This window comes from Streptomyces sp. CWNU-52B, from assembly GCF_047444975.1.
Lineage (GTDB): Bacteria > Actinomycetota > Actinomycetes > Streptomycetales > Streptomycetaceae > Streptomyces.
In genome coordinates this window covers 1-55,739 of sequence record NZ_JBLFJV010000013.1, presented here as the reverse complement: position 1 = coordinate 55,739, position 55,739 = coordinate 1, and the positions used below count along the sequence as shown (strand labels likewise).

The 55,739-nt window shown below is 71.0% G+C and carries 54 protein-coding genes and 1 riboswitch (1 of these 55 running past the window's edge); of the genes, 20 read left to right on the top strand and 34 right to left on the bottom strand.

The window, feature by feature from the left end; genetic code table 11:
• Positions 1 to 938, top strand: partial view of an MFS transporter gene (locus ACLVWQ_RS15215; protein WP_414109177.1) — the 3' portion only. Its footprint begins 352 nt before the window's first position; 938 of the gene's 1,290 nt are visible here — the last part of the coding sequence; its start codon lies beyond the left edge, outside the window; the stop codon is at positions 936 to 938.
• An 18-nt stretch (positions 939 to 956) separates the two neighbouring features.
• Here ACLVWQ_RS15215 and ACLVWQ_RS15210 read toward each other — a convergent pair whose 3' ends face one another.
• Together ACLVWQ_RS15210 and tuf are read right to left on the bottom strand one after the other, a co-directional pair.
• Positions 957 to 1,802, bottom strand: a complete 846-nt coding sequence (locus ACLVWQ_RS15210) for a spermidine synthase (protein WP_414109175.1) — start codon at positions 1,800 to 1,802, stop codon at positions 957 to 959.
• A 149-nt stretch (positions 1,803 to 1,951) separates the two neighbouring features.
• The gene (gene tuf, locus ACLVWQ_RS15205; RefSeq protein ID WP_414109173.1) at positions 1,952 to 3,121 is read right to left on the bottom strand and encodes an elongation factor Tu; all 1,170 of its coding nucleotides are present in this window, start codon (positions 3,119 to 3,121) and stop codon (positions 1,952 to 1,954) included.
• Positions 3,122 to 3,805: 684 nt separating this feature from the next.
• Here tuf and ACLVWQ_RS15200 point away from each other — a divergent pair.
• Positions 3,806 to 4,579: a TVP38/TMEM64 family protein gene (locus ACLVWQ_RS15200; protein ID WP_414109171.1), complete on the top strand. Its 774-nt coding sequence runs from the start codon at positions 3,806 to 3,808 to the stop codon at positions 4,577 to 4,579.
• A gap of 125 nt (positions 4,580 to 4,704) precedes the next feature.
• Here the strand turns inward: ACLVWQ_RS15200 and ACLVWQ_RS15195 are convergent, their stop codons facing one another.
• The 3 genes from ACLVWQ_RS15195 to ACLVWQ_RS15185 are packed head-to-tail and all read right to left on the bottom strand — an operon-like array spanning position 4,705 to position 7,621.
• Entirely contained in the window at positions 4,705 to 5,424 is a 720-nt protein-coding gene (locus ACLVWQ_RS15195; RefSeq protein ID WP_414109169.1) for a cupin domain-containing protein, read from the bottom strand.
• Positions 5,421 to 6,365 (bottom strand): PmoA family protein, encoded by a 945-nt coding sequence (locus ACLVWQ_RS15190; protein ID WP_414109168.1) that lies wholly within the window; start codon positions 6,363 to 6,365, stop codon positions 5,421 to 5,423. The genes ACLVWQ_RS15195 and ACLVWQ_RS15190 overlap by 4 nt, the downstream gene beginning before the upstream one ends.
• The gene (locus ACLVWQ_RS15185; RefSeq protein ID WP_414109166.1) at positions 6,362 to 7,621 is read right to left on the bottom strand and encodes a Gfo/Idh/MocA family protein; all 1,260 of its coding nucleotides are present in this window, start codon (positions 7,619 to 7,621) and stop codon (positions 6,362 to 6,364) included. The genes ACLVWQ_RS15190 and ACLVWQ_RS15185 overlap by 4 nt, the downstream gene beginning before the upstream one ends.
• Before the next feature lie 309 nt (positions 7,622 to 7,930).
• Here ACLVWQ_RS15185 and ACLVWQ_RS15180 point away from each other — a divergent pair, with 309 nt between their 5' ends.
• Positions 7,931 to 8,806 (top strand): undecaprenyl-diphosphate phosphatase, encoded by an 876-nt coding sequence (locus ACLVWQ_RS15180; RefSeq protein ID WP_414109165.1) that lies wholly within the window; start codon positions 7,931 to 7,933, stop codon positions 8,804 to 8,806.
• A 199-nt stretch (positions 8,807 to 9,005) separates the two neighbouring features.
• Positions 9,006 to 9,185: a hypothetical protein gene (locus ACLVWQ_RS15175; RefSeq protein ID WP_414109163.1), complete on the top strand. Its 180-nt coding sequence runs from the start codon at positions 9,006 to 9,008 to the stop codon at positions 9,183 to 9,185.
• A 57-nt stretch (positions 9,186 to 9,242) separates the two neighbouring features.
• Here ACLVWQ_RS15175 and ACLVWQ_RS15170 read toward each other — a convergent pair whose 3' ends face one another.
• Together ACLVWQ_RS15170 and ACLVWQ_RS15165 are read right to left on the bottom strand one after the other, a co-directional pair.
• Positions 9,243 to 10,184, bottom strand: coding sequence for an NmrA family NAD(P)-binding protein (locus tag ACLVWQ_RS15170; RefSeq protein ID WP_414109162.1), 942 nt, complete (start codon positions 10,182 to 10,184; stop codon positions 9,243 to 9,245).
• A complete protein-coding gene (locus ACLVWQ_RS15165; RefSeq protein ID WP_414109160.1) occupies positions 10,181 to 10,678 on the bottom strand; it encodes a nuclear transport factor 2 family protein in 498 nt (165 codons plus the stop codon). Before ACLVWQ_RS15165 ends, ACLVWQ_RS15170 begins: the two co-directional genes overlap by 4 nt.
• 142 nt (positions 10,679 to 10,820) lie before the next feature.
• Here ACLVWQ_RS15165 and ACLVWQ_RS15160 point away from each other — a divergent pair, with 142 nt between their 5' ends.
• The 3 genes from ACLVWQ_RS15160 (at position 10,821) to lnt (ending at position 13,785) form a co-directional block, all read left to right on the top strand.
• A complete protein-coding gene (locus ACLVWQ_RS15160) occupies positions 10,821 to 11,435 on the top strand; it encodes a TetR/AcrR family transcriptional regulator (protein WP_414109378.1) in 615 nt (204 codons plus the stop codon).
• Between the two features lie 123 nt (positions 11,436 to 11,558).
• Positions 11,559 to 12,056, top strand: coding sequence for a nuclear transport factor 2 family protein (locus ACLVWQ_RS15155; RefSeq protein ID WP_414109158.1), 498 nt, complete (start codon positions 11,559 to 11,561; stop codon positions 12,054 to 12,056).
• A 115-nt stretch (positions 12,057 to 12,171) separates the two neighbouring features.
• Entirely contained in the window at positions 12,172 to 13,785 is a 1,614-nt protein-coding gene (gene lnt, locus ACLVWQ_RS15150) for an apolipoprotein N-acyltransferase (protein ID WP_414109157.1), read from the top strand.
• Here the strand turns inward: lnt and ACLVWQ_RS15145 are convergent.
• On the bottom strand, positions 13,709 to 14,614 hold the full coding sequence (locus ACLVWQ_RS15145) for a Gfo/Idh/MocA family protein (protein ID WP_414109156.1): 906 nt from the start codon (positions 14,612 to 14,614) through the stop codon (positions 13,709 to 13,711). The two genes, lnt and ACLVWQ_RS15145, sit on opposite strands and share 77 nt — an antisense overlap.
• Positions 14,615 to 14,735: 121 nt before the next feature.
• Between ACLVWQ_RS15145 and ACLVWQ_RS15140 the strand changes: the two genes are divergently transcribed.
• Both ACLVWQ_RS15140 and ACLVWQ_RS15135 read left to right on the top strand, forming a co-directional pair.
• Positions 14,736 to 15,248 carry a DinB family protein gene (locus tag ACLVWQ_RS15140; RefSeq protein WP_414109155.1) on the top strand — a complete coding sequence of 171 codons (513 nt, stop codon included), beginning with the start codon at positions 14,736 to 14,738 and terminating at the stop codon, positions 15,246 to 15,248.
• A 126-nt stretch (positions 15,249 to 15,374) separates the two neighbouring features.
• A complete protein-coding gene (locus tag ACLVWQ_RS15135) occupies positions 15,375 to 15,851 on the top strand; it encodes a hypothetical protein (RefSeq protein ID WP_414109154.1) in 477 nt (158 codons plus the stop codon).
• Positions 15,852 to 15,892: 41 nt separating this feature from the next.
• Here the strand turns inward: ACLVWQ_RS15135 and ACLVWQ_RS15130 are convergent, their stop codons facing one another.
• The 7 genes from ACLVWQ_RS15130 to ACLVWQ_RS15100 all read right to left on the bottom strand — a co-directional run bounded on the left by ACLVWQ_RS15130 (position 15,893) and on the right by ACLVWQ_RS15100 (position 22,228).
• Positions 15,893 to 16,453 (bottom strand): hypothetical protein, encoded by a 561-nt coding sequence (locus ACLVWQ_RS15130; RefSeq protein WP_414109153.1) that lies wholly within the window; start codon positions 16,451 to 16,453, stop codon positions 15,893 to 15,895.
• Positions 16,454 to 16,663: 210 nt separating this feature from the next.
• The gene (gene ung, locus ACLVWQ_RS15125) at positions 16,664 to 17,347 is read right to left on the bottom strand and encodes a uracil-DNA glycosylase (protein WP_414109152.1); all 684 of its coding nucleotides are present in this window, start codon (positions 17,345 to 17,347) and stop codon (positions 16,664 to 16,666) included.
• Positions 17,348 to 17,444: 97 nt separating this feature from the next.
• Positions 17,445 to 19,046, bottom strand: coding sequence for an ABC transporter substrate-binding protein (locus ACLVWQ_RS15120; protein WP_414109151.1), 1,602 nt, complete (start codon positions 19,044 to 19,046; stop codon positions 17,445 to 17,447).
• 298 nt (positions 19,047 to 19,344) lie between these two features.
• Positions 19,345 to 20,103, bottom strand: a complete 759-nt coding sequence (locus tag ACLVWQ_RS15115; RefSeq protein WP_414109150.1) for an SDR family oxidoreductase — start codon at positions 20,101 to 20,103, stop codon at positions 19,345 to 19,347.
• Between the two features lie 17 nt (positions 20,104 to 20,120).
• Positions 20,121 to 20,882, bottom strand: a complete 762-nt coding sequence (gene fabG / locus ACLVWQ_RS15110; protein WP_414109149.1) for a 3-oxoacyl-ACP reductase FabG — start codon at positions 20,880 to 20,882, stop codon at positions 20,121 to 20,123.
• A gap of 174 nt (positions 20,883 to 21,056) precedes the next feature.
• Positions 21,057 to 21,467: a DUF3037 domain-containing protein gene (locus ACLVWQ_RS15105; protein WP_414109148.1), complete on the bottom strand. Its 411-nt coding sequence runs from the start codon at positions 21,465 to 21,467 to the stop codon at positions 21,057 to 21,059.
• Complete coding sequence (locus ACLVWQ_RS15100) at positions 21,464 to 22,228, bottom strand: HipA family kinase (protein ID WP_414109147.1); 765 nt, start codon at positions 22,226 to 22,228, stop codon at positions 21,464 to 21,466. Before ACLVWQ_RS15100 ends, ACLVWQ_RS15105 begins: the two co-directional genes overlap by 4 nt.
• A 99-nt stretch (positions 22,229 to 22,327) precedes the next feature.
• Between ACLVWQ_RS15100 and ACLVWQ_RS15095 the strand changes: the two genes are divergently transcribed.
• The gene (locus ACLVWQ_RS15095; protein ID WP_414109146.1) at positions 22,328 to 24,511 is read left to right on the top strand and encodes a prolyl oligopeptidase family serine peptidase; all 2,184 of its coding nucleotides are present in this window, start codon (positions 22,328 to 22,330) and stop codon (positions 24,509 to 24,511) included.
• 146 nt (positions 24,512 to 24,657) lie between these two features.
• On the top strand, positions 24,658 to 25,101 hold the full coding sequence (locus ACLVWQ_RS15090; RefSeq protein ID WP_414109145.1) for a Rieske (2Fe-2S) protein: 444 nt from the start codon (positions 24,658 to 24,660) through the stop codon (positions 25,099 to 25,101).
• Here the strand turns inward: ACLVWQ_RS15090 and ACLVWQ_RS15085 are convergent.
• A complete protein-coding gene (locus tag ACLVWQ_RS15085; RefSeq protein WP_414109143.1) occupies positions 25,088 to 25,738 on the bottom strand; it encodes a cysteine hydrolase in 651 nt (216 codons plus the stop codon). The two genes, ACLVWQ_RS15090 and ACLVWQ_RS15085, sit on opposite strands and share 14 nt — an antisense overlap.
• Positions 25,739 to 25,867: 129 nt before the next feature.
• Here ACLVWQ_RS15085 and ACLVWQ_RS15080 point away from each other — a divergent pair, with 129 nt between their 5' ends.
• Entirely contained in the window at positions 25,868 to 26,335 is a 468-nt protein-coding gene (locus ACLVWQ_RS15080) for a pyridoxamine 5'-phosphate oxidase family protein (RefSeq protein WP_414109142.1), read from the top strand.
• Between the two features lie 135 nt (positions 26,336 to 26,470).
• Here the strand turns inward: ACLVWQ_RS15080 and ACLVWQ_RS15075 are convergent, their stop codons facing one another.
• On the bottom strand, positions 26,471 to 27,373 hold the full coding sequence (locus ACLVWQ_RS15075) for a LysR family transcriptional regulator (RefSeq protein WP_414109140.1): 903 nt from the start codon (positions 27,371 to 27,373) through the stop codon (positions 26,471 to 26,473).
• Between the two features lie 75 nt (positions 27,374 to 27,448).
• Here ACLVWQ_RS15075 and ACLVWQ_RS15070 point away from each other — a divergent pair, with 75 nt between their 5' ends.
• The gene (locus ACLVWQ_RS15070) at positions 27,449 to 28,549 is read left to right on the top strand and encodes a DMT family transporter (protein WP_414109139.1); all 1,101 of its coding nucleotides are present in this window, start codon (positions 27,449 to 27,451) and stop codon (positions 28,547 to 28,549) included.
• On the opposite strand, the gene ACLVWQ_RS15065 is transcribed toward ACLVWQ_RS15070, so the two are convergent.
• Complete coding sequence (locus tag ACLVWQ_RS15065; RefSeq protein WP_414109137.1) at positions 28,540 to 29,871, bottom strand: aminotransferase class I/II-fold pyridoxal phosphate-dependent enzyme; 1,332 nt, start codon at positions 29,869 to 29,871, stop codon at positions 28,540 to 28,542. The genes ACLVWQ_RS15070 and ACLVWQ_RS15065 overlap by 10 nt on opposite strands.
• A gap of 64 nt (positions 29,872 to 29,935) precedes the next feature.
• Here ACLVWQ_RS15065 and ACLVWQ_RS15060 point away from each other — a divergent pair, with 64 nt between their 5' ends.
• Complete coding sequence (locus ACLVWQ_RS15060; protein ID WP_414109376.1) at positions 29,936 to 30,613, top strand: pyridoxamine 5'-phosphate oxidase family protein; 678 nt, start codon at positions 29,936 to 29,938, stop codon at positions 30,611 to 30,613.
• A gap of 20 nt (positions 30,614 to 30,633) precedes the next feature.
• Here ACLVWQ_RS15060 and ACLVWQ_RS15055 read toward each other — a convergent pair whose 3' ends face one another.
• Together ACLVWQ_RS15055 and ACLVWQ_RS15050 are read right to left on the bottom strand one after the other, a co-directional pair.
• On the bottom strand, positions 30,634 to 31,671 hold the full coding sequence (locus tag ACLVWQ_RS15055; protein WP_414109375.1) for an EamA family transporter: 1,038 nt from the start codon (positions 31,669 to 31,671) through the stop codon (positions 30,634 to 30,636).
• Between the two features lie 96 nt (positions 31,672 to 31,767).
• Positions 31,768 to 32,322 carry a Clp protease N-terminal domain-containing protein gene (locus tag ACLVWQ_RS15050; RefSeq protein WP_414109136.1) on the bottom strand — a complete coding sequence of 185 codons (555 nt, stop codon included), beginning with the start codon at positions 32,320 to 32,322 and terminating at the stop codon, positions 31,768 to 31,770.
• Positions 32,323 to 32,645: 323 nt separating this feature from the next.
• Between ACLVWQ_RS15050 and ACLVWQ_RS15045 the strand changes: the two genes are divergently transcribed.
• Positions 32,646 to 33,074 (top strand): SRPBCC family protein, encoded by a 429-nt coding sequence (locus ACLVWQ_RS15045; RefSeq protein WP_414109135.1) that lies wholly within the window; start codon positions 32,646 to 32,648, stop codon positions 33,072 to 33,074.
• A 96-nt stretch (positions 33,075 to 33,170) separates the two neighbouring features.
• On the opposite strand, the gene ACLVWQ_RS15040 is transcribed toward ACLVWQ_RS15045, so the two are convergent.
• Positions 33,171 to 33,863 (bottom strand): PadR family transcriptional regulator, encoded by a 693-nt coding sequence (locus ACLVWQ_RS15040; RefSeq protein ID WP_414109134.1) that lies wholly within the window; start codon positions 33,861 to 33,863, stop codon positions 33,171 to 33,173.
• Positions 33,864 to 34,001: 138 nt separating this feature from the next.
• On the opposite strand from ACLVWQ_RS15040, the gene ACLVWQ_RS15035 reads away from it, so the two are divergent.
• Positions 34,002 to 34,850 (top strand): PhzF family phenazine biosynthesis protein, encoded by an 849-nt coding sequence (locus ACLVWQ_RS15035; protein ID WP_414109133.1) that lies wholly within the window; start codon positions 34,002 to 34,004, stop codon positions 34,848 to 34,850.
• A gap of 63 nt (positions 34,851 to 34,913) precedes the next feature.
• On the opposite strand, the gene ACLVWQ_RS15030 is transcribed toward ACLVWQ_RS15035, so the two are convergent.
• Complete coding sequence (locus ACLVWQ_RS15030) at positions 34,914 to 35,714, bottom strand: CPBP family intramembrane glutamic endopeptidase (RefSeq protein WP_414109132.1); 801 nt, start codon at positions 35,712 to 35,714, stop codon at positions 34,914 to 34,916.
• A 196-nt stretch (positions 35,715 to 35,910) separates the two neighbouring features.
• Between ACLVWQ_RS15030 and ACLVWQ_RS15025 the strand changes: the two genes are divergently transcribed.
• On the top strand, positions 35,911 to 37,680 hold the full coding sequence (locus ACLVWQ_RS15025) for a substrate-binding domain-containing protein (RefSeq protein ID WP_414109130.1): 1,770 nt from the start codon (positions 35,911 to 35,913) through the stop codon (positions 37,678 to 37,680).
• 73 nt (positions 37,681 to 37,753) lie between these two features.
• On the opposite strand, the gene ACLVWQ_RS15020 is transcribed toward ACLVWQ_RS15025, so the two are convergent.
• Positions 37,754 to 39,274, bottom strand: a complete 1,521-nt coding sequence (locus ACLVWQ_RS15020; RefSeq protein WP_414109129.1) for a glutamate--cysteine ligase — start codon at positions 39,272 to 39,274, stop codon at positions 37,754 to 37,756.
• Between the two features lie 678 nt (positions 39,275 to 39,952).
• On the opposite strand from ACLVWQ_RS15020, the gene ACLVWQ_RS15015 reads away from it, so the two are divergent.
• Together ACLVWQ_RS15015 and ACLVWQ_RS15010 are read left to right on the top strand one after the other, a co-directional pair.
• On the top strand, positions 39,953 to 40,567 hold the full coding sequence (locus ACLVWQ_RS15015) for a hypothetical protein (protein ID WP_414109128.1): 615 nt from the start codon (positions 39,953 to 39,955) through the stop codon (positions 40,565 to 40,567).
• Positions 40,568 to 40,965: 398 nt separating this feature from the next.
• Entirely contained in the window at positions 40,966 to 41,169 is a 204-nt protein-coding gene (locus ACLVWQ_RS15010; protein WP_414109127.1) for a DUF5999 family protein, read from the top strand.
• 162 nt (positions 41,170 to 41,331) lie between these two features.
• Here ACLVWQ_RS15010 and gcvP read toward each other — a convergent pair whose 3' ends face one another.
• Positions 41,332 to 44,217 carry an aminomethyl-transferring glycine dehydrogenase gene (gcvP, locus tag ACLVWQ_RS15005; RefSeq protein ID WP_414109126.1) on the bottom strand — a complete coding sequence of 962 codons (2,886 nt, stop codon included), beginning with the start codon at positions 44,215 to 44,217 and terminating at the stop codon, positions 41,332 to 41,334.
• A gap of 186 nt (positions 44,218 to 44,403) precedes the next feature.
• A riboswitch (glycine riboswitch) is annotated at positions 44,404 to 44,499 on the bottom strand.
• 104 nt (positions 44,500 to 44,603) lie between these two features.
• Between gcvP and ACLVWQ_RS15000 the strand changes: the two genes are divergently transcribed.
• Complete coding sequence (locus ACLVWQ_RS15000; protein WP_414109125.1) at positions 44,604 to 44,978, top strand: PRC-barrel domain-containing protein; 375 nt, start codon at positions 44,604 to 44,606, stop codon at positions 44,976 to 44,978.
• 352 nt (positions 44,979 to 45,330) lie between these two features.
• Here the strand turns inward: ACLVWQ_RS15000 and ACLVWQ_RS14995 are convergent, their stop codons facing one another.
• From ACLVWQ_RS14995 to ACLVWQ_RS14950, 10 genes are all read right to left on the bottom strand, one after another.
• Positions 45,331 to 46,767 (bottom strand): DNA polymerase IV, encoded by a 1,437-nt coding sequence (locus tag ACLVWQ_RS14995; RefSeq protein WP_414109124.1) that lies wholly within the window; start codon positions 46,765 to 46,767, stop codon positions 45,331 to 45,333.
• Between the two features lie 80 nt (positions 46,768 to 46,847).
• Positions 46,848 to 47,480 (bottom strand): MerR family transcriptional regulator, encoded by a 633-nt coding sequence (locus ACLVWQ_RS14990; RefSeq protein ID WP_414109122.1) that lies wholly within the window; start codon positions 47,478 to 47,480, stop codon positions 46,848 to 46,850.
• Positions 47,481 to 47,703: 223 nt separating this feature from the next.
• A complete protein-coding gene (locus ACLVWQ_RS14985) occupies positions 47,704 to 48,177 on the bottom strand; it encodes a bifunctional nuclease family protein (protein WP_006123076.1) in 474 nt (157 codons plus the stop codon).
• 85 nt (positions 48,178 to 48,262) lie between these two features.
• Positions 48,263 to 48,997, bottom strand: coding sequence for a MerR family transcriptional regulator (locus ACLVWQ_RS14980; RefSeq protein ID WP_414109120.1), 735 nt, complete (start codon positions 48,995 to 48,997; stop codon positions 48,263 to 48,265).
• 43 nt (positions 48,998 to 49,040) lie between these two features.
• Entirely contained in the window at positions 49,041 to 50,012 is a 972-nt protein-coding gene (locus ACLVWQ_RS14975; RefSeq protein WP_414109119.1) for an FHA domain-containing protein, read from the bottom strand.
• A gap of 61 nt (positions 50,013 to 50,073) precedes the next feature.
• On the bottom strand, positions 50,074 to 50,976 hold the full coding sequence (locus ACLVWQ_RS14970) for a DUF881 domain-containing protein (protein WP_414109118.1): 903 nt from the start codon (positions 50,974 to 50,976) through the stop codon (positions 50,074 to 50,076).
• Positions 50,977 to 50,981: 5 nt separating this feature from the next.
• A complete protein-coding gene (locus ACLVWQ_RS14965) occupies positions 50,982 to 51,314 on the bottom strand; it encodes a small basic family protein (protein WP_003988855.1) in 333 nt (110 codons plus the stop codon).
• A complete protein-coding gene (locus ACLVWQ_RS14960) occupies positions 51,311 to 52,204 on the bottom strand; it encodes a DUF881 domain-containing protein (protein ID WP_414109116.1) in 894 nt (297 codons plus the stop codon). Before ACLVWQ_RS14960 ends, ACLVWQ_RS14965 begins: the two co-directional genes overlap by 4 nt.
• A 101-nt stretch (positions 52,205 to 52,305) precedes the next feature.
• Positions 52,306 to 54,801: a sugar phosphate nucleotidyltransferase gene (locus ACLVWQ_RS14955; protein ID WP_414109115.1), complete on the bottom strand. Its 2,496-nt coding sequence runs from the start codon at positions 54,799 to 54,801 to the stop codon at positions 52,306 to 52,308.
• Between the two features lie 89 nt (positions 54,802 to 54,890).
• Positions 54,891 to 55,523 carry a CDP-alcohol phosphatidyltransferase family protein gene (locus ACLVWQ_RS14950; RefSeq protein WP_414109114.1) on the bottom strand — a complete coding sequence of 211 codons (633 nt, stop codon included), beginning with the start codon at positions 55,521 to 55,523 and terminating at the stop codon, positions 54,891 to 54,893.
• Positions 55,524 to 55,739 lie beyond the last annotated feature (216 nt).

Sequence of the window (55,739 nt, the reverse complement as noted above, 5' to 3'; positions counted from 1 at the left end):
TCACCGCGCTGGGCGGCACCGGCCAGGCGTTCTTCAACCCCGCAGCCGAGGGCATGCTGCTCTCCTCCGTGAGCGGCAAGCAGGCCGGCCGCGCCTTCGCCGTGTTCCGCCTCGCGATGCACGGCGCGGGCCTCGGCGGCGCCGCGCTCGGCGGTGTCATGGTCGCGCTCGCCGGGCCGGGCTGGGTGCTCGCCGTGGACGCGGTGGCCTTCGCGGTCGCGGGCGCCCTGCGCGCCTTCCTCGACGTCGGTCACATACCGCCCCGGGTGCCGGGCACCGGCCTGCTCGCCGACCTGCGCGACGGCTGGCGGGAGGTCGTCGGACGGCCCTGGCTGTGGGCGATCGTCGCGCAGTTCTCGGTCGTGGTGGCCGTCGTCGGCGCCGCCGAGGCGGTGTACGGCCCCCTGGTCGCCCGGGACAGTCTCGGCGGCGCCGGTCCATGGGGCCTGGCCCTCGCCGCGTTCGGCGCGGGCACCGTGGGAGGCGCGCTGCTGATGATGCGCTGGAAGCCGCGCAGACTGCTGCTCGCCGGGACGCTCTGTGTGTTCCCGCTCGCCCTGCCGTCGGCCGCGCTCGCCGTACCGGTCGAGGTCGGCACCCTGTGCGCGGTGATGTTCGTGACCGGCGTCGCCATCGAGGTGTTCGGCGTCTCCTGGATGACCGCGCTGCACCAGGAGATCCCGGAGGACAAGCTCTCCCGGGTCTCGGCGTACGACTGGTTCGGCTCGATCGCCATGGTCCCGCTGGCCACCGCCCTCGCGGGCCCGGTCGAGTCGCTCTTCGGACGTACGGCGGCGCTGTGGGGCTGCGCGGTCCTGGTCGTCGTGGTGACGGCCGCGGTGCTGTTCGTGCCCGACGTACGGAACCTGACGCGGCGTACGAAGGAAGTGACGCAGGGACTGCCGGCGAAGAGCGAACCTGCGCGCTCGGAGGGCTGACCGGCCCGCGTCCCCCGGTCAGCCGATGCTGAACGCCCCGGCGGGCGGCTCGGGCGACGGCACCGCGTCCTCGTCCCGTACGGGCCGCGCGTCCCCCATGAAGACCCGCAGTGTCTCCCCGTGCTCGACCCGGGCCGGAAACGCGTCGGAGGCCGTGCGGCGCGTGAGGGTGGCGGTGTCGAGGGGCCGGTGCGAGGCGACGAGCACCGCGTTCCCGAAGCGCCGGCCGCGCAGCACGCCCGGTTCGGCGATCAGCAGCAGCTCCTCGAACACGGTGGAGAACGTGGCGAGTTGGGAGCGCAGGAAGGTGAAGGGCGAGGCGTCGGCGAGGTTGGCAAGGTAGACGCCGTCGGCCCGCAGTACGCGCGCGGTCTCGCGCGCGTACGCCACCGAGGTCAGATGCGCGGGCACCCGGGAGCCGCCGAAGACGTCGGCGACCAGGACGTCCGCGGAGGCCGCGGGGGCGGTTTCGAGCCAGGCGCGGGCGTCGGCGCCGTGCAGCGTGATGCCCGCCTCCTCGGGGACGGGCAGCCGCTCGACGACGAGGTCCAGGAGCCCGCTGTCGGCCTCGACCACGTCCTGCCGGGACCCCGGCCGGGTCGCGGCGAGATACCGGGGCAGGGTGAGCGCCCCGCCGCCGAGGTGCAGCGCGTCCAGCGGCCGGCCGGGCTCCGCGACCGAGTCGAGGACGTGCCCGAGCCGTCGCGCGTACTCGAACTCCAGGTACGTCGGCTCGTCCAGGTCGACGTACGACTGGGGCGCCCCGTCGACCGTCAGCAGCCAGGCGCGCTCCCGGTCGACGTCCGGCATCAGCTTGGCGGTCCCGTGGTCCACGGTCCTGCTCACGGGTATCGGCTCGTCCACGGGTCCCATTGTGCCCGTACGGACGATCGGGCCGGGCCGGTACGGAGGTGCACGGCCCCGCCTCCCGTCGTGGAAGGCGGGTCCGTGCGCCGGGCGGGCACCCGACCGGCGCCCGCCCGGCACCCACCACCCTGTCGGCAGCGCCGGGTTCAGCCGACGGCGGTCACCGTGCCGGCGCCGACCGTCCGGCCGCCCTCACGGATCGCGAAGCCGAGGCCCGGCTCCAGCGGGATCTCCCGCCCCAGCTCGACCGTCATAGTGACGGTGTCGCCGGGCCGCGCGACCGCGCCCCCGCCGAGGTCGACGTCGCCGACCACGTCCGCGGTGCGGATGTAGAACTGCGGCCGGTAGCCGGTGGCCACCGGCGTCGTCCGCCCGCCCTCGCGCGCCGACAGGACGTACACCTGCGCGGAGAAGCGACGGCTGGGGACGACGCTGCCGGGCGCCGCGACGATGTGGCCGCGGCGCACGGCGTCGCGCGGGACGCCGCGCAGCAGCAGCGCCACGCTGTCACCGGCCTGCGCCTCGTCCATGGGCTTGCCGAACGTCTCCAGGCCGGTGACCACCGTGTCCACGGCGGCCCCGAGCACTTCGACCCGGTCGCCCACCCTGACCGTGCCGCGCTCGATCGCTCCCGTGACGACCGTGCCGCGTCCGGTGATGGTGAGCACGTTCTCCACCGGCAGCAGGAACGGCGCGTCCAGGTACCGCTCGGGCAGCGGCACATAGGTGTCCACGGCGTCGAGCAGCGCGCCGATCGCCTCGGTCCACCGGGGGTCGCCCTCCAGCGCCCTGAGTCCGGAGACCCGTACGACGGGGACGGAGTCGCCTCCGTAGCCGTGCGCGGTCAGCAGCTCGCGGACCTCCAGCTCCACGAGGTCGGTGAGCTCCTCGTCACCCGCGTCGGCCTTGTTCAGGGCGACGACGATGTGGTCGACGCCCACCTGCCGGGCGAGCAGCACGTGTTCGGCGGTCTGGGGCATGATCCCGTCGAGCGCGGAGACCACGAGGATCGCCCCGTCGAGCTGGGCGGCGCCCGTGACCATGTTCTTGACGTAGTCGGCGTGACCTGGCATGTCCACGTGCGCGTAGTGCCGGGTGTCGGTCTCGTACTCGACGTGCGCGATGTTGATGGTGATGCCGCGCGCGGCCTCCTCCGGCGCCCGGTCGATCCGGTCGAACGGTACGAAGGTGCCGGAGCCGCGCTCGGCGAGGACCTTGGTGATGGCGGCGGTCAGGGTGGTCTTGCCGTGGTCGACATGACCCATGGTGCCGATGTTGAGATGCGGTTTGGTGCGCACGTAAGCCGTCTTGGGCATGGCTGTACCTCGAAGCCTCTTCGGTGTCAGCAGAGCTGAGTGAATGGCCCCGGCGTCAGAACGGCCGGGACAGGGACCCCGAGGACCTGCCGACCCTCCCCCTGGGGGGTCCGCCGGACGATCCGGGGAGGGTCAGCTTCGGGTGCCTTCTGTGGCGGCCGCAGTGCTCAGGAGGGCAGCCTTCGTGGCATCCGCGACCGCGGATGCTGCGCAGAGGAAGGCGTACCGGAACATGAGGCGATCATCGCTGACGGGTGCGGCCGCGTCGAATGGTTTTCCGTCGGCTTTCCGTGGGCGCGGGCCACGGGCAGGAAGCCGGACGAGAGACGCCTCACATGCCGGCGCGGGTGGTCGACGGCGAAGTGCTGCCACTCGCGCTCCGACGGCCGCCCGCAGCGCGACGCCACCGCAGTGCGGTCGGCCTCGTCCGGCGGGGGCGGTCCCGCCAGGGCCGTACGGGAGAGCGCGCGGCGATCAGGCGTGGTCAGGCCCGGGAAAGGGGCGACGTCCTTCCGCTACGCGCGCGCCGACGCGGCGGTGTGGGTGAGGGGCAGCCGCTTCAGCGCGGTGTCCACGAGGAGGCTGTGCTGCGACTCGGGGCGGTCGTCCGATGTTCCGGAAGCTGTGACGCCCATGAGACGAACCATACGGCGAACACATACACGGGTCGGTTAGTGTCGCCGAATGCTCGATGCCACCACCCGCTCTGGGGGCACCGCCACGGTCACTCCCCCGCTCCCCGCAACGGAACTCGTCCCCGTCGAGTTCACCGCCGCGCCGACAGGCCTGGCCGCCCGCTGCACCAGAGCGCTGCTCTCGCCGTGGTCGCGGCTCTCGCTGCTGGTGACGCTGCTCGTGTCGGCCGCCGCCACCGTGCTGCTGTTCGAGCCACAGAAACTGCTGTCCGACGGCTGGCCACCCCAGCTGAACGGTGCCGCGGCGGCCGTGGTCTTCGCGGTGGCGTACGGACTGTGCACGGTCGCGTTCGTGCCCCGGCCGATCCTCAACCTCGGGGCGGGCGCCCTCTTCGGCTCTCAGCTGGGGCTCGGGGCCGCGCTCACCGGTACGGTCCTGGGCGCCGGGATCGCCTTCGGTCTCGGCCGGATGCTGGGTCAGGACGCGCTGCGCCCGCTGCTCCGCGGCCGCTGGCTGAAGGCCGCCGACGGGCAGCTCAGCCGGCACGGCTTCCGCTCGATGCTGGCCGCGCGGCTCTTCCCCGGGGTGCCGTTCTGGGCCGCGAACTACTGCGCGTCCGTGTCCCGGATGGGCTGGTTCCCCTTCCTCCTCGCCACGGGGCTCGGCTCGATCCCCAACACCGCCGCGTACGCCGTCGCGGGCGCCCGCGCCTCGGCTCCGACCTCCCCGGCCTTCCTGATCGCCATGGCCTTCATCGCGCTGCCCGCACTGGCGGGCGCGATCGTCGCCTGGCGCAAGCGCCACCACTTCCGTTCCCGCTGACACGGCCCCGCCGGTCGGCGGGCAGCCGACACTGCCGGGTGCGGGCCGCTCACGGCTGAGCGCGCAGTTCCCCGCGCCCCTGGAAGCGGGGCTGCGCGGCCGGCGCTTTCATCTTTTGGAGGCCCCTACGGCCCCGGGTACACCTCAAGCCGCCCGCACATCCCGAACTTCCCGTGTGCCGAAGGCTGTTCGGCCCGTACGGCGGCGTCGGCGAGGTGGGACAGGTCGCCCCGTTCCAGCCGTTCGAGCTGGTCGCCCGTCGCCGCGGCCGCCGCCTCGGCACCTCGCCGCCACCGCTCACGCCAGTCGGCGAGCCGGGGCCGTACGAGGGCCGCGGCGGCCCGGTGGAACGCGGCGAGGGGCTCGGGCCCCGGCGCCTCGCGCAGCGCCCGGTACCCCTCAAGGGCGAGGTCGCGCCGCTTGCGGGCGATCCGCTCCTTCTCCTCCTCGGAGGCGTCCGGCGGGATGACGGTCGCGGCGGCGTAGGTCTCCGGGTCGGTCAGATACGCGGGCGGCAGCGTGAGCACCGCGTCCCCCGCCTCCGGCAGCCCGCTGTTCTGCATGAGGACGGTGATGCGCAGATCGCCGTCGTTGACGAGCCGGTGGACCGTGCCGGGCGTGAACCAGGCGACCGTGCCGGGCGCGAGCGGCGTGACCTCGTACCCGGAGGTCGTCAGGGTCTGCACCGCGCCCCGCCCGCCGGTCACGACGTACGCCTCCGAGCAGGTCAGATGCAGATGCGGGGTGCCGCCGCACACCCCGTCGTCGGCGGGCCAGTCGTAGACCGACAGATGCGAGACGGCGACCCCGCCGGGCAGGCCCGCGAAGCCCTCCGCGGCGCTCACCACGGGTGCTCCGCCAGGTACTTGGCGATCTCGTCGCGTTCCCAGGCGCCGTCGGCGACGACCACGCGGTAGCGGCGGGTGAGTGTGTCGCCGGGCGCGAGTGACAGCTCGTCGAAGAAGGCGAAGGAGGGCGCGACCGCCGCGAAGGGCTGGTTGCGGACGAACCAGTGGGCGGGGTGGGCCCCGTGCTCACCGGTGTGGCCGTTCTCGGGGGCGTGCGCGAAGACGAGCGTGGCGTGCCCGTCGGTCACGTCGTGCTCGGCGGAGTACGCGAGCCACGGCGCCTGCTGCCCCATCAGGCCGGGCCCCTCCGCGTCGGGCCCGATGATCCGCCCGTCCCGGAAGCCGCGGGGGCCGCGCCAGAACAGGCCCGTGTACCCGGCCAACTCACGCCCGGCCGTCGTGGGACTGCCGAACCGCAGGGGTTCGTCCCGCCGGTTGGTGACGGCGGTCGTCCAGGTCAGGGCCCAGGAGCCGGCGGCCGGGTCCACGTCGTGCACCTCGACACGGCGCTCCTCCTCGGCCCAGAGCGAGCCGGCGTACGGATGCCAGGTGAGCCGCTCGGCGATGACCGCGCCGCCCGAGCCCGCGCTGTTGGCCTCGACCCGGTCGAACGCGACGTGCCGCATCGACCCGACCCGCTCGGGGAGTTCGAGATACCCCTCGCCGTGGACGTACGTGTTGCCGCCCCACAGGTTCGAACCCGACAGGTGGGAGGCCGTCATCTGCAGGCCCTTGTGCCAGCGGTGGTCGTTGGGCCGGTAGTCCGTGACGACGTCGCCCGCGAGTGTCCTGATCGGGTGCAGATACGGCTTCGGGGCCTCCCAGGCCGCCTCCGGAGCGTAGACATAGCTGAACAGCTCCACCCCCGTGGTGGGTTCGGTGACCGTCACGCGGTCCCCGTGGGCGTGGACGACGCTCAGTGCGCCTCGTGCCGTCATGCCGGTGCCTCCTCGTGCGTCACGGGTGCCGCGGGTGCCGCGGGTGCCGTCGGTGCCCAGCCGGGCGCGCCACCGTGCAGGGCCGTGTAGTAGGGGTCACCGGGGCCGATGTCGCCCGCGCGGACGGTCGTGTCCGTGAACGCCGACTTGTAGAGCGCGGTGATCAGTTCGAGGCTGGTGCGGCCGTCGGCGCCGCTGCTGCGCGGCCGTTCGCCCGCGCGCATGCTCGCGACGAGGTCGCGCAACTGGGCCAGGTGCGAACTGGGCACGTCGGGGCCGAAGTCCTGCCAGACCGCCACGTCCTCGGCGGGCGCGTCCGGCGCCGGGGTGATGCGCCAGTTGTCGTTGCTGTGCCCGTAGAGATGGGTGAGTTCGACCGTGGCGCGCTCGCAGTCGATCCGGATGCGGCTGATCTCGTCCGGGCTGAGGACGCTGTTCACCACGGTCGCGAGGGCGCCGCTCCCGAAGCGCACGAGGGCGGTGGAGACGTCCTCCGTCTGCACGTCGTGCACCAGGCGTCCGGCCATGGCCCGCACCTCGCTCCACGGTCCGAGCAGGTCGAGCAGGAGGTCCATCTGGTGGATGCCGTGCCCCATCGCGGGACCGCCGCCCTCGGTCTCCCACTTACCGCGCCAGGGCACGGCGTAGTAGGCGGCGTCGCGGTACCAGGTGGTCTGACAGTGGGCCACCAGGGGGCGCCCCAGGGCCCCGTCGGCGATCAGGCGGCGCACGTGCCGCGCGCCGGAGCCGAATCGGTGCTGGAAGACGATGGAGGCGTACGGGCCGCCCTCGGTGCCCTCCTGCGCCTCCACGGCGTCGAAGTCGGCGAGGGTCGGCACGGGAGGCTTCTCGCACCACACCCAGGCACCGGCGCGCAGCGCGGCCTCGGTCTGCTCGCGGTGCAGGGTCGGCGGGGTGCAGACGGAGACGAGGTCCGGCCGCTGTTCGGCCAGCATCCGGTCGAGATCGGTGTATCCGTGCGGGACACCGCCGTCCGCGCAGAAGCGCTCCACCGCTCCGGCGTCGATGTCGACCGCGGCGACGATCTCCACCTCCCCCTCGGCGGCGAGCGCGGCCAGGGCGGGCAGATGGCTGCCGGAGGCGATGGCTCCGGTCCCGATGACGGCGGCCCTGATGCGGCGGCCTTCGAGCGGGACCGCCGCGGACCGCCGCTCGTTCCCGGGGTCCCGGTGCACGCCGTCCTCGTGTCCGTGCTCGGTCGTCTTGTCTGTGGGGGCGTCGCGGGAAGTACGCATGTACAGGATCAGCACTCCATCGGACGTGACAGCGGATCGGGCAGGCGCCTGCCCGGCGCGGTGATCACGGGACGACCCCCGCCGAGAGCAAGCGCTTTCACCCTTCGCGGAAACGTAAGCAGCCGCATCGTCGCGGGTCAACACCCCCGCCGTCACCGCGGAACCTCCACAGGGGAGCCCTGTCGTCGCCCGTACACCTTGGGGCGCTACGCTGCCCCGGACGCGCCCTGATCACGCAGGCGACACCACGGCTCGTCCGTCCGCCCATTCGCTGCGCTCACGCCATCAGCACTTGGATCACGTAACTTCATGTCTTGGTTTGAATCCCTCATCCTCGGACTCGTCCAGGGGCTGACCGAGTTCCTGCCCGTCTCCTCCAGCGCGCACCTGCGACTGACCGCGGCGTTCGCGGAGTGGAAGGACCCGGGAGCGGCCTTCACCGCGATCACGCAGATCGGCACGGAGGCGGCGGTACTGATCTACTTCCGCAAGGACATCGGCCGGATCATCTCGGCCTGGTTCCGCTCGCTCACCGACAAGGCGATGCGGCAGGACCACGACGCCCGGATGGGCTGGCTGGTGATCATCGGCTCGATTCCGATCGGCGTGCTCGGCGTCACCCTCAAAGACCAGATCGAGGGGCCGTTCCGCGACCTGCGCGTCACCGCGACCACGCTGATCGTGATGGGCGTCGTGCTCGGCGTGGCGGACCGGCTCGCGGCACGCGACGAGTCCGGCGGGAAGCACCGGGTCGCGCGGGAGCGCAAGTCGCTCAAGGACCTGAGCGTGAAGGACGGCCTGATCTACGGCGTCTGCCAGGCGATGGCACTCGTCCCCGGTGTGTCGCGCTCCGGCGCCACCATCAGCGGCGGCCTCCTCATGGGCTACACCCGCGAGTCCGCGGCCCGCTACTCGTTCCTGCTCGCCGTCCCGGCGGTGCTCGCCTCCGGCGCGTTCGAACTGAAGGACGCGAGCGAGGGCGGTCACGTCTCCTGGGGCCCCACGATCTTCGCGACGATCGTCGCCTTCGTGGTGGGTTACGTGGTGATCGCCTGGTTCATGAAGTTCATCACGACCAAGAGTTTCATGCCGTTCGTCTACTACCGCATCGCGCTCGGCATCCTGATCATCGTGCTGGTGAGCATGGGCGCGCTGAGCCCGCACGCGGCGGAGTCGTCGGGCTGACGTCCGCACACACGCACGGGGTTCCCTCGACGACGAAGCCGCCCGCCTGATTCCCTGTGGCGGGCGGCTTCGCGCTCGGAGCCCGCCGCACCGGAGGCCAACTCGGAGGCGCCCAGGCGGTGATGGCGTGACCAACCGCATACGTCACGGGTAGTCATCCGGTAGCGCACCGTCAGTCTTTGGCCTTACGCTGATGCGCATGTCCCCCGAATCTCCGACCCATGGTTCCGTGCGGTCTTCGGCCGTACTGAACGACCACATCCGAGCGTTATGGATCCGCGCGGGCGGTTACCTCTCGCCCCAGGACCGCGCCGAGTACGAACTGCTGGTCGTGGCCTGGGCCGCGGCGGTGCGCGAGGAAATAGTCGAAGCGGCCTGACCTTCGGCCTCCGGCCTCCGACCTTCGACCGCAGACCGCCGAGGCACGCCGGCCCGGTCACACCGCCGGTGTCGCCCGCGCCGCCGCCGCCGTCACCCGTGCGGCCTGCGCGACCCGCGCCGCCCGTACCGCCCGCGTGACGTGGTCCCGGAAGGTGCGCGGCGGGCGGCCCGTGAGACGCCGGACCGTGTCGGTGGTGCGGTCCTCGGCCCCTTCCGCGTTCGAGCGGTCCAGGCCGGCCAGCATCGCGGCGTACTCGACCGGCATCGAAGCCGCCAGACGGTCCCTCATCTCCTCGTACGCCAGCGCCCGGTGAACGACCGCGCGCCCGGTCACGTCCGTGAGGACAGCCGCCACCTCGGAGTGGCTCAGCGCCTCCGGCCCCGTGACGACCAGGTCCGTACCCGGGGCCTTGGCGTCGGTCAGCGCGTGCACGGCGACGGCCGCGATGTCGTCGGCGTCGACGAAGGCCACCCGCCCGTCCCCCGCCGCGGTGCGGATCACCCCCTCCTCCCGGACGCTCCGGGCGTGCGGGTGCTCGCCCGTGAAGTTCTGCATGAACCAGGACGGCCGCAGCACCGCCCACTCGTCGAACAGACCGGGCAGCTCCCGGTGCACCTGCCCGACGACCGGGCCTCCCGCACGGATCGCGGACGAACTGAGCAGCACCGCACGGCGCAGCCCGGACGCCCTCGCCTGCGCCAGGAACGGCAGCATCACATCGGCCGGTGTGGCGGAGTCCACGGGCGCGACGAGGTAGACGCGGTCCGCGCCCCGCAGCGCCTCCTCGTACGTCGCCGGGTCGTGCCAGTCGAAGCGCACGGCCTCCGCGCCGTCGACGGGGGTGGCGCCCCGGCTCGCGGCCCGCACCCGGTGACCGAGTGCGGCGAGTCGGGAGGCGACCCGGCTGCCGGTGGTACCGGTCGCTCCGAGGACGAGGGCGGTACCGGGGCCGGTGCCGAGGGTGGTGCCGAGAGTGGTGCCGCCGTGGGCCGTCATCGGTCGCTCCGCGTGAAGTCGGCCGCGCCACCCCGGGAGACCGCGAGGGGGTTCCAGTAGTCGCGGTAGTGGGTGATGAGACCGCCGGCCACCGTCACCACGGCGACGTAGGTCATGTCGAACGGAGCCCCGGTCTCGACCAGTTGCCCCACCCCGCGCATCTCCACCACGATCCTCCCGGACTCGGTGCTCTCGTGGATCTCCACGGCGGGGAAGTCGTGCAGGTCGATGTGGTCGGGATAGTGGCGCATGTAGTCCAGGACCGCGGCCCTGCCCGCCAGCCGCTTCGGCCACCCGTCGGGCGCGAAGGGGAATTCGAGAACGCCGTGTTCGTCCCACAGGTCGACCCAGGCGGGGATGTCCTTGTCGAGCAGCAGCCGCAGCCCTCGGCGGAAGAGGTCGGCCGGTCGCTCGGCCGTCTGCCCGGTGGCCGCGGTCGTGGCGTCGGTCGTTGCGTCGGTCGTGGCTGCGGCCGGGGTCATGTTCGTGGTCATGGATCTCCTCCGATAAGATACGGACCGTCGGTCCGCTTGACCCAGTCGACCATACGGACCGACGGTCCGCTTATGCAACCCGCACCTGCCCCGCCCCCGCTTCGCCCCCGCCGGATCCTCGGAGGACCCCGTGCCCGCCCCCGTGCCCGAACGCAAGCCCCGTGCCGACGCCGTGCGCAACCAGGAAGCCGTACTCGCCGCGGCCGACCGGCTCTTCGCGCGCAGCGCCAGCCCCGAGCACGTGACCATGGCCGACATCGCGGCCGAGGCGGGCGTCGGCAAAGGGACGCTCTTCCGCGGCTTCAAGGACCGCACCGGTCTGATCCAGGCGCTCTTCGCGGCCCGGCTGGAACCGGTCCGCCGAGCCGTCGAGGACGGCCCGCGACCGCTGGGACCCGGCACCCCGCCGGCCCTGCGCGCCCCGGCCCTCCTGGACGCCCTCCTGTGCTTCAAACTCGACCACCGGCACCTCTCGCTGGCCCTGGAGGACGCGGGGACCGGCAGTCCCTACGGCGCCGGGCACTACGACTGGTGGCACGGCACGCTCCGAGGCGTCCTGGAGGAGCTGCCCGGCTTCGACGGCGGCGACTTCGCCGCCCACGCCCTGCTCGCCGCGGTACGCGCCGACCTGATCGACCACCTGTCGGTGAGCCGGAGTGCCTCTCGTGAGCGGCTGCGGGCGGAGCTGGCCACGTACGCCGCGAAGGTCCTGACCGGCCCGTACCGGACGCCGCCGGAAAGGCTCGTACAGGAGTGAGGGTCCGGCCGAGAGCCGACGCCCGCCCGGCGACGGCCGTTTCGGGCGTCCGCGCGGCACACTGCCGGTGAATATCGCCGCACGCCCCTTGGCGCGCCCCTCCCCGTGGCCAACACTGAGCCGATGACACAGCGCGTGGAACTGGCGACGGTGATGGACCGGCTCGCGGTCGACGAGGTGGTCACCGAGTACGCGGTGGCGGTCGACGACGGGAACTGGGAGGCGTACCGGCGGCTCTTCGCGCCGGACGGACGGGCCGACTACCGGTCCGCCGGCGGTGTCGAAGGTGATGCGGGGCAGATCGCCGAATGGCTGTCGAGGACCATGGAGCTGTTCCCGATACGGCAGCATCTGATCGTCAACCGGCGGGTGAGTTTCGGCCTGTCGGAACAGCATCCGGAGCAGGACGGGAACAACTCGGCCCGGGTGCGGGCCGACTACGTCAACCCGATGCGTTTCGCCGGGCAGGACGACGGGTCCACCGAGCCCGACTTCGTGTGCGGCGGCCGGTACGACTTCGTGCTGCTGCGCACGGACGACGGCTGGCGGCTGCGTGAGGTGGTCGTGCGCGAGAAGTGGCGCCGGGTCACCCCCTCGCGCCGGGCCCCCGCCGCCCACTGATCCGGACCCGACGGCCCGTCAGCTCCCGGCGGTCCTCTGCCCCCTTACGTAGATCGTCCCCGAGCACCACACTGGGATCACGCACCGTGCTCGGGGTGCTTGAGGGAGGCGCTCGATGAACCTGTCCGATCCTGGATGGCGCCGGCGCCTCGGCTCTCCTCGGTGGCGCGGCTCGGCGGCGGCACTCGCCGGTGCGCTGCCGATGCTGAGTTTTCCCGCGCCGTCCCTGTGGTGGTTCGCGTACGTCGCGCTGGTGCCGTGGATCCTGCTCGTGCGCTCCGCTCCCACGGGACGGCGGGCGGCGTACGACGGCTGGCTCGGCGGCCTCGGCTTCATGCTGGCCGTGCATCACTGGCTGCTGCCGAGTCTGCACGTCTTCACGGTCCTGATAGCCGCGCTGCTGGGCGCGCTCTGGGCTCCGTGGGGCTGGCTGGTCCGCCGGTTCCTGGCCGGCGCGCCCTCGCCCGGCCGCCTGGTCGCCGCCCTGTTCGTACTGCCGTCCGGCTGGCTGACGGTCGAACTCGTACGTTCCTGGGAGGGACTGGGCGGACCCTGGGGGCTGCTCGGATCGAGCCAGTGGGACGTGGAGCCCGCGCTGCGGCTGGCCTCGGTCGGCGGGGTGTGGCTGCTCAGCTTCCTGCTCGTGGCGGTGAACGTGGCGGTCGCCGTCCTCGTCTCGGTGCGGTCCTCCCGTCTCCCGGCCGTCGCCGGACTCCTCGCGACGGCGGTGGCCACCTCGGCGGTCTGGATCTGGTCGCCGCGCCCGGCGGAGGACGGCCGGGCCCGGATCGCCGTCGTGCAGCCCGGCGTGATCGACGGCGTCGGCGGCCCGGAGAAGCGGTTCGCGCGCGAGGAGGCACTCACCCGGGAGCTGGCCGGGCAGGACGTGGACCTCGTCGTGTGGGGCGAGAGCAGTGTCGGCTTCGACCTCGCCGACCGGCCCGACCTGGCGGACCGGCTCGCGGCGCTCTCCCGCGAGCTCGACGCCGACGTCCTGGTCAACGTGGACGCGCGCCGCTCGGACCGGCCGGGCATATACAAGAGTTCCGTGCTCGTGGGTCCGCGGGGTCCGACCGGCGACCGCTACGACAAGATGCGGCTCGTGCCCTTCGGCGAGTACGTCCCGGCGCGTGCCCTCCTCGGCTGGGCCACCTCCGTGGGCAAGGCGGCGGGCGAGGACCGGATGCGCGGCACCGAGCAGGTCGTGATGACCGTGGGCGGCGGACTGCGGGTGGGCCCGATGGTCTGCTTCGAGTCGGCGTTCCCCGACATCAGCCGGCATCTCGCGCGGGACGGCGCCGAGGTGCTGCTCGCGCAGTCGTCGACCTCCACGTTCCAGAGCAGTTGGGCCCCCGGACAGCACGCCTCGCTCGCGGCGCTGCGGGCCGCCGAGACGGGCCGGCCGATGGTCCACGCGACGCTCACCGGCGTCTCCGCGGTCTACGGTCCCAGCGGCGAGCGCGTCGGCTCCTGGCTCGGCACCGACGCGAGCGCGTCCGCCGTGTACGACGTGCCGCTGGCGCACGGCGTCACCCCGTACGCGCGGTTCGGCGAGTGGCCGGTCCCCGCGGCGCTGCTGATACTCGCCGCGCTGGGCGCCACCGAGGGCGCCCGGTCGCTGCGGGTCAGGCGGCTCGGGCAGGGCGGGCGGCTCAGGCAGGGCCCTCCGTCACCGCACGCACCACTCGCTCACACAGTTCATGGGTCGCGAGGGCGTCCCGGGCGCTGAGGACCTTGCCCGCGCGCACGGCGTCGAGGAAGGCCAGCACGATCTGTTCGACACCGCGCTGCCTGGCCACCGGCACCCAGTCGCCGCGCCGCCGTGTCGTCGGCTGCCCCTTGTGGTCGACGACCTCGGCGAGGTTGAGCACCTGACGTTTGGTGTCCTGCCCGGACACCTCCAGAATCTCCTCGGTGGAGCCGCTCAGCCGGTTCATCACGCCGAGCGCCGTGAACCCGTCACCGGCCAGCTGCAGGACGACGTGGTGCAGCAGTCCGTCCTCGACCCGGGCCCGCACGGTGACGTCGTCGTACGGTCCCGGCACCAGGAACCGCAGCGTGTCCACGACGTGGATGAAGTCGTCGAGGATCATCGTGCGGGGCTGTTCCGGCAGGCCGACCCGGTTCTTCTGCATCAGGATCAGCTCACGCGGGTGCTCGACGCACTGCGCGTACCCGGGTGCGTGACGCCGGTTGAACCCGACGGCCAGGCTGATGCCCCGCTCCTCCGCGAGCCGCACCAGACGCTCCGACTCGGCGAGTTCGTACGCGATCGGCTTGTCGACGTAGGTGGCGACGCCCGCTTCGAGCAGGCGGGCCACGATCTCGGGGTGCGCGTGCGTGGGCGCGTGCACGAACGCCGCGTCGAGGTCCTGCGCGAGCAGCCCGGACAGCTCCGTGTGCCGCTGCCCGGCCGGCAGGTGCAGGCTGTCGGCGACCCGGGTGAGGGTCGCGGGCGTCCGCGTGTGCAGATGCAGTTCGAGCCCCGGGCGGGTGGCGAGCACCGGCAGATACGCCTTCAGCGCGATGTCGCCGAGTCCGATGCAGCCGACCTTCACAGGGATCTCCTCAGGGGAACACGGGAGTGGGGGAACGCGGGAAGCATACGGCGACCGCCCGCCGGCGATCGAGGCGTGAAATGAAGTGGGGCCGAAGTCGGTCGTCAGCGATGATGCAGCCATGACGATCGAGCGCACGGAACCCGCGACGGACGCCGGTGAACGGGCCATGCTGGAGGGCTGGCTCGACTACCAGCGCGCCACCCTCGCCCTGAAGTGCGAGGGCCTGGACGACGCCCAGCTCAGGACGGCCTCGGTGCCGCCCTCCGAGCTGTCCCTGCTCGGTCTCGTCCGGCACATGGCGGACGTGGAGCGCAGCTGGTTCCGCAGGGTCCTCGCGAACGACGACGCCGGGCCGATCTACTACAGCGACGAGGACCCGGACGGCGAGTTCCATCCCGGTGGGTCGGACACCTGGGCGGAGGCGTACGCCACGTGGCAGGGCGAGATCGCGATCGCCCGCGGCAACGCCGCGCGGCTCGGCCTCGACGACCTCTCCGAGGGCAGGAGCAGATACACCGGCAAGCCCTTCAACCTGCGGTGGATCTACACCCACCTGATCGAGGAGTACGCCCGCCACAACGGCCACGCCGACCTGCTCCGTGAGCGCGTCGACGGGGTCACCGGCGACTGAGCAGGCGACCGGGTCACCGGGACCGGGTCACCGGGACCGGGTCACCGGGACCGGGCGTTCACCCGTGCGGGGCACAGTCCGCTTGTCGGCACCCCAAATCGGGGCGGACACAGCAGAGTTGCGCGGGTGCATCGAACCTCGACCACCGCAGCGCTCCTCGTCACCGTGGCCGTCTCGGCTGTCTCGGCCGCCGTCTCGGGCTGTACGACCGTCCAGCGACCGTCCGCGCCCGCACTGCCGTCCCCGCCGACACTGTCGGAGCCGCGCCCCGACAGCAGGGGCGAGCCGCAGGTGGTGCAGGCCCCGGCCCGCGAGGCCCTGGAGCTCATCGGACCGTCCCACCGCCCCCCGGCACCCGCGTCCGCGTCGGCCCGTACGCGTCCCGCGGGCCCCGCCGCCGGCCCGGCGGACCCGCCGCGGCACGCCCCCGCCGACCCTCCGCGGCGCTCGGAGTCCCGGCGGCCCGAGCACCGCCCCGTGGACCGAGGACCCGCGTCCGTGCCGTCGACGAACGCGGATGTGTGTGCCCTGGGCCGCGCGTACGGCGGCTGGCCGGCAGGCAGCCCGGAAGCGGCCATCTGCACGAACGTGTACGGCCGTTGACCCCCGTCGGCCTGGCCCTCGTCCGCCTACCCCCTGTCGGCCTAGGACTGCCGGCGCGGTGGCCCCAGTGTCTCGCCGCCCGGTCCCCTGCCCGGTCCCGGCGTGGGTTCGGGTGCCCCGTCAGGACCCGCCCGGTCCAGCCTCGACTCCAGGCGGCCGATACCGGCCCGGATCCCGTCGCCGTACGCGTCGTCGCCGAGGACGTCCACGCTGTCCCGCGCCACCCCCAGATGGCCCCGGGCCGCCTCGGAGCGGCCGAGCTTCACATAGTCGGCGGCCAGGTTGAGATGCAGGGACGGGTAGAAGGCCCGCACCGCGAGGGACCCGTGGTGCTCCGGCACCCGCGCGTCGGTCAGCTCGTCCGCCGCGGACAAGGCCCGCAGGTCCCAGGCGAGTTCGTCCGACGGGTCGTCCTGTGTGTCGGCCATGTAGTGCGCGAGCGTGCAGCGGTGGAGCGCGTCGCCCTCCTCGCCGATCTCCGCCCACAGGTCCAGGAGACGGCCCCGGGCCTCCTCGCGGTCGCCGCCGTGCAGGAGCATGGCGGCCTGCCCGATCCTGGTCATCATCGCGTCCGCCGCCGCCTGCTCCTGTTGCTCCGCCACCGCGTCGCCCTCCACCCGCTCGTCCGCCGACCGGCACGACCGCGCCCGCCGCTGCCACGTCCCCCGACGCTAACGGCAGGCACGGTCGATCGAGCTCAGGCAGCCCCGTACACCACTGGGCCACCCCGGTGACGACCGGTCGGGACCACCGGACCGGGGCCGGGATCGGGGCCGGACCACCTGGTCTCCCCCGGCACCGGCCCCGCCCCGTCAGCCCAGGTCAGGGATGCGCCAGTCGATCGGGGTGTGCCCCTGCTCGGCGACCGCCTTGTCGATCTGGGTGAAGGGCCGCGAGCCGAAGAACTTCTTCGCGGACAGCGGCGAGGGATGCGCGCCCTTGACCACGATGTGCCGCCCCTCGTCGATCAGCGGCAGCTTCTTCTGCGCGTAGTTGCCCCACAGGACGAACACCGCCGGGTCGGGCCGGTCGGCCACGGCCCGGATCACCGCGTCCGTGAACTTCTCCCAGCCCTTGCCCTTGTGCGAGTTGGCCTCTCCGGAGCGGACCGTCAGCACCGCGTTGAGCAGCAGGACACCCTGCTGGGCCCACGGCATCAGATAGCCGTTGTCCGGCACCGGGTGGCCGAGCTCCTCCTTCATCTCCTTGTAGATGTTGCGCAAGGAGGGCGGCGTCTTCACGCCGGGGCGGACCGAGAAGCACAGGCCATGGCCCTGGCCCTCGCCGTGGTACGGGTCCTGGCCGAGGACGAGCACCTTCACACGCTCGTACGCGGTTGCGTCGAGCGCGGCGAAGACCTCGTCGCGCGGCGGGTAGACGGGTCCCTTCGCGCGCTCCTCCTCGACGAACTCGGTGAGCTCCTTGAAGTAGGGCTTCTGCAGCTCTTCGCCCAGGACGCCGCGCCAGGACTCGGGCAGCATGGCGGTGTCGGTCACGTGAACTTCCTTAGATGTGCGGTCGTTTCCGGTTCCCAGAACCTACCGCCGCCCACTGACAATCGCCCCGCCGTTCCCACCGGTCGGACCGGTTCCGCTACCAGCTGGTCTTCCGCTCCAGCTCCCAGACCAGCATGATCGTCGACGGGTCGATGGACCGCTCGACGCCGGAGATCTCCTCACTGGCCGCGACGTACTGCTTGCCCTGCCACAGCGGCAGCAGCCGCGCGTCGTCCACGAGGATGTCCTGGGCCTTCTCGAACTGCCTGGCGACGTCCCCGCGGTCGCTCTCACGGCGGGACTCGGGCAGCAGCACATCGGTGATCTCGGGGGACGCGTACGGCGTACCGAGCGCGTTCTGCTCCCCCACGAACGGCGCGATGAAGTTCTCGGCGTCCGGGAAGTCGGGGAACCAGCCACGGCCGAACACGGGGTACTCGCCCTTGCGGTACCCCGCCTCGTACGTCTTCCAGGGGCGGCCCTTGATGGTGACGCTGAACAGGCCGGTCGCGTTGAGCTGCCGCCTGAGCTCCTCGAACTCCGGTTTCGTCGTGGAGCCGTACCGGTCCGTCGTGTACCAGAGGGTGAGCGGCACCCGTTCGGCGATGCCCGCCTCCAGGAGGATCTGCCGGGCCTTGGACGTACTGGGACCGCCGTAGTCGTCGAAGAAGCCCGTGGTGTGACCGGCCAGTCCGCGCGGGACCATGGAGTACAGGGGCTCGACGGTGTCCTTGTAGATGGTGTGGGCGAGGGTCGGCCGGTCGACGACCTGCGCGACGGCCTTGCGGACCGCGGCCTTCTTCGCCCATGGATCCTTGGGGTTGAAGACCAGGTAGCGGATCTCGGTGCCCGCGCCCTCCACCAGCTGGATGTCGTTCTCCTCCTGCCGGGCGTCGAGGGCGACGATGTCCTCGGCCGCGAGTCCCCGCAGCGTGACGTCGATCTTCCCGTTCTTCAGCGCGTCGACCAGCTCGTCCGAGCCCTGGAAGTACCGGATGGTGACGGCGCCGTTCTTGCGGTCGGCGAAGCCCTTGTACTCGTCGTTGCGGACGAGCCGGGCTTCCTGTCCCTCTTCGTAGGAGCTCAGGCGGTACGGCCCCGATCCGGTGACCTTGCCGTCCTCGCGCAGGGCGTCGGCCGGGTACTCCTCGGGGTCGACGATCGACATGGCCGGTGTGGCGAGCACGAACGGGAACGTGGCGTCGGGCTTGTGGAGGTGGAAGACGACCTCGCGCTCCCCCTTCGTCTCGACCCGTTCCAGACTGCCGAGGAGCCCCGCGGGGCCACCGTCCACGGCGATCTTCCGGATGCGGTCGATGGAGTGCTTCACCGCTTCGGCGTCGAGACCGTGCCCGTCGGAGAAGGACATCCCCTCCCGCAGGACGCAGCTGTACGTGCGCTTCGAGGCGTCGGTGAAGCGGCAGCGCTCGGCGGCGTCCGGCTCGGGCGCGGACGCGCCGGCGGGGTAGCTGAGGAGGGTCTGGTAGATGTTGCGGAACAGCTCCCAGGAGCCGTCCCAGGACGCGGCGGGGTCGAGGGTGCTGGGCGCGCTGGTCGTGCCCACGACGATCGGGCCCTCCCCCTCGGAGTCGTCCGAGGAGAGCACTCCGCACCCGGCGACCAGGGATCCGGCGATCAGGGATATGGACGCGAGCACCGACACGTTCACGTTCCGCAGAGACCGGTTCCGCTTCAACACGCGCACGCTCCTCGATGTGCCTGCCCTGCCACGGTGGGCGAGACCATATCGCAGCGCCCCGCCGTCGACCTGGGCCAACGACAGGGCACTTGACGTGCACGAACATCATCTGTGCGATATCTGCGCGATTATTTTCGGCTCTGCGGTTCTTGTTTGGAATCTGTGCGGAACATATCCGTCAACGGACGAATTTTCCGAGCGTGAGTCCTGTGAAAAGCCCGTGTACGACACAGCGTTTAAATCGCCGAATTCCGTGCCGCGCAAGGCGCCGCTCAGCGGCCGGCCGCCGCGACAGCGCCTAGGACACGCCCGCGTTGAGGAAGATGCCGCCGTCGACCACGAGCGTCTGCCCGGTGATCCAGTCCGACTGCTCCGAGGTGAGGAACGCGGCGGCGCCCCCGATGTCCGACGGCACCCCGAGCCTGCCGAGCGGGTACGCCGCGGCCACCTCCGCCTCGCGGCCCTCGTACAGGGCCTGCGCGAACTTGGTCTTGACCACGGCCGGCGCGATCGCGTTGACCCGCACCAGGGGTGCGAACTCGTGCCCCAGCTGAAGGGTCAGGTTGACCATGGCGGCCTTGCTCATGCCGTACGCCCCGATGAACGGCGAGGCCGAGACACCCGCGAGGGAGGCGATGTTGACGATCGCGCCGCCGTTCGCGCTCTGCCACGCCTTCCACGTCCGCTGGGCGAACCCGAGCGCGGAGACGACGTTGGTCTCGAACACCTTCCGCGCCACGTTGAGGTCGAGGTCGGCCATCGGTCCGAACACCGGGTTCGTACCGGCGTTGTTGATCAGGAAGTCGACGCGGCCGAACGCCTCCATGGTGCGCTCGACGGCGACGGCCTGGTGCGCCTCGTCGTGGGCCTTGCCCGCGACCCCGATCACGCGGTCGGCGCCGAGCTGCTCGACGGCCTCCTTCAGCGCGTCCTCGTTGCGGCCGGTGATGCACACCCGGTCGCCGCGGGCCAGCAGCGCCTCGGCGATGCCGTAGCCGATGCCACGGCTGGCGCCGGTGACGAGGGCGACCTTGCCCGAGAGTTCCACAGTGGTCATGTCCCTTGTCCCCAGTCCTAGTTGAGCGGTCCGCCGGCCACGTACAGCACCTGGCCGGAGACGAATCCGGCGTCGTCGCCGGTGAAGAAGGCGATCGCGTTGGCGATGTCGTCCGGGTTGCCCACACGCTGGACCGGGATCTGGGTGGCGGCCGCGGCCTTGAACTCCTCGAAGCCCATGCCGACCCGCTCGGCGGTGGCCGCGGTCATGTCGGTCGCGATGAAGCCGGGCGCCACGGCGTTCGCGGTGACACCGAACTTGCCGAGCTCGAACGCGAGGGTCTTGGTGAAGCCCTGCAGACCGGCCTTGGCGGCGGAGTAGTTGACCTGGCCGCGGTTGCCGAGCGCCGAGGACGAGGAGAGGTTGACGACCCGGCCGAACTTCGCTTCCACCATGTACTTCTGGACGGCCCGCGTCACCAGGAAGGAGCCGCGCAGGTGCACGTTCAGGACCGTGTCCCAGTCGGACACGCTCATCTTGAACAGCAGGTTGTCGCGGAGCACGCCCGCATTGTTCACCAGGATCGTCGGCGCGCCGAGCTCCTGGGCGACCCGCGCCACGGCGGCCTCGACCTGCGCCTCGTCGGAGACGTCGCAGCCCACCGCGATCGCCTTGCCACCGGCGGCGGTGATCTTCTCCACGGTGTCCTTGCACGCGGCCTCGTCGAGGTCGATCACCGCGACGGCACGGCCCTCGGCGGCCAGTCGTACGGCGGTCGCGGCGCCGATGCCGCGCGCGGCACCGGTGACTACGGCGACGCGCTGCTCAGTGGTGGACATTCCTGGTCTCCTCGCCCTTGGGGAAGCGGTCCACCCCTCCGGTGAGCGACCGCTTAGTACCTTCAGCAGACCAGACGCTAGAAGCCTTGGCACCCAGTGTCAACGGCTAACCACGGCCATGTGATCCATTACCTGGCGCGCCGGTGATCCCTCACCTGACCAGCGGCTGATCCACTACGTGACCAGCAGGTCGAGCAACCGTGCGAGCTCGGCCCCGGGATCCGCCGTGAGACCGGTGTGGACGGGCCCCGGCTGCACGATCGTGGAGCGGGGTGCGATCAGCCAGCGAAAGCGCCGCCCCGCGTCGTCGCCCGCGGCCTGCCCGGCGGCCGCGCCCCCGGCACAGATCCTCTCGACGGCCCGCAGGGCGTCCCGCACGGCCGCCGCGTCCGCCGCCGGGTCCAGGGCGAGCAGCTTGGTCTCGTCGAGGTGGGTCCGCGCGGCCACGAAGGTCTTCGCACGGCAGTACACGAGCACCCCCGCGTTGAAGCACTCCCCGCGCTCGACGCGCGGCACGACCCGCAGCAGCGCGTACTCGTAGACGTCACGGACGTCGCGGCTGTCCTGTCCTGCGCGCTCGCTCACTTCGGCCCCTCCTGGACACGGATGCGCTCGTGGACGGTGGCGGCCCGCGCGAGGAGCGGCTCCGCGTACGCGCGCCGGAGCGCGTCGGCGGAGTCGAACCCAGGTTCACCCGTCAGCCACTCCTCGGGGATCTCGGCGGTCACGTCGGCGAGCAGTTCCTCGGTGACACGCGGCCCCAACTCCTCGGCGGCGGCCGAGATGTCGGGGGTGAAGGGTGCGAGCGCGTGGTCCGTGGCGTCGTACGGCTTGGCGGCGGAGACCTGTACGCCGGGCCAGTTGTGGTGCCAGATCATGGTGGCGCCGTGGTCGATGAGCCACAGGTCGCCGCCTCGCATCAGCATGTTGGGGTTCCGCCACGACCGGTCTACATTGTTGACCAGCGCGTCGAACCAGACGACCTTCCCGGCCTCTTCGGGGCTCACCCGGTGCGCGAGGGAGTCGAAGCCGATCGCCCGGGAGAGGAAGTCCGTCCCGAGGTTGGGCCCGCCGCTCGACTTGAGCAACTCCTGTACCTGCTGGTCCGGTTCGCCCAGTCCGATGACCGGATCGAGCCCGATCACGACCAGTTCCGGTACGCGCAGGCCCAGGCGGCGGGCGAGGCCGCCGCAGACCACCTCCGCGACGAGGGTCTTTCTCCCCTGCCCGGCGCCGGAGAACTTCATGACATACGTTCGGAGATCGTCCGCCTCGACGAGCCCCGGCAGCGAGCCGCCTTCACGCATGGGCGTGATGTAGCGGGTCGCGCTGACTTGCTTGAGCATCGCCCCAGGTTACTGGGGCGTTCCCCGTCCACCGACACGTCCACCGGCACGTCCGTCGACACATCCACCGACACATCCACCGACACGAAGGGATCACCCGTGACCGCAGAGGACCTGCCCCTGCAGTTCGCCCGCACCAAGCGCTTCTCCCTCGGTGTGCCGCGCGGCTTCACCGTCTCGCCCGACGGCGACCGCGTGCTGTTCCTGCGCACCGAGAACGGCCGCTCCACCACGAGCCTGCTCTGGCTCTACGAGAACGGCGGGGAACGGCTGCTCGCGGACCCGCGCTCGCTCGGCGGGAACGACGCGACCGACGAGACCGACGCGAACGGCGAGGTCCCCGAGGCCGAGCGGATCCGCCGGGAACGGGCCCGCGAGTCGAGCACCGGAATCGTCTCGTACGCCACCGACGCGGCCGCCCGTCTGGTCGCGTTCGCGCTCTCGGGCGCCCTGTGGGTCCTGCGCACGGACGAGGGCACCCCCCGCCGGATCGCCACGGCGGGCCTGGCCGTCACTCCGCGCCCCAGTCCCGACGGCACCCACATCGCGTACGTCAGCGAGGGTGCCCTGCGTGTCGTGCGCGTTGACGGCACCGGCGACCGCGCGCTGGCCGAGCCGGAGGGCCCGGAGGTCACGTACGGGCTCCCGGACCACGTGTCGGCCGAGTCGGTGGACCGGGCGGGGTCCTTCTGGTGGTCCCCGGAAGGTGACGCGCTGCTGGTGGTCCGGGTCGACGACACGCCGGTCCAGCAGTGGTACATCAGCGACCCGACGTACCCCGAGCGTCCGCCGCGCGCCGTCCGCTACCCGGCCGCGGGCACGGCCAACCCGTGGCTGTCCCTGCACATCGTGGGCCTGGACGGCGCCCGCGTCGACGTGGCACTCCCCAAGGAGGCCGAGTCCCACCCCGGCGGCGAGTGGACCGACCCGGCCTTCGAGTACATCGCGTACGCCGACTGGGGCGAGCGCGGACCCGTCGCCCTCGTACAGACCCGGGACCAGCGGTCGGCGTATCTGCTGGACCTCGACCCGGCGACCGGGGCGACCTCGACGCTGCACCACCTCACGGACCCCGCCTGGCTGGAGTTCGTCCCCGGAACACCCGTCTCCACCCCGGGCACCGGTTTCGTCCTCACCACCCAGGAGGGCTCCCGAGGACTGCTGATGGCAGCGACCGGCGTGCGGACACCGGAGGGCATGTACGTCCACGAACTGCTCGGGACGGCGGGCGACCGGCTCTATTTCATGGCCGCCGAGGAGCCGACCGAGGCACACGTCTGGTCGTACGACGCCGAACACGGCTTCACCCGGCTGACCGACGAACCGGGCGTGCACCACGGCGCCGTCGGCGGCGGCACCGTCGTGCTGGACAGCTCGACGCTCGACGGGCGGACGGTGACGGTGCTGCGGGACGGCGCCCCTGCCGGGCGGATCCAGGTGCTGGCCGAGCAGCCGGTGACCCGGCCGCGCCCGCGCTTCCTGACGCTCGGCGAGCGCGAACTGCGCGCGGCGCTGTACCTCCCCCGGTCGCACGAACCGGAGTCCCACCACCCGGAGGCGTACGAGCCCAGGTCGCAGGGGCCCGGCGCGGAGCGCCTGCCCGTCATCGTCCACTCGTACTCCGGGCCGGGCATGCTGACAGTGGTGAAGGCGGCCATGTGGCACCACGCCGTGAACCAGTGGTTCGCCGACCAGGGCTTCGCCGTCCTGTCGGTCGACGGGCGCGGCACCCCGGGGCGCGACCGGGCCTGGGAGACGGCCGTCCACGGCGACCAGCTGACCCCGGTGATCGAGGACCAGGCCGACGCCGTACGCGCGGCGGCGGAGCTCTTCCCGGAGCTGGACACGGGCCGGGTGGCCATCCGCGGCTGGTCCTTCGGCGGTTATCTGGCGGCCGGGGCCGTGCTGCACCGGCCCGATGTGTTCCACGCGGCCGTCGCGGGCGCGGCACCCACCGACATGCGGCTGTACGACACGCACTGGAAGGAGCGGTTCCTCGGGCACCCCGACGTGCAGCCGGACCACTACGATCGGTCCTCCCTGGTGGCGCACGCCCACAAGCTCACGCGCCCCTTGATGCTCGTCCACGGGACGGTCGACGACAATGTGGCACCCGCACACATGCTGCGGTTCTCCGCGGCGCTGCTCGCGGCGGGCCGGCCGCACACCGTGCTCCCGCTCGCGGGCGCGACCCACCTGGTGACACAGGAAGGCGTGATAGACACCCTGCTCCGAATGGATCTCGATTTCATCAAGAAGTCGCTCGATCTCCGGACCCTCTGAACCACCCGGGTGACGTGCCCGTACCCCTTGTCGGATCGACGCACATCCACGCAAAAACGCGCCCACGTACGTGCGCGCTCGCACCATCACGCATTCACGCATACGCACATCCGTACGTCTGCACATCTGTGGAAGGGACCGCCACTATGTCCAGCGAATCACTTCAGCCCGCGCCGGCACTCTGTCGTCGCACCGTCCTGGCGGCACTGGGCGGCGTCGGTATCGCCGCCGCGCTGACCGCGTGCGGGGCCTCCGACGACGACTCGTCCGGCTCGTCCGATGCCTCGACCGGCTCCGCGGGCGGTGGGGCCCTGGCCAAGACCACCGACATTCCCGAGGGCGGCGGGAAGGTCTTCGCGGACCAGTCCGTGGTGGTGACCCAGCCGACGGCCGGGGAGTTCAAGGCCTTCTCGACGGTGTGCCCGCACCAGAAGCAGCGCGTGAACAGCGTGGCCGACGGCCTCATCACCTGCCCGGCCCACGGCAGTCAGTTCAGCGTCACGGACGGCAGCGTCGAGAAGGGCCCCGCGACCGCCGGACTGACCGCCGCGAAGATCACCGTGAGCGGGGACTCCATCACGCTCGCCTGACCCGGCGGGGCCGTTCGAGGCAGGCCAGCACGTCGTCCGTGGTGGTGACGGTGGCCACCAGGGCGAGCGTGTTGCGGATCATCGCGGGGGTGTAGTCCGAGGGCACACCCGCGATGGCGTCCCTGGGGACCACGGCGGTGTAGCCGCGGTTCACGGCGTCGAACACCGTGTTGGGCACGGCCACGTTGGCGGAGACGCCGGTCACGACGAGCGTGCGGCAGCCCAGGTTGCGCAGCAGCGCGTCGACGTCGGTGCCTGCCAGGGGCGACAGCCCGTGCAGGCGACGTACGACGAGGTCCTGCGCGGCGACCTCGACGGGCGGCGCGACGCGGACCGCCGTACTGCCCGCCAACTGCTGCACCGGCAGGCGTTCGGCGGCGCGGAAGAGCCGGGCGTTGTGGTTCGCGCCGCGGCCGTCCGGGCGGCGCTCGGCGACCGCGTGCATCACCTGTACGCCGCTCTCGTGGGCGGCGTCCACCAGGCGGGCGATCCGGCTCAGCGCTCCCGACGCGCGGGCCTCCCGGGCGAGTTCGGGCAGCGCGCTGTCCGGGCCGACGACACCCTGCTGACACTCGACGGTCAGGAGCACGGTGGTCGTGGGGTCGAGGAGTTCTCTGAGCTCTTCGTACGACGGCATGGCGTCCCCCTGTCGTGAGCGGTCCCGCGGTTCTCCGGGCGCCGGGGCGGGCGAGCGTAGCCACCATTGCGTGCGGACGGAAGACGGCCCATGATTTTCTGACCCGTTGTCAGAGAAAGAGGGAACCGTATGGCCGCCACTCAGCGCCGGGGACGGAAGATCATGATGTCGCCCGACGAGCTGGACGAGTTCCTGACCACCCAGCGCACCTGCCGCGTCGCGACCGTCTCCGCGGACGGCGCTCCGCATGTCAGCACCCTCTGGTTCGTCTGGGACGGCACGTCGCTCTGGCTGTACTCGATCACCCGCAGCAAACGATGGGCCGACCTGCGCCGCGATCCGCGGGTGGCCGTGGTGGTCGACGCGGGCGAGGAGTACGGCGAGCTGCGGGGCGTCGAGGTGTCGGGCTCGGTCGAGTTCGTCGGCGAGGTGCCGCGCACGGGCGAACCGCACCCCGAACTCGACGCGGTGGAGCGGTTGTTCGCGCACAAGAACTTCGGCCTGGAGGAGATGCCGCACGACGGCAGGCACGCCTGGATGCGGCTGACGCCGGAGTCGACGGCTTCATGGGACTTCCGCAAGCTCGCCGGCCTGTGACGGAGGAGGGGTGACGTACAACGGGGGCGTGGCGCGTGGGCGCCGCGCTCCTGGCTCACGGGTACGCCCCTCGTGTCACCCACCCATGCATCCGTGCATCCGTGCCCCGCGTCGCCACCCGGGGCACAGCCCGGGTCACTCGTGCGCCGAGCCCGCCGTCCGCAGCGCCTGCGCCACCGCCCTGATCGACGGGCGGCGGTCGGCGTCCGCCCGCCACACGCCGTACACATGCCTGGTGACGAGGTGCCGCACCGGGACCGTCCGCACGCCCGCGGGCACCGGGCCGCGCCCGAGTCTGGGCGCGACACACACACCGAGCCCGGCCGCGACCAGCGCGAGCTGCGTGTGGTGCTCCCCCGCGCGGTGGGCTATCACCGGCTCGATGCCCTTGCCGCGCAGCGTGAAGAGCAGCCACTCGTGACAGAACTCGCCCTCCTCCCAGGCGATCCACTCGTCGTCGGCGAAGTCCGCCAGGTCCACCTCCGTACGATCCGCGTGGCGGTGTCCCGCGGGCATCGCCACGTCGACGGGGTCGTCCAGGAGCGAGGCCTTGACCAGCCCCTCGGGCATGGGCAACGGCTTGTTGTACCAGTCGAGGACCACCGCCAGATCGATGTCGCCGCGCAGCACCCCGGCGACCCCGTCCTCCGGCTCCAACTCGCGTGAGCGGACGCGCAGTCCGGGATGTTCGGCGCGCAGTGCGGCCAGGGCCACGGGGAACAGCCCGCGCGCCGCCGTCGGGAACGCGGACAGCCGCAGTTCCCCCACGACCTGCCCGCGCTGCGCCTCCAGATCCGACTGGGCCAGCTCGACCTGGGACAGGATGCGCGCGGCGTGGTCGGCGAGCAGCCGTCCGGCGTCGGTGAGCCGCACGCCCCGACCGTTCTTGGCGAGCAGTTGCTGGCCCACTTCCCGCTCCAGCTTGGACATCTGCTGGGAGACGGCCGACGTCGTCACATGCAGCCCGTCGGCCGCGCCGCTGACCGACCCGTGGCGGGCGAGGGCGTCGAGAGTGCGCAGGCGTTCCAGGCTCAACATGTAAGCGATTCTACGAGATACCCGGCGCAAAATCTCGCTTGTCCTACGAGGTCGCCCTCCGTCATCGTGAGACACATGAGCGCCCCGACCGAGCCCCGCACCTCCCCCGCTTCCCCTTCCCCTTCCCCTTCCCCTTCCCCTTCCTCTCCCTCTTCCCCTCCCAGCTCCCCGCGCGTCTCCCCAGCCGACGCCTCGCCCGGTGGCGCCGGGGACCGGTCCAGGTCCCGGTCCAGGCCGGCTCTCGACTGGCGGCTCCGCTTCGGCGCCCTGTCCCTCGTCTGGGGTTTCAGCTTCCTCCTGATCAAGGTGGGCACGGACGGCTACGCGCCTTTCCAAGTGACGCTCGGCCGACTGCTGTTCGGCACGCTGGTGCTCGCCGCCGCGATGGTCTGGAAGCGTGAGCGCCTGCCGCGCGGAGTGCGCACCTGGGGGCATCTGACGGTCGCGGCCTTCTTCCTCAACGCCCTGCCGTTCTCCCTGTTCGCCTACTCCGAGCTCACGATCCCGTCCACGCTCGCGGGGATCTGCAACGCGACCTCACCCCTGTGGGGCATGGCCCTGTCGATGGTCGCCCTCTCCGAGGACCGGCCCACCCGCCGCCGGGTGGCCGGCCTCGGCATCGGGTTCCTCGGCGTACTCACGGTGCTCGGTGCCTGGCAGGGCTTCCACGGCCTGGACGCCGCGGGCACCTCGCTGGCGCTGCTGGCCTCGCTCAGCTACCCGATCGGCTGGATCTACGTACGCCGCACGCTGGCCGGCTCCAGCCATTCCAACCTCTCCCTGACCGGGACGCAGTTGTTGCTCGCGACGGTGCAACTGGCCGTCGTCACACCACTGTTCACCTCGGCGCCGACCCGCTTCGCGCTCGTGCCGCTGCTCGCGGTGATCGCGCTGGGCGCCCTCGGCACGGGTTTCGCCATGCTCATCCAGTACGGCCTGGTCTCCGAGGTCGGCCCGACCACGGCCCAGACGGTCACGTACTTCATCCCCGTCATCGCCACCGCGGCGGGCGTGGCGATCCTCGGCGAGTCGCTGACCTGGTCGACACCGGTGGGCGCCGTCGTCGTACTGGCGGGCGCGGCGCTCACCCAGTCCCGGCCCAGGTCGTCACCGACCGGGGTGCCTCTGCCGAAGCCGTCCCCCTCCGGCCCGTCGTCGGCGGCGGATCAGACGTAACGCCGGGCGGGCGCCGGTCCCACGGCCGCGGCGATCGCCTCCGCCACCGCCCCGGCCTCGTCCGGGCCGAGGGTCGAGACGGTGATCCGCAGTCCGGGCGGCGCGCTCATCCGGAAGCGGGCACCCGGCGCCACGGCCCAGCCGGAGTGCAGCAGCCGCGCGACGGCCCCGGTCTCGTCCGGGACGGGCACCCACACGTTCATGCCGCTGCGCCCGTACGCCTCGATGCCGCGCTCCGCGAGCGCGCCGATCAGCGCGTCCCGGCGCCGCCGGTAGGTCAGCGCCACGGCCCGGGTGTCCACCGCCTCGCTCGACCACAGCCGTACCACGGCCCGCTGGAGCAGCCGGCTCACCCAGCCGGGGCCCAGCCGCTGCCGCCCCTGGACCCGGTCCATGGTGACGGCGTCGCCGGTGAGCACCGCGAGGCGCAGATCGGGCCCGTACGCCTTGGCCGCCGAGCGCGTGAACGCCCAGTGCCGGGTCGTACCGGCCAGCGGACACAGCGGCAGGTCGACGATGCGATGCCCGTGGTCGTCCTCGATGAGCAGGGTCTGCGGATACTTCCCCAGCACGGCGCGCAGTTCACGCGCGCGTGCGGCGCTCAGTGCGGCGCCGGTCGGGTTCTGCGCCCGGTCCGTGACGATCAGCGCCCGCGCCCCGGCGTCCAGCGCGGCCCGTACGCCGTCGGGCAGCGGGCCCTCCGGGTCGACGCCGACGGGAACGGCCCGCAGCCCGAGGGCCGGGACCAGGTCGAGCACGCTGTGCCAGCCGGGATCCTCCACGGCGACCGTGTCACCGGGCCGCAGATGCGCGGCCAGTACCCGCTCGATGGCGTCGAGGGACCCCGAGGTGACCACGACCGGCCCGTCCGGTACCCCGTCCGCGTCCAGGTCCGCGCGGGCGAGCCGCGCCAGGTCCGGTTCCACGGCGGCCTCTCCGTAGAGCCCCGGCGCACGGTCCGAGATCTCCGCGGCCGCCGTGAACGCCTCGACGAGCGAGGGCAGCAGCGCCGGGTCCGGGTTGCCGTCGGACAGGTTCCGTACGCCCGGAGGGACCTCCAGACGGGACAGCTCGCGTGCGGTCGTCACCGGCTTGGAGCGGACGCGGCTGCCGCGCCGGCCCGCGGTCTCGATGACCCCGCGTTCGCGCAGCGTGCGATAGGCGGCCGCGACGGTGTTGGGATTCACCTCAAGTCGGGTCGCCAACTCCCGCATCGGTGGCAGCAATTGACCGGGCTCCAGCTCTCCGGAACCCACCGCGCGCTCGACACTGGCCGCGATCTCGGCTGCGCGTCGCCCTTCGATCCGATACTCTCCTAGCACAAAGCAGAGTATGCACTAGTGCAATACACCGCGCAAGGTGGACACGACCGACCTGGAGAGCCTCATGACCGAGACGGCCGCCCCGAGCCCCGCCGCCTACACCCCGACCGACCGCACCGTCCCCGCCCGCTCCCGGGAACGCGCCGCGTACGACCACGAGCAGGTCCACTCGATCCTCGACGAGGGATACGTGTGCCATCTCGGGTTCGTCCGGGACGGACTGCCGGTCGTGCTGCCCACGCTGTACGCACGGGTCGGCGAGCGGCTCTACGTGCACGGCTCGACGGGTTCACGCCCGCTGCGGATGGCCGGGCAGACCGACCCCGGCCTGCCGGTCTGCCTCACGGTCACACACGTCGACGGGCTGGTGCTGGCCCGCTCCGCCTTCCACCACTCGCTCAACTACCGCTCGGTGGTGGTGCACGCGGTGGCGCGCCAGGTGACCGACCCGGACGAGAAGCGGGAGGCCCTGGACGCGCTGGTCGACCACGTGGTGCCCGGCCGCTCCGCCGACTCCCGGCCCGCCAACACCAAGGAGCTGGCGGCCACCACCGTGCTGCGCCTCGACCTCGACGAGGTCTCGGCCAAGGTGCGCACCGGCGGCCCGAACGACGAGCCCGAGGACCTCGGCCTGCCCCACTGGACCGGAGTCCTCCCCCTGCGCACGAGCCACGGGACCCCCGTGCCCGCGGACGACCTGGCTCCCGGCATCGAGGTCCCCGACTACCTCACGGCTCTCTGAGGCTCACGATCCCCGCGGGCTCACGAGCTCTCCGCCCGGTGGTCCGTCCGGACGGCGGTTCCGCGCCCGGACAGCTCCCTCTCGGCGTCCGCCGCGCCACGGGCCACCGGCGTCGGCGAACCCTTCACCGGTGCGGACGTCTGCGCGATGAACGCCCCGCACAGCACCACCGCCCCGCCGATGATCTGGGGCGCCGAGAGGTGCTCCCCGAGCAGGACCCAGGCGAGCACGGTCGCGATGACCGCCTCCAGACACGCCACGACCCCGGCCACCTGGGGCGAGAGCCTGCGCACCGCCAGGACCCCGGTCACGTAGGCGACGACGGTCGCGATCAGCACGATCCAGCCCAGCAGCAGCGAGGCCGCGACGGACGTGCCGTCCAGGTCCGCGCCGCCCGCGAGGACCGACCAGTCCATGCCCCACGGCCGCGCCACGACCGTCAGGACGAGCACACCGACGAGCAGCCCGTACGCGACGACGCCGAGCGGGGCCGGCGCCTCCTCGCCCGCGTCGCCGCCCTGGTCGGACAGGACGAAGTAGCCGACCTGGCAGCAGGCAGCGCCGAGCGCGAGCAGCAGCCCGAGCAGATCGAAGCTCAGGCCCGTCCACACCTCGACGACACAGGCCAGACCACCGACGGCGAGGACCACTCCGAGGGCCGCGGCACGGGTGACGGCCCGGCGCTGCACGAACCGCACCCACCCGAGGACCAGCGCCGGCGCCAGATACTCGACGAGCAGCGCGACCCCGACGGGTATCCGGGAGATCGAGGCGAAGTAGCAGGCCTGGACCCCGGCGACGGCCAGCAGCCCGAAGCCGGCGAGCAGGGCGGGGCGCCGACGCACCAGGCTCCGGTGGCGTACGGCCAGCGGCAGCATGACCAGTGCGGCGCCCGCGACCCGCAGCCACACCACGTGCAGGGGGTCGAGACCCGCCTCGATCAACGGCTTGGCGGCGACGCCGGATCCCCCGAAGGCGACCGCCGAGCCGAGCGCGAGCCCGATGCCGATGCCTCTCCCGCCGGTTCCCTGACTGCTCTGTGACGTATGCACCGGCACATGATGACAGGCGACGACATGAGCGTCATCCTTGTTCACACCTGTCTCGACGACTGGACGGACCGCGCCCCGACGGCGCCGCGGGCCCGCGGTGCCTCAGGCCTCGACGCCCCGCTCCGCCGCCCCGTCCAGGCGCGCCAGCAGTTCCCGCACGTCGATCCCCGCGCGGCCCAGTACCTCCACGGCCCGCGCCTCGGGTTCGGCGGCGAGCGCGGCGAGCAGGTCCACCCCGTCCGCGTGCGGGTCGCCCCGCAGCGCGGCGCGCGCGTACGCGGCCGCCATGACGCCGGCCGCCACCGGCGACCAGCCCCCTTCGGTCGCGTCCACCGTCACGGTCGGCACGGCACCCGAGTCCTCGACGGAGCTCTGCCATCGGAGCCCGTAGCCGATGCTGCGCTGGACGAGGTAGCCGAGCAGCCGGGCGACCTGCGGACCGCTCTCGAAGGTCTCGCGCACCTCGGGGTCGGACTCCAGGAGCGTGTGCAGCAGATGAGCCGTGTCGATCTGCCGGTCCCCGTCCCGCAGGGCCCGTCTGCGCGCACCGGCGACCACCGCCGCCAGTTGCGCGCTGAGGTGGGCCTCGATGTCCGCGCCGCCGGGGCCGACCGGGCCGCTCTCGGCGGCCTGCTGATGGGGGATACGGTGTTGCACCCTCCCACCCCATCAGTCGCCCCCCACCCGGTCATCCTCGCGGGGAAGCATCTTCACGTCCGACACAGGTTGGGGGTCGGTGTCCGGCTCCTCCTCCTTACGGATGACATCGCGCCGTATCCGACTCAGGGGCGCGCACCGCAATCGCCCGGTACGCCTCACGCGTTCGCGCCCCTCAGATGCGCCTCCGATGCGCCTTCGATACGCCTCCGTCCCGGACTTCCTGACAGTTCATCAGTATTGAATATTCAGGCCACGGCGGCTACGTTCCGCGACACCGTAGCCAGCTGCGCCCCGCGCAGCGCCCGAGACGAGGGGGCCGCATGGCCGAAGTCAGCGCGGAAGCACGGATCGAGGCGCCCGCCGAGAAGGTCTGGGCGCAACTCACCGACTTCTCCTCGCACAGCGAGTGGAACTCCACCCACACCAGCTTCCCGAAGGGCGGCCCCGAGAACCTGGAGGTCGGGGGCACCTTCGAGGAGAACATGAAACTCATGGGTTTCCCCGCCGAGGTCACCTGGACCATCGAGGAGCTGGAGACGGCGCGTACGTTCGCGATCCGCGGCAAGGGCCCGATGTCCGTGACCGTCGCCACGCGCTACACACTGATCCCCGAGGGGGAGGCCACCACGGTCCGCATCGACGGCGAGTTCACCGGCGCCGCCGTCTCCCTGATGGCGGGCAAGCTGAAGGACTCGGCAACGGCGGCCCTCAACGAGTCCCTGCGCAAACTGGGCGGGCTGGTGACCTAGACGGAGCGACGCCCCGGGCAGAGACGAAGGAGGGTGCTTCGCGGTCGAAGCACCCTCCTCGTCGCACTCTCGCGGCCCGCTGGGCCACGTGAGCCATCAGTCCTCGTCGGCGAGGATCAGATACAGCTTCTTGCGCGTCTCGTTGACGAGGGACAGCGCCTTCTCGCGCTGCTCCTTGCTGCCGGTCTTCCAGACCTGCCCGAACGCCTCCATCAGACCGAAGCCGGCCTGCCGGATGTCACTCAGCGCCTCCCAGTCGACCCCGCGCCCCGCGTCCTCCCAGGGCGCATCCGGACCCTCCTCGGCCGCGGCGTCACCCGCTTCGGTCAGCGAGAACAGCTTCTTGCCGCCCTCGGTCGCGTTGCTGATCAGACCTTCGTCCTCCAGCAGTTGCAAGGTGGGGTACACCGAGCCGGGGCTGGGCTTCCACGCCCCGCCGCTACGCTCGGCGATCTCCTGGATCATCTCGTAGCCGTGCATGGGCCGGTCCTTGAGCAGGGCCAGGATCGACGCGCGTACGTCGCCGCGCCGCGCCCTGCCACGCGGTCCGCCACGGCCTCCGCGTCCACCCCAGGGACCCGGACCGAAGCCGGGACCGCCACCGGGACCCGGACCGCCGAAGCCGGGTCCGAAGGGCCCGAAGGCCGCGCGCAGCCCCTCGAAGGCACCCCTGTCAGGGCCACCGTGACCGCCGCGGCCGCCGCCGGGGCCACCCCGGCCTCGTCCGTGACCATGTCCGTGACCGGGGCCGAAGCCGCCCGGTCCGTATTCCTCTCCATGGGAACGCATCGCCATCACTCCATTCCATCGTTGATCTGTCGCGATGCGTCAACGATATATCGGAATAGCTCGCCTGACAAGACCCGAGTCCACCGACCCCGGATTGGCCTTGGCCCACGCCCCGGACCAGCGTCTACCGTCCGGGGCATGCGGATTCGTATCGTCGACGCCTTCACCGACCGCCCCTTCGCCGGCAACCCGGCCGGGGTCCTCCTCCTCGACGCCCCCACGGCCACCGCCGCGGACTCGACGTCCACGGCGGCCTTCCCGGACGACGCCTGGCTGCAGAACGTGGCCCTGGAGGTGAACCACGCCGAGACGGCGTTCGCCCACCGGCTCCCGGAGGGCGGCGAGGCCGACTGGGCGCTCCGCTGGTTCACGCCCGTCGCCGAGGTCGCGATGTGCGGCCACGCGACACTCGCCACCGCGCACGTGCTGGCCACCACCGGGGCCGCCCAGGGGCGCGTACGGTTCGCCACCAGGAGCGGCGTGCTCACCGCGACCGCGCTCGACGACGGCTCCATCACGATGGACTTCCCGACCGCCCCGCTCACCGCGGTCGACATCCCGCAGGGCGTCGCGCGGGCCCTGGGCGCCGAGCCGCTGACCACGTACGACACCGGCCCGAACATCGGCGACCTGCTCGTCGAACTCGCCGACGAGAAGAGCGTCCTGGACCTGGCCCCCGACCTCGTGTCCCTCGGCCGCTACTCCGAGCGCGGCATCATCGCCACGGCCCGCGCCGAAGACCCCTCCCGGGGCTACGACTTCGTCTCCCGCTGCTTCTTCCCGAACTACGGCATCGACGAGGACCCGGTCACCGGCAGCGCGCACACCGCCCTCGCGCCGTTCTGGTCGGAGCGCCTCGGGCGTACGGATCTCACCGGGCTCCAGGCCTCACGGCGTTCCGGCCGGGTCCGCACACGACTGCGCGGCGAGCGCACCCTGCTCTCCGGCCGCGCGGTCACCGTGATCGAGGGCGATCTCCTCGTGTGAGGAGCGACGCGCGCCGGGCGCGGCCCAGGACCGGGCGGCCCACGCGGACCGACACCGAGCGGCTCACGCGGTGGGCAGCCACCCCACCTTGCCCGCCAGCAGCGCGTATCCCACGAACGCCCCGATGTCGAGCAGCGAGTGGGCGACCACCAGCGGCCCGATCCGGCCCCAGCGGCGGTACAGGAAGGCGAAGACCACGCCCATCACCATGTTGCCGACGAACCCGCCGATGCCCTGGTAGAGGTGGTACGAGCCGCGCAGCACCGAACTGGCCACCAGGGCCGTGAGCGGTGTCCAGCCCAACTGGCCGAGCCTGCGCAGCAGATACCCGACGACGATGACCTCCTCCAGGACCGAGTTCTGGAGCGCGGAGAGGATCAGCACCGGGTACTTCCACCACACCTCGGGCAGCGCCTCGGGCACCACGGTGAGGTTGAACCCGAGCCCGCGGGCCGCCAGGTAGAAGGCGATGCCCGAGCTGCCGATGACCGCGGCGATGCCGGCGCCCCGGGCGAGATCGAACCAGGGGCGCGTACGGTCGAATCCCAGCGTGCGCAGCCCCTTGCCCTCACGGAGCAGGAAGTGCGCGACGAGTGCGACCGGCACCAGCGCGGACGCGATACCGAACAGCTGCCATGCCAGATCGAGCCAGGGACGGCCCGGGGCGGCCGAGGCGTTGAGCGTGGCCGCCTGGTCCTTCAGCCCTCCCGGCCTGGTGACCGAGCCGACAAAGCTGATCAGCGCGGAGACCCCGCTCGCCCCGAGCGAGACCCCCAGCACGAGCAGCGTCTCGTCACGGAGGACGCGCCGCGCGGGCCGATCCTCGGGTACAGAATCAACTACCGGCCCCTGCCCCACCTGCACTCAAGCCTCCAGTTGCGTAATCCCGCCTCATCCCCATCTTCGCCCCGCTAGGGTCTCGAAAGGAGCTACGAAGATCGTGTGCGACAAGCCGTCGGGGGACGGACACCATGGGGGCGCACCCCCCTGAGTGTCATACCATTCGGCCCTTTCACGACTTCAACGGCTTCAGGCCCGATCAGGGAGGGGTACCACCGTCATGGGACGTCACAGCTTGCCCGACGGGTTGCGCAGGGGCGGCACCGCCCCCCGGTCATCCACACGGCGCCGCAACGTGGCGCTCGCGACGGCCCTCGTGCTCGCCGTCGCGGGCGGCACCGCCGCCGCGGTCGACGGTGGCCTGCTCTCCTTCGGCTCGTCCTGCTGGGACAGCCCCGTAAGGCTGAGAATCGCCGCCGCTCCCGGCATCGCACCCGCACTCAAGGACGCGGCCGACTACGCCCGGAACAACGACGTGACGTCCGACGGCAGTTGCCTCGACGTCCGGGTCTCCGCCCAGGAGACCTACAAGGTCACGGACGCCCTGCGGTCGAAGAGCAAGGGCGCGACCGAGTTCGAGGCCTGGGTGCCGGACTCCAGCGTGTGGGTCAACCGTGTCCTGGCGGACAACCAGTCGCTCTCCGTGACGCCCGCGGGCAATGTCGCCTCCTCACCCGTCGGTGTCGCCATGATCCCCACGGCCGCGAAGTCCCTCGGGTGGCCCAAGAAGACCTATTCGTGGACCGATCTGGCCGGCGCGACCATGGCCGACGACCGCCTGAAACTCGGTGCGGGCGACCCCTCGCGCAGCGCCACGGGCCTGCTCGCCCTGACCCAGCTGGCCCAGACGGCAGGCAGGTCGAAGGGCGGCGACACGCTCGCGGCGGCCACCGCGAAGGCCCTCTCACAGCGCGCCTCCGACAGCGACAGCCAGGTCCTGGACACCCTGCCGCGCGACCTCTCCGGCACCGAGCAGGGCAACCCGAAGCGCAACCAGGCACTGATCCTCTCCGAGCAGGCGGCGTTCGCGTACAACGCGTCGGCGGACAGCGGCGACGAACTCGACCTCTTCTACCCCAAGGACGGCGCGCCCCGCCTGGACCATCCGTTCGTGCTGGTCGACGAGCCCACACTCACCACGGACGAGAGCCGGGCCGCGCTGCGGTTCATGACCCTCCTCGGCGAGCCCCAGGGACGCAGGATCCTGGAGAAGCGCGGCTTCCGTACGGACGAGGACGAGGTCCCGGCCGACATGGTGGCCGGAGCCGGCGGCCGCGCCCCGCAGCCGTACAAGGAGGTCCCGGAGAAGCCGGCCACGGACAAGGAGGTCGAGGAGGCCCTCGGCCTGTGGACGATCACGGTGCAGAGCGCCCGTCTCACCACCGTCGTCGACGCCTCGTCGTCCATGTCGGACCCGGTGCCGGGCACCAGCGAGTCCCGGATGGACGTGACCAAGGCGGCGCTGCTCCAGGCCCTGGCCACCTTCACCCCGGAGGACGAGATCGGGCTGTGGAAGTTCTCCCGGAAGATCGACGGCAAGCGCGACTACCGCGTCCTCGTCCCGACCGACCGGCTCGGTGACCAGGTCGGCGGCGCCACCCAGCGGGACCGGCTGTCGGCGGCCTTCAGTGACCTCAAGCCGGTCAAGGACGGCTCGACCGGCCTGTACGACACCACACTGGCCGCGTACAAGGCCGCCACGGCCTCCTACACCAAGGGCAAGTTCAACGCGGTGGTCCTGCTCACCGACGGGGTGAACCAGGACGCCGGAAGCATCTCGCTCACCGAGCTGATCTCCGAACTCCGCGCGGCCACCGACCCGGAGCGCCCCGTGCCCCTGATAGCGATCGCCGTGGGCCCGGACGCCGACAAGAAGGAACTCAACAAGATCGCCGAGGCGACCGGCGGCTCGGGACACCTGGTCACCGACCCGTCCCAGATCCACTCGGTGATACTGAAGGCCGTCGTGCAGGCGGGCAACAAGAGCTGATCCCCCGCTGCTCCGCCCGTCACCCCGGCCCCACCGCGCGTCACGCCGTGTCATGTCATGCATGTACGTCATGTCACGTCAGCGGAACGGCCGGTTCAGGCAGTCCGACCGGCCAGGTGTGCACCGGTTCGCCGAGGTGCATCAGCTCGCTGTACCGCTTCGTCGTGGCGGCCAGCGCGGCATCCCTGCCCAGGCCGCCCGCCAGCGCCTTGTGGAACGTACGGGACTGCCAGGAGGCACCGTTGACCCCCCGCTTGCACCGCTCCTCGATCACACCGAGGTAGAGGTCCCGGTCGGCGGGCTCGACGCCCCACGCGTCCAGCCCCGACGCCGCGAGCGGCAGGAGTTCGTCCAGCACCAGCTGCGCCGCCGGCACCCGCGCGGTTCCGCCGTACCTGCCGCGCCGCGGCCACTCCAGCTGCGCGTCGATGCCGTGCCGGCAGGCCTCGTCGAAGTTGGCCTCCGCCGCCTCGAAGGGCAGCCGCGTCCAGACAGGCCGCGCCTCCGCCGCGAGGGCGCGTACGAGCCCGTAGTAGAACGCCGCGTTGGCCACGACGTCGATCACGGTGGGGCCCGCGGGCAGCACGCGGTTCTCCACGCGCAGATGCGGTACGCCGTCGTCGATGCCGTACACCGGGCGGTTCCAGCGGTAGACGGTGCCGTTGTGGAGCACGAGCTCGGCGAGCCGCGGTGTGCCGCCCTCGTCGAGGACCCGCAGCGGATCCTCCTCGTCGCGGATGGGCAACAGGGGAGGGAAGAAGCGCAGGTTCTCCTCGAAGAGGTCGTACGCCGAGGAGATCCACCGCTCGCCGAACCAGGTCCGCGGCCGTACGCCCTGCGCCTGGAGCTCGGGCGAACGGGTGTCGGTGGACTGCGTGAACAGCGGGGGCCTGGACTCTCGCCACAGCTCACGGCCGAAGAGGAACGGCGAGTTGGCGCCCACCGCGATCTGCGCCGCGGCCGCCACCTGCGCGCCGTTCCACACGTCGGCGAACCGGTCGGGGGTGACCTGGAGGTGCAACTGCACAGAGGTACAGGCCGCTTCGGGCGCGATCGACGCCGAGGTGCAGTTGAGCCGCTCCACGCCGTCGATGTCCAGCGTGAAGTCCTCGCCGCGGGCCGCGACGATCTGGTCGTTGAGCAGCGTGTAGCGGTCGCCGTCGGAAAGGTTCGCGGAGACCAGGTCGTCGCGGGCGAGAGTCGGCAGAATGCCGATCATCACGATTCCGGCGTCCACCTCGTTCGCCTTGCGGTGGGCGTACGCGAGAGAGGTGCGCAGCTCCTCGGCCAGCCGGTCGAATACCCGGCCCTCCAGCCGATGGGGAGCAATGTTGACTTCCAGATTGAACATGGCGAGTTCTGTTTGGAAATCACGGCTCGCGATGCGTTCGAGTACTTGCGCATTCATCATTCTCGGTGTGCCGTCGGGACCTGCCAGATTCAGCTCGATCTCCAGACCCATGAGATTCCTGGGACGGTCGAACTGCTTCTCCGCGAGAAGCCGTCCCAGTCCCTCCAGACACTGCTGGAGCTTTTCTCGGTACCGTCGGCGGTCGGACAGACCGATCGTCCCCGCCACGACCTTCTCCCCCATCGAAGCTTCCCTCCTCGACTGGGCAGCCCGAAGAACCGGCCGCTGGTGTCCCGGTCACGGGGGATGATGCCCAGGCATTGTGATCGATAACGCCCCGGACCTGCCTCCGGGCCACTACTCTGAAGTCAGTTTTCTGCGGGCACATTCATCAGGCATGGTGCACGACGTTTTCTCGGCGGCCCACTCTGTCGTGAAAAACGCCGACGAGAACCGGCCGTCCACTTCGGCGGAATACACCGAGGTCATCGACGAGTACCCCCGGAGAACCAGGATCAAACGCACGTAACGGCGACCTGATAGCCCCTTGCCCTCACCATGCGGAACGGCTAGGCGAAACACCACCTGAACACGTGTCGTATAAACTCCGCTGACGAGGCAGAGAGTTGGCGCTCGCGACCACAGGACCTGTCGTCGAAGTGACGTCGTCCGTCCGAAGGGCAGGCCGCGCGGCGTCCGGTGCGTGCGTTCGCAAAGGCGCCGGAGGGAACCACGTAGCGGAAATCGGAGCTACCGGACCTTCCGGGACAGTTCGGCGAGCACGCGTACCGGGCATCACGCGGCAGGCGTCCCTTGGGCAGCAGGTCCCGCACCCCCGCCCCCTTTGACCCCGAGAGCTGACAACGCCGTCCGCCCCCGCCCCGCGCCACCATGCCTGTCGAATGAGAGAGGCGACCCATCATGCCGCTGCACGTCCCTCCGGCTCCCGCACCCGCATTGCGCACCGTCCTCACGGCCCTCGGTTCCCCCACCGCCGTCCGTGAAGCACGTACCCCGTCCCTGCGCGACACCCAGGGACCCCTCACGGCCGAACTCCCCCTGCCCGTCCATGTGCTCGACCGAATCACCCCGGCGGGCACCTCGGCCACCCGGCTCGCCGGATGGCGCTTCCTGGTCCGCTGCCACGAACGTGCCGTGGCGGCCGCGGAGACCAGGCTGACCCCCGACGGCTGGGCCTTCTCCCACTTCTTCGAGGGCCCGTACGTCACCGCGACCGAGCGTGCCCTGCGCCAGGCGGAGACGATGCCGGGGTCGTACCAGCCACGTCTGCTCTCCGTACCCGAGCTCTACATGCTCACGCTCTGGCTGCACGGGGACGTCACCGTGGACGGCGCCGAGGGCTCCCTCGCCGCCACCGACCTGCTGGTGCCGCTGGCGCCCGCGCCGCCGGGCATCGCCGCGCACCGCCCGCACCGCGTGGCCGAACTGCTGCCCGTCCTGACCCACCGCCTCACCCCGACGCCCAGCCCGACGTCCACACCGGCGTCCACACCGCTGCTCGGCTCACCCGCCTGAGCGCACCCCTCAGCTCTCCGTGCCCCACGGCCACCACCCCGGCCGCGGGGCACATCTCTGCGCGGGGGTGCTGGGGAGGGTGTGGGGAGGGCGTCGCGTGGAGTGACGCGGGGCGGACTCAGCGCACTCCCGGCCCGGACGGACTAGTCCCATCCGGCCATTCCGAACCACCCGAAGGGACAACCCAGTTGGGCTGAACCGTCCGCACGGGTGATGCGTCATCAACCTGTGAGGAGCGCTGCCGCCAAATCCCTGCGGATCGGCGGCCGTAGGGCAACACTGGGTTCCGGACCATCTGACAAACGGGGGAACGGGGGGCGGCTATGAATACCAGTTCGAGCCGCAGGACACACACGACATCGATCACCGACCTCACACCGAAGCGAAAGATCCCATCAATGTGCCAGCACCAGCCACCGTGCCCGACAGCCGACTCCGCCGACCGGGAGGCAGCGCTCCTCGTGGCGCACCACCCGGAGCAGGGATGGAGCCTGCTGTGCAACGGCGTCCTGCTCTTCGAGGACACCGGTGAGCTTCTGCCGGACGGACGGATCATCGATCCACACCGGTCTCCGGCGCTGGACGTGATGACCGCCGCCTGAGCACGACGGGGCGTCGCGGGCGGCTGAGCAGGCCGTCCGGGGGGCAAGAGGATCAAGAGGGGCCGGCCCGGGAAACACTCCCGAACCGGCCCCGACGCGTGTCCGGGAGCGACTACTCTCCGTGGGCGTCCACTCCTCGTACGCGTCCGCTCCTCGCGGCGCCTAATCCTCGTAGGCGTCCAGCGGCGGGCAGGAACAGACCAGGTTCCGGTCGCCGTACGCCTGGTCGATGCGCCGCACCGGCGGCCAGTACTTGTCGGCCGCCGAGACCCCCGCAGGGAAGACGGCCTCCTCGCGGCTGTACGCGTGCTCCCACGCGCCGCCGAGCGCGGCCGCCGTGTGCGGGGCGTTGCGCAGCGGGTTGTCGTCCGCCGCCCACGCGCCCGAGCCGACCTTCTCGATCTCCGCGCGGATGGCGATCATCGCCTCGCAGAACCGGTCGAGTTCGGTGAGGTCCTCGCTCTCGGTGGGCTCGATCATCAGCGTGCCTGCCACCGGGAACGACATGGTCGGCGCGTGGAACCCGTAGTCGATGAGCCGCTTGGCGACGTCGTCGACACTCACGCCGGTCGCCTTGGTCAGCGGCCGCAGATCGATGATGCACTCGTGCGCCACCAGGCCGCCGGGACCCGTGTAGAGGACCGGGTAGTGCGGTTCGAGACGCTTGGCCACGTAGTTGGCGCTGAGGACGGCGACCTGCGTGGCCCGCTTGAGCCCCTCACCGCCCATGAGACGGACGTACGCCCAGGAGATCGGCAGGATGCCCGCGGAGCCCCAGGGAGCCGCTGAGACCGGCCCCACGCCCGTCTCGGGGCCCGCTGCGGGCTGCAGCGGGTGGTTGGGCAGGTAGGGCGCCAGGTGGGCGCGCACGCCGACCGGGCCGACGCCGGGGCCACCGCCGCCGTGCGGGATGCAGAACGTCTTGTGCAGGTTGAGGTGCGAGACGTCGCCGCCGAAATGTCCGGGCTTGGCAAGCCCGACGAGCGCGTTGAGGTTGGCGCCGTCCACGTAGACCTGGCCGCCCGCCTCGTGCACCTGCGCGCAGATGCCGGCGACGTGCTCCTCGAACACCCCGTGCGTCGAGGGGTACGTGATCATCAGTACGGACAGTTCGTCGCGGTGCCGCTCGATCTTGGCACGCAGGTCCTCGACGTCGATCTCGCCGTCCTCGGCGGTCTTCACGACGACGACCTTCATGCCGGCCATCACGGCGCTGGCCGCGTTCGTGCCGTGCGCGGAGGACGGGATGAGGCAGACGGTGCGCTGCTCGTCGCCGTTCGCCCGGTGGTAGCCGCGGACGGCCAGCAGGCCGGCCAGCTCGCCCTGCGAGCCGGCGTTGGGCTGGAGCGAGACGTTGTCGTAGCCCGTGACCTCGGCGAGCCGCTCCTCCAGCTCACGGATGAGCGTAAGGTAGCCCTGCGCCTGTTCCGCGGGCGCGAAGGGGTGCAGCTGTCCGAACTCCGGCCAGGTGACCGGCTCCATCTCGGTGGTCGCGTTGAGCTTCATGGTGCACGAGCCGAGCGGGATCATGCCCCGGTCGAGCGCGTAGTCGCGGTCCGCGAGGCGGCGCAGGTAGCGCAGCATCGCGGTCTCCGAGCGGTACTGGTGGAAGACCGGGTGCGTGAGGTACTCGTCGGTGCGCAGCAGCGGGTCCGGCAGCGTGTCCTGCGCCGTGGTGTCCAGCGCGGCCACGTCGCCGTCGACCCCGAACGCCGACCAGACGGCGCCCAGCTGGGCCCGGGTGGTCGTCTCGTCGCAGGAGAGGGACAGGTGGTCCGCGTCCACAAGGTGGAGGTTGACCCCGCCCCGGCGGGCGGCCTCCAGCGTCTCGGCGGCCCGGCCCGGCACCCGCACGGTGAGGGTGTCGAAGTACGCCTCGTGGACGACCTCGACACCGCCCGCCCGCAGCCCCGCGGCGAGGATCGTGGCGTAGCGATGGGTGCGCCGTGCGATGGACCTGAGCCCCTGGGGTCCGTGGTAGACGGCGTACATCCCGGCCATCACGGCGAGCAGCACCTGGGCCGTACAGATGTTGCTGGTCGCCTTCTCCCGGCGGATGTGCTGCTCACGCGTCTGCAGGGCGAGCCGGTACGCCTTGTTGCCGTCGGCGTCGACCGAGACGCCGACGAGCCGTCCGGGCAGGCTGCGCGCGAACTTCTCCCGTACGGCCATGTATCCGGCGTGCGGTCCGCCGAAGCCCATCGGCACGCCGAAGCGCTGGGTCGTACCGACGGCGATGTCGGCGCCCAGCTCACCGGGCGAGGTGAGCAGCGTCAGGGCGAGCAGATCGGCGGCGACGGTGACGATCGCGCCCAGCTCGTGCGCCTGCTCGACGACGGGCGCGAGGTCCCGTACGGCACCGGAGGCGCCGGGGTACTGGAGGAGGACGCCGTTGATCTCGCGCTCGGCGAGCTCGGCGGGGACGCCGTCGCTCAGGTCGGCGACGACGACCTCGACACCGGTGGGTTCGGCACGGGTCCGGATCACGGCGACGGTCTGCGGCATGGTGTCCGCGTCGATGAGGAAGAGGCCCTTCTTGTTCTTCCCCATGCGCCGCGACAGCGCCATCGCCTCGGCGGCCGCGGTGCTCTCGTCGAGCAGCGAGGCACCGGAGGTCGGCAGACCGGTCAGGTCGGCCACCATGGTCTGGAAGTTCAGCAGGGCCTCGAGCCGCCCCTGCGAGATCTCCGGCTGGTAGGGCGTGTACGCGGTGTACCAGGCCGGGCTCTCCATCACGTTGCGCAGGATGACGGGCGGGGTGAACGTCCCGTAGTAGCCGAGCCCGATCATGGAGTCCAGCACCTGGTTGCGGTCCGCGAGGGAGCGCAGTTCGGCCAGCACCTCGGCCTCGGTGCGCGCGTCCGGCAGTGCCAGCGCCTCGGCGTTCTTGATCACATCCGGCACGGCGGTGGCCGTCAGCTCGTCCAGCGAGCCGTACCCCACCTGCGCGAGCATCTTGGCGCGGGCCTCGGAGTCGGGCCCGATGTGGCGCTGCTCGAACGGGATTCCCTGTTCGAGCTCGGAGAGCGGAGTGCGTTGGGTGGTCATTGCGGGAGGCCTCCTGGTCTGACGACCTTCGAGGGGCACCACGATGTGGGTGCCCGAACGGCCTCCCCCTCTGTCATCTCGACCTGAGAGCTTCACCGGCTCGCCGTGAAGGCGCTCCGGCTTTCACCGTCGGTGAGAGCGGAAGCCGTCAAAAAGCTCGAACACCGCTCTGCTTTCCAGAGTGACCTCGTCCGTGCGGTACGTGTGCCTGAGAGATTCCGGGGAGGATTTGCTCCTTCGGCGCCTCCGATGAAGCCTGGAGGACTCTCCCGCACGGGGTCAGCAGCCGTTGCCCAGCCTACCAGCGGGGTTCCCTCGAGTGGCCGCCCTCCTCAAAGTGCTCTTTCGTAGTGCTTACGGATGAGTTGCGAGCAGCTGGAGGGCCCGTGCAGACCGACATCGATCCGCGCAACCTGATAGGCCGCAAGGCGTTCGATCGCAACGGCACGAGGATCGGCACCGTCGACGAGGTCTATCTCGACGACGCGACCGGCGTACCGGAGTGGGCGGCCATCCGCACCGGCCTGTTCAGCCGGGACGCCTTCGTCCCCCTGGACCCCAGCGAACTGGTCGGCGGATCGCTGCGCATCCCGTTCGAACGGTCCCTGATCAAGGACGCCCCGGACTTCGGCGTGGGCCGCCACCTCTCCCCCGAACAGGAACTCCAGCTCTACCACCACTACGGCCTGGACACCTCCCGCCCCCCACCGTTCCCAGACCGAGACTTCGGCCACCTGGCAGGCCAGGAAAACCCTCCCTGACCAGGAAGACAGCCCCCGCCACAGCCGCATCGGGAGGACGGCGAACGACGCAATCCCGCAGGGCCGCGGGGACGGCACAGTCCTCTGGGGCCGCGGGAAACGGCTCAATCCTTCAGGGGTCGCAGGCAACGGCGCAGTCCTTCAGGGGTCGCAGGCAACGGCGCAGTCCTTCAGGGGTCGCAGGCAACGGCGCAGTCCTTCAGGAGCGCGGGGAACGGCGCAAGCCTTTAGGGGCGCGGGGAACGGCGCAATCTTTTAGGGGCGCGGGGAACTGCGCGACCAGCCACAACGCACCCGCACGCACAACCACACCCCAGCCCCCACACCCCCACCCAGACCGAGCCCCACCCCTCTACTCCTCCCCAAGCGCCGCAGGCCCCCGCACGGGCGACACCAACGGCAACGGCTCCGCCCCCTCCAACGCAGGATCATCAACCCGAAACGTCTTCACCCGCCCCGGCCCCGAGTCAGGCGTCTCGAACCGCACAGTCACCCGCCCCAGCCCACTCCCCTGCACCCACCCGTGCCCGAACTCGCTGTGCCGAACGTCATGCCCCGCCCGCCACTGCCGCTCCACCACGGGCTCCGCCACCGGCTCCTCAGCCACCACGCCCTCAACCACCCCCTGCCCACCGACACCGGTACCAGCACCGACGCCGCTACCAACACCGGCACCGGCACCGGCCTGCTCCAACTCCACCTCCCCCGCCGCACCAACCCGCGCCTGCGCGAAGAGATCCTCCTGCGTGTAGTCGGCCAGCCCCGAAACCCCCACCCCCAGCAGCCGCACACCCCCCGTGGTGTCCACGGACTCCAGCAGCCGCGCAGCCGCCTCCCGCACCACCGCGGGGTCGTCCGTGGGCCCCCGAAGCGTCTCGGAACGCGTCAGCGTGGAGAAGTCGTACCGCCGCACCTTCAGCACGATGGTCCGCCCCGACAGATGCGCGCCCCGCAACCGCTGGACACACCGGTCGGCCAGCCGCTGCACCTCCATCCGCACCCGCACCCGCTCATGGATGTCCACGTCGTACGTGTCCTCGACGGACACCGACTTGGTGTCCCGCTCGGCCACCACGGGCCGCTCGTCGCGGGCCAGCGCCATGGCGTACAGCGCGACTCCATGGGCCTTGCCCAGAAGCCGTACGAGCTCGTCCTCGCCGGCCTCCGCGATCTCCCCGACCGTGCTGATCCCGCCCCGCCGCAGATGGTCCCCCGTGGCGGGCCCCACACCCGGCAGGATCCGCACCGGCATGGGAGCCAGCAGCTCCCGCTCGGTGCCCGGCTCTATCAGTACGAGCCCGTCGGGCTTGGCCTGCTCGGAGGCGATCTTCGCGAGCATCTTGGAGGCCGCGAGCCCCACGGATCCGGTCAGCCCCGTGACGGCCCGGATGTCCGCGCGCAACTTCCCCGCGGTCAGCCGCGCCGACGTCTCGTCCCAGGCGGTCCGCCCGGCCTCCAGGTCCACGAACGCCTCGTCCAGGCTCAGCGGCTCCACCAGCGGCGACAGCTCCCTCAGGAGCCCCATCACCTGCTCGCTGATCTCCCGGTAGAGCCCGAAGCGCGGTACGAGGTAGGCCGCGTTCGGCGCGAGGCGGCGGGCCTGGGCCATCGGCATCGCCGAATGCACCCCGAAGACCCGTGCCTCGTACGAACAGGTGGAGACCACGCCCCGCGGTCCCAGGCCGCCCACGATGACCGCTTTCCCGCGCAGGCTCGGCTTGGACGCCTGCTCCGCCGAGGCGAAGAAGGCATCCATGTCGAGATGCAGGATCGTGGGCGCGGTTCTCACAGGTCCGATGCTGCCCTACGCCACTGACAATGCCAGGGCGGCCGGCTCGGACGGCCGGTGCGGCGCCGCGTGCGCCAGGCTCAGACGGCCCGGTTGCGGCGCCTCGCCAGCTCGTCCGCGGGGTTGGGTCGGACCAGGGTCTCGCCCGTGTCGACCCGCTCCCCGTGCAGCTGCGAGAGCGCTCTCTCCACGTCCCGCCAGACCACGCCCACGGCGATGCCGAAGATGCCCTGGCCGCCCTGGAGCAGGGCGTGGACCTCGTCGGGCGAGGAGCACTCGTAGACGGTGGCTCCGTCGCTCATCAGCGTCATCCGCTCCAGATCGCGGAATCCACGCTCTGTGAGGTGCTGGACCGTGGTGCGGATGTTCTGCAGCGAGACCCCCGTGTCGAGGAACCGCTTGACGATCTTCAGGACGACCACGTCACGGAAGCTGTAGAGCCGCTGCGTCCCCGACCCGTGGGCGGGCCGCACGCTCGGCTCGACCAGTCCGGTCCGGGCCCAGTAGTCCAACTGCCGATAGGTGATCCCCGCGGCCGCACACGCCGTGGGACCGCGATACCCGATCTCGTCGGACGCCACCTCGCCGTCCCCCGGCACCGCCTTCGGCCGCTGTACGTGATCGGCCGCGCTGCTCTGAAGCGGGTACGGGCCGCTCTCCCCCAGACCGTGTCCGGGAGCACCCCCAGCCGTACCGTCGCCGCTGCTTCTCACGCCGACCTCCGTCCTTGACCTGCCTTCTCGACGGTAGGCAGTCACCAGGGGCGCGTCAACGATCGCCACACTCGGCACGCCGGGTGATAATCACCCTAAGAGTGGTTTCTCGTGCCCCACCGCGGGGAAAGGCTAGCCGAATGCCCTCGGGGCGGTCGTCGCACGGCCTGTCGTCCGCCGGTCCCAGAGGGTCACCGACCGGTTTATCACACCGTCACTACCGTCACTGGCTGTTGGTCCCGAAGTCCTCCGGCGAGATCTGGTCGAGGAACTCGCGGAACTTCTCCACTTCGTCCTCCTGCTCGTCCGGGATCGCGATGCCCGCGTCGTCCAGGACCCCGTCACTGCCGTAGATGGGCGTCCCGGTGCGCAGTGCCAGCGCTATGGCGTCGGACGGCCGGGCACTGACCTCCACTCCGCTGGCGAACACCAGCTCCGCGTAGAAGACACCCTCCCGCAGATCCGTGATGCGCACTTCGGTCAGCTCCTGGCCGACCGCCTCCAGCACGTCCTTGAACAGGTCGTGGGTCAGCGGTCGCGCGGGAGCCATGCCCTGCTGCGCGAAGGCGATCGCGGTCGCCTCCCCCGGTCCGATCCAGATGGGGAGGTAACGGTCGCCTCCCACTTCACGCAGGAGCACGATCGGTTGGTTGGAGGGCATTTCGACCCGGACACCTACGACGTCGAGCTCGTTCACACAGCAACCCTAGGCCGTGCCCGGCACCTTTGGGTAGTCGAGCACGGATTGGGTGCCCTATCCCACGCTCGGCGCGAGCCGCCGGTCAGGGCAGCCGCACCCCGAGCGCGGACTGCACGAGGGCCGCGTGCAGCTTCACCGCGAGTCCCGCCAGCTCCTTGGTGCGCGCCTGGGCGTGTGCCCTGGTCTGCGGGTTGCGATGGAGCCTCAGAGGTGCCACGACCTGGTCCACGAGCCCGGCCTCACGGTCGGCGGCGGCCTTCACGGCACGCAGATGGCGCGGCTCGATCCCGAACCGCCCCAGTTCCAGGACGAGTCCGGCCACGGTCACCGCCTCGGCGTCGTACACACCGTCCAGCACTGGAGTGATGAGCCCGTACGACTCCCACTCGTCGAGCTCCTGCTCACCGATCTCGGCGGCGGCCAGCAGCTCGGCCCGCCCGATCCTGGCCACCGTGGGCCCCTCGGGCTCGCTCAGGACCTCCCCGTCACGCTGACGGCCCACGGAAGGCTGTGGCACCGCCTCACCGCGCCCCATGGCGTCCAGGTGCTCCCGGATCACCTTCAGCGGCAGATAGTGGTCCCGCTGCATCCTCAGGACGTGACCGAGGCGCACGACGTCGTCCGCGCTGAACTTTCGGTACCCCGACGGGGTCCGCTGCGGCTCGATGAGCCCCTCGGACTCCAGGAAACGGATCTTGGAGACGGTCACCTCGGGGAACTCGTCACGCAGCACGTTCAACACGGTGCCGATGCTCATCAGCCCGCTGTCCGTGGCGGCGGCGCCGTGTCCGGCACCGCCGCTCGGTGTTCGCAGCATGGACCTTCCCTGGGGGTCTCCCCGGACAAAGTCTGGGGGAGGGTCAGATGCCCCGCTGGCTCGCGTAGAAGACCAGTCGGTACTTGCCGATCTGCACCTCGTCACCGTTCGACAGGGGGACCCGGTCGATCCGCTCGCGGTTGACGTACGTGCCGTTGAGGCTGCCGACGTCCGCCACCGTGAACGAGCCGTCGGGCTCCCGGCGGAACTCCACGTGGCGGCGCGACACGGTCACGTCGTCCAGGAAGATGTCGCTCTGCGGATGACGGCCGGCCGTGGTCAGCTCGCCGTCCAGCAGGAAGCGGCTGCCCGAGTTGGGCCCCCGCCGCACCACCAGGAGCGCCGAGCCGAGCGGCAGGGCGTCGACGGCGGCCTGTGCCTCGGGAGACAGCATCGGCATCTGCGTCTGGCCGGTGGCCTCGGCGTCATAGGCCTCGAGACCGGAGATGGAGATCGTCGAGGTGGTCTCCGACGGACGCTCCGGGGTCGCTCCGGCTCGCAACGGCGCACCGCAGTTCGAGCAGAAACGGCTCGCTTCCGCGTTGCGATTACCGCACCTCGTACACACCAGGGCCGACATGGACGGATCCTCCTGCCGCGGCTGCCCCGCCGGGGTATTGGACGCGTACGGGTCGGAGCCGAAACCTCCACCCGCACCTGAGGCTGACGGATCTCCGAAACCTATGCGTCCCGACTGGGCAGGGTCAACAGACGGCGCGCCCTGACCACCGGAAATGTCGCCGCCCGGTCCACCGACCTCGTCCCGGAACAGCGGGCGGTCCTCCTGCCCCTCGGCCTCCGAGGGGCGCGGTGCACGATGCCGGGCAGTGGCGTTGTCGCTGCCCTCTCGTGCGCTCTTGCCGAACAACTTCGCAAACAACTTCACGGGCGATTCCCCTTGACCGAAACAGACCCGCCCGTGGGGCAGGACGAACCCTGATTGCACACACCGGCCGAGCCGGACACCCTCACAACGTCCGTATCCACCAGACAGTTTCCACCACGCACCACCCATTCGGTGCGTCGACCCCCCGCAACCTCATGCCCTCGAGGAGCGGGCCCCAAGCGCCCCCGGTTCACCGGGAGGACGACCGAGCGTAGTCAGGCCTCTTCGCCGGTCGCAAGGCGTCCACGACGATCTTGTCCGAGCGCGCCACCGTGACAGTGGCCTGCTCCTTCTCCAAAGTCTGCACCACTCCGCCTGGGATGTTGAGCGCCGGTTCCAGGTCCTGGGACTTCCCGATGACCTTGAAACGATACGGGGAGCTGATCTTGTTCCCGTCCACGGCGACTCCGCCGCCCGCGTCCGTCAGATAGGTGCCCGCGACAATCCGTACACCATTGACCTGGATCGCCTCGGCGCCGGCCGCGCGCAGCTCCTGGATCGCGTCGAGCATCATGTCCGCCTCGACCGTCCCCTTCTCGTCGTCGATCTCCAGCGTGATGCCGGGGCCCTGCGCCGCCACGGTGCCCGCCAGAATGCCGAGTTGCTTCTCCTTCTCGACAGTCTGCTTGCGGGCCTCCTCGGCCTGGTCCGAGCTGTTCTCCAGCTCGGTGCGCTGGTCCTCGAGCCCCTGCTTCTCCTCTTCCAGACGCTGTGTGCGGTCATCCAGTTCATCGAGGATGCGTACGAGATCCTCCTGGCGGGCGCCGCGCAGGGCACCGTCGCTGTCGCTGTTGGACGCCACCTGGACGGCCAGTCCGAAGCCGAGCCCGAACAGCAGGAGCGCGACGATGAGCTGCGCACGTGACACGCGTGGTGGCCACAGGCCGTTGACCAAGCGCTGCCGGCCGGTGAGGCCCGCCGCCCCGGCCTGTCCGGACCCGGCCTGCGTCGTCCCGGGTTCCGCAACCGTCTCCGGATCCTGGGCCTGGGCCTGGGCCTGGCTCTGGTGCCGGGCCTGGGCCGACACCTCTTGGGGCAGTTCCCTGCGCAGGGGACTTCTGGGGGCGTCCGGCGTCTCGTCCTCGCTGTTCATCGGCCTCACGCCCGGAAGACGTGCCGACGGATCGCCGCGGCGTTGGAGAAGATGCGGATACCGAGGACGACCACGACGCCCGTGGAGAGCTGGGCGCCGACGCCCAGCTTGTCGCCCAGGAAGACGATCAGGGCGGCCACCACGACGTTGGACAGGAACGACACCACGAAGACCTTGTCGTCGAAGATGCCGTCGAGCATCGCCCGCAGCCCTCCGAACACGGCGTCGAGCGCCGCCACGACGGCGATCGGGAGATAGGGCTCGACCACCGCCGGAACCTCGGGCCGGACCAACAATCCAGCCACGACTCCCACGACGAGGCCCAGTACGGCGATCACGATGTGCCTTTCTCTGTTCTCGGTTCTGCTGTTCGTACGATCACACTCGGTGCCGCGGGCAGCCGGACCTCGTCCTCGACGGAGATGCTGGTCCTGATCCCGAAGTTCTCCTGCAGCGCGTGCAGATAGAGGCCGTCACCGCTGTTCTGGAACTTGCTGCTCAGCCGGCTCCCGTCCCCCACGGCCAACACCGTGTACGGGGGCACCAGCGGCTTGTTGTCGACCAGTATCGCGTCACCCGCGGCCCTGATCGCGGACAGGGCCGTCAGCCGCTGTCCGTTGATCGTGACGGCCTCCGCGCCCGACTCCCACAGCCCGTTGACCACGCGCTGCATGTCCCGGTCGCGCACGCGCCCGTTGTCGGAGAAACCCGACGTCTCGCGCGCGTCCCCGTCACCACCGTGGTCGGCTTCCTTCGCGTCGTCGACGACGAGCTTCACGCCGGGGCCGTGCACTTCGACGGCGCCGGACAGGATGCCCACCAGCTCACCCTGATCACCGCCGTGCTTCTTCAACGCCTCACGCTGACGCGCGCCCACGTCGTCACGGAGCTTGTCGATGCCGTCCTCAAGGCCCTCGGCCGCCGACGTCTCGCTGTCGATGCGGTCGATGAGTTCCTCGCGCTCCTTGGCGACGCCCGGGGCCGCTATCCGCGCCTGCGCCGCGCCCACGGTCACCACGAGCGCCGCGAGCACCAGACCGGCCGCCAGACCCAGCTTCGCGCGCAGTGTCCTGGGCATCCCGCCCGAGCCTTCGGCCTTCTTCCGGGCGGCCGCCTCGGCATAGCCCTCGTCGAGGCTGTGGTCCATGACGTTGGTGAGCAGCGACATGGACGCGTCCGGGCGCGAAGGGCGCGTAGGCGTGCTCCGAACGGCGGGCTGCTGCGGCATGCCGCACATCGTCGCACGTCGCGGCCAGTACCTCCGAATGGCCCCACCGACGTGCCGGACAGGCCCTCTTGAGGGCACCGTCCGGCACGCGCGCGTGCGGCTCAGCGACCGGCGCTGTCCACCACCGACGACCACTCGTCGAGCAGTGCCTGCGCCGACGCGTCGTCGGGCCCCTCGGCCCACAGATGGGTGACTGCCTCCGCCGGATCGGGAAGGACCATCACCCAGCGTCCGTCGGTCTCCACGACCCGGACACCGTCGGTCGTGTCCACGAAGCGGTCTCCGGCCGCCTCCACGACCCGGCGCATCACAAGCCCCTTGACCGCCCAGGGAGTCGCGAGATCGCGCTTGAGGACGTGCGCCCGCGGAATCCGCGCGTCGATCTGACTGAGCGTGAGCTGTGCCCGCGCCACCAGGCCGATGAGCCGGACGAACGCCGCCGAACCGTCGAACACGCTGCTGAACTCCGGCACGATGAACCCACCGCGCCCGTCACCGCCGAAGATCGTCGACTCCTCGCGCCCGACGCGCGTCAGATCGTCCGGAGACGTCGTCGTCCAGTCGACCTGAGTCCCGTGGTACGCCGCCACCTGCTCGGCGATCCTCGTGGTGGTCACCGGCAACGCCACACGCCCGCTGCGCCGTTCCGCGGCCACCAGGTCGAGCATGACGAGCAGCGCCCGGTCGTCCTCGATGATCCGGCCCTTCTCGTCGACGAGCGACAGCCGCTCGCCGACCGGGTCGAACCGCACTCCGAACGCGGCACGCGCGGAGGCCACGATCTCGCCGAGCCGCACCATCCCGGACCGCCGGGTGTCCACCGTCTCCGTGGGCCGCGACTCGTCGAGTCCCGGGTTGATGGTCAGCGAATCGACCCCGAGCTTGCCCAGCAGGCTGGGCAGCACCAGTCCGGCACTGCCGTTCGAGGCGTCCACGACCACCTTGAGCCCGGACTCGGCGATCCCGGTCGTGTCGACGTTCCTGAGCAGGGATCCGGTGTACGAGTCGAAGACGCTGGCCGGGAAGTGCAGGTCCCCGATCTCACCGGGGAACGCACGCCGGTACTCCTGCCGCGCGAACACCCGGTCGAGCTTGCGCTGGCTGCCCTGCGAGAGATCCGCGCCGCGGCCGTCGAAGAACATGATGTCCACCGAGTCGGGAACCCCGGGTGTCGTACGAATCATGATCCCGCCGGCGCTGCCCCGCGCGGTCTGCTGCCGGGCCACCGGCAGCGGTACGTTCTCCAGGTCGCGCACGTCCATGGCGCTGGCCTGCAGAGCGGAGATGACCGCCCTCTTGAGCGCGCGGGCGCCTCGGGAGTGGTCGCGGGCCGTGGTGACGGTGGAGCCCTTCTTGAGCGTGGTCGCGTACGCCCCCGCCAGGCGCACCGCCAGCTCGGGCGTGATCTCCACGTTCAGGATCCCGGACACCCCACGGGCCCCGAAGAGATGGGCCTGCCCCCTGGACTCCCAGATGACCGACGTGTTGACGAACGCGCCGGCCTCGATGGTCTTGAACGGATACACCCGGACGTTGCCCTGAACGATCGATTCTTCACCGACCAGGCACTCGTCCCCGATGACGGCGCCGTCCTCGATACGAGCGGCCCGCATGATGTCGGTGTTCTTCCCGATGACACAGCCACGCAGATTGCTGTGCTGGCCGATATACACGTTGTCGTGCAGTACGGCCTTGTGCAGGAACGCCCCGGACTTGACGACGACGTTGGAGCCCACGACGGTGTGCTCACGGATTTCGACGTCGGCCTCGACCTTGGCGTAGTCCCCGATGTAGAGCGGCCCGCGCAGCACCGCGTCGGGGTGGACCTCGGCGCCCTCGGCGACCCAGACTCCGGGCGATATCTCGAAGCCGTCCAGCTCGACGTCGACCTTGCCCTCCAGGACGTCGGCCTGCGCCTTCACATAGCTCTCGTGGGTACCGACGTCCTCCCAGTACCCCTCGGCGACATAGCCGTAGATCGGCTTGCCTTCCTTCATGAGCTGAGGGAAGACGTCGCCGGACCAGTCGACGGATACGTCGGCCTCGACATAGTCGAAGACTTCGGGCTCCATGACGTAGATGCCCGTATTCACGGTGTCGGAGAAAACCTGGCCCCAGGTCGGCTTCTCGAGAAAGCGCTCGACCTTGCCTTCGTCGTCCACGATGGTGATGCCGAATTCCAGCGGATTGGGGACCCTGGTCAAGCAGACGGTGACCAGCCCTCCCTTTTCCTTGTGGAAATTGATCAGATCGGTGAGATCGAAGTCGGTCAGAGCATCACCGGAGATGACCAGGAAGGTGTCGTCCTTGAGCGCCTCCTCGGCGTTCTTGACACTGCCGGCAGTACCGAGTGGCTTCTCCTCGTTGGCATAGGTGAGCTCCATACCGAGCTCTTCACCGTCACCGAAGTAGTTCTTGACCAGCGAGGCCAGGAACTGGACGGTGACGACGGTTTCATTGAGCCCATGCCGCTTGAGCAGCCGTAGCACGTGCTCCATGATCGGGCGATTGGCCACGGGCAGGAGCGGCTTGGGCATGCTTGAGGTCATGGGGCGAAGGCGTGTGCCTTCACCTCCGGCCATCACGACGGCCTTCATGTCGGAAGCGTCCTCCTTGAAGAGACGGTCTAGCCGACTTCACCCGTCAGATTGTCCCGCACATTCTCGTCGCGGGCCATCAGAGACCTCTACGGCCGCCCATTGGGGTGGCTCAGTCGGCCATGGTCGTCCGCACGAACAAGGCGGCGGACCTGTACCACGTAGAGGATCCCTGCCCACCAATACAGAGTTGTACCCCATCCGGCGAACGCCCATCCGAAAATAGCACCGAGTGACGCAAGCCACCCACTTCCGTCACTGAGCAGCAGCAACGGGAAGGCGTACATCAAGTTGAACGTGGCGGCCTTCCCGAGGAAGTTCACCTGGGGCGGTGGATAGCCGTGCCGTCTGAGGACGCCCACCATCACGAGCAGAACCAGCTCCCGCGCCAGCAGGACGGCGGTCAGCCACAGTGGCAGAATCTCGCGCCAGGTGAGCCCGAGAAGGGTCGACAGAATGTAGAGCCGGTCGGCCGCGGGATCCAGGAGCCGGCCGAGGCTGCTGATCTGGTTCCAGAGCCGGGCGAGCTTGCCGTCCAGGTAATCGGTGACACCGCTCAACATGAGCACCAGAAGTGCCCAGCCGTCGCTGTTGGGGCCACCGAACTCCGGCCTGAGGATCAGCCACAGGAACAGCGGTACGCCGGCGAGGCGCGCCATGCTGAGGATGTTCGGGATGGTGAGGACCCGGTCTGTCTGGACGCGGGTCTCCTGGACCTCCACCCGGGGGCCTCCTGATGGGAACGGGCCGACGTTGCCCCCTGACCCTACCCTCAGGCATCTGCCCGCATCGCGGAGGGGTTCCGGTGGCCCTCCGGGAAAACAAAAAAAGCTCCGGCCCTCGGACTTTCGTCCGAGAGCCGGAGCTCTAAAAGAAGTTCAGCGGCGTCCTACTCTCCCACAGGGTCCCCCCTGCAGTACCATCGGCGCTGTAAGGCT

Coding starts and splice junctions, on each gene's coding strand:
- ACLVWQ_RS15185 (WP_414109166.1), bottom strand. CDS start 7,621: ATGCGTACTTCCCGCGACGCCCCCACAGACAAGACGACCGAGCACGGA.
- ACLVWQ_RS15155 (WP_414109158.1), top strand. CDS start 11,559: ATGACACAGCGCGTGGAACTGGCGACGGTGATGGACCGGCTCGCGGTC.
- ACLVWQ_RS15045 (WP_414109135.1), top strand. CDS start 32,646: ATGGCCGAAGTCAGCGCGGAAGCACGGATCGAGGCGCCCGCCGAGAAG.
- ACLVWQ_RS15085 (WP_414109143.1), bottom strand. CDS start 25,738: ATGCCGTCGTACGAAGAGCTCAGAGAACTCCTCGACCCCACGACCACC.
- ACLVWQ_RS15170 (WP_414109162.1), bottom strand. CDS start 10,184: ATGACGGCCCACGGCGGCACCACTCTCGGCACCACCCTCGGCACCGGC.
- ACLVWQ_RS15200 (WP_414109171.1), top strand. CDS start 3,806: ATGCTCGATGCCACCACCCGCTCTGGGGGCACCGCCACGGTCACTCCC.
- ACLVWQ_RS15080 (WP_414109142.1), top strand. CDS start 25,868: ATGGCCGCCACTCAGCGCCGGGGACGGAAGATCATGATGTCGCCCGAC.
- tuf (WP_414109173.1), bottom strand. CDS start 3,121: ATGCCCAAGACGGCTTACGTGCGCACCAAACCGCATCTCAACATCGGC.
- ACLVWQ_RS15090 (WP_414109145.1), top strand. CDS start 24,658: ATGTCCAGCGAATCACTTCAGCCCGCGCCGGCACTCTGTCGTCGCACC.
- ACLVWQ_RS15115 (WP_414109150.1), bottom strand. CDS start 20,103: ATGACCACTGTGGAACTCTCGGGCAAGGTCGCCCTCGTCACCGGCGCC.
- ACLVWQ_RS14980 (WP_414109120.1), bottom strand. CDS start 48,997: ATGCTGCGAACACCGAGCGGCGGTGCCGGACACGGCGCCGCCGCCACG.
- ACLVWQ_RS14960 (WP_414109116.1), bottom strand. CDS start 52,204: ATGCCGCAGCAGCCCGCCGTTCGGAGCACGCCTACGCGCCCTTCGCGC.
- ACLVWQ_RS15025 (WP_414109130.1), top strand. CDS start 35,911: ATGGGACGTCACAGCTTGCCCGACGGGTTGCGCAGGGGCGGCACCGCC.
- fabG (WP_414109149.1), bottom strand. CDS start 20,882: ATGTCCACCACTGAGCAGCGCGTCGCCGTAGTCACCGGTGCCGCGCGC.
- ACLVWQ_RS15040 (WP_414109134.1), bottom strand. CDS start 33,863: ATGCGTTCCCATGGAGAGGAATACGGACCGGGCGGCTTCGGCCCCGGT.
- ACLVWQ_RS15180 (WP_414109165.1), top strand. CDS start 7,931: ATGTCTTGGTTTGAATCCCTCATCCTCGGACTCGTCCAGGGGCTGACC.
- ACLVWQ_RS15075 (WP_414109140.1), bottom strand. CDS start 27,373: ATGTTGAGCCTGGAACGCCTGCGCACTCTCGACGCCCTCGCCCGCCAC.
- ACLVWQ_RS15165 (WP_414109160.1), bottom strand. CDS start 10,678: ATGACCACGAACATGACCCCGGCCGCAGCCACGACCGACGCAACGACC.
- ACLVWQ_RS14975 (WP_414109119.1), bottom strand. CDS start 50,012: ATGGGTGGTGCGTGGTGGAAACTGTCTGGTGGATACGGACGTTGTGAG.
- ACLVWQ_RS15100 (WP_414109147.1), bottom strand. CDS start 22,228: ATGCTCAAGCAAGTCAGCGCGACCCGCTACATCACGCCCATGCGTGAA.
- ACLVWQ_RS15010 (WP_414109127.1), top strand. CDS start 40,966: ATGTGCCAGCACCAGCCACCGTGCCCGACAGCCGACTCCGCCGACCGG.
- gcvP (WP_414109126.1), bottom strand. CDS start 44,217: ATGACCACCCAACGCACTCCGCTCTCCGAGCTCGAACAGGGAATCCCG.
- ACLVWQ_RS15070 (WP_414109139.1), top strand. CDS start 27,449: ATGAGCGCCCCGACCGAGCCCCGCACCTCCCCCGCTTCCCCTTCCCCT.
- ACLVWQ_RS14955 (WP_414109115.1), bottom strand. CDS start 54,801: ATGAAGGCCGTCGTGATGGCCGGAGGTGAAGGCACACGCCTTCGCCCC.
- ACLVWQ_RS15140 (WP_414109155.1), top strand. CDS start 14,736: ATGACGATCGAGCGCACGGAACCCGCGACGGACGCCGGTGAACGGGCC.
- ACLVWQ_RS15015 (WP_414109128.1), top strand. CDS start 39,953: ATGCCGCTGCACGTCCCTCCGGCTCCCGCACCCGCATTGCGCACCGTC.
- ACLVWQ_RS15035 (WP_414109133.1), top strand. CDS start 34,002: ATGCGGATTCGTATCGTCGACGCCTTCACCGACCGCCCCTTCGCCGGC.
- ACLVWQ_RS14970 (WP_414109118.1), bottom strand. CDS start 50,976: ATGAACAGCGAGGACGAGACGCCGGACGCCCCCAGAAGTCCCCTGCGC.
- ACLVWQ_RS15020 (WP_414109129.1), bottom strand. CDS start 39,274: ATGGGGGAGAAGGTCGTGGCGGGGACGATCGGTCTGTCCGACCGCCGA.
- lnt (WP_414109157.1), top strand. CDS start 12,172: ATGAACCTGTCCGATCCTGGATGGCGCCGGCGCCTCGGCTCTCCTCGG.
- ACLVWQ_RS15175 (WP_414109163.1), top strand. CDS start 9,006: ATGTCCCCCGAATCTCCGACCCATGGTTCCGTGCGGTCTTCGGCCGTA.
- ACLVWQ_RS15060 (WP_414109376.1), top strand. CDS start 29,936: ATGACCGAGACGGCCGCCCCGAGCCCCGCCGCCTACACCCCGACCGAC.
- ACLVWQ_RS15190 (WP_414109168.1), bottom strand. CDS start 6,365: ATGACGGCACGAGGCGCACTGAGCGTCGTCCACGCCCACGGGGACCGC.